General features: G+C 60.6%; 39 protein-coding genes (1 of these 39 only partly in view). 28 read left to right on the forward strand and 11 right to left on the reverse strand.

Annotated features, from left to right (window positions below; all coding sequences use genetic code 11):
- The 3 genes from dnaJ to exaC form a co-directional block, all read left to right on the forward strand.
- Nucleotides 1-414, forward strand: partial view of a molecular chaperone DnaJ gene (gene dnaJ, locus QP909_RS06895; RefSeq protein WP_284766667.1) — the 3' portion only. 792 nt of this gene lie to the left of the window's left edge; the window shows 414 of its 1,206 coding nt (coding positions 793-1,206); its start codon lies off the left edge, out of view; the stop codon is at nt 412-414.
- A gap of 20 nt (nt 415-434) precedes the next feature.
- On the forward strand, nt 435-884 hold the full coding sequence (locus tag QP909_RS06900) for a heat shock protein transcriptional repressor HspR (RefSeq protein WP_284766668.1): 450 nt from the start codon (nt 435-437) through the stop codon (nt 882-884).
- 244 nt (nt 885-1,128) lie between these two features.
- Entirely contained in the window at nt 1,129-2,649 is a 1,521-nt protein-coding gene (exaC, locus tag QP909_RS06905) for an acetaldehyde dehydrogenase ExaC (protein WP_284766669.1), read from the forward strand.
- Nucleotides 2,650-2,666: 17 nt separating this feature from the next.
- On the opposite strand, the gene QP909_RS06910 is transcribed toward exaC, so the two are convergent.
- Together QP909_RS06910 and QP909_RS06915 are read right to left on the reverse strand one after the other, a co-directional pair.
- The gene (locus QP909_RS06910; RefSeq protein ID WP_284766670.1) at nt 2,667-3,797 is read right to left on the reverse strand and encodes an alpha/beta hydrolase; all 1,131 of its coding nucleotides are present in this window, start codon (nt 3,795-3,797) and stop codon (nt 2,667-2,669) included.
- Between the two features lie 32 nt (nt 3,798-3,829).
- Nucleotides 3,830-4,093: a hypothetical protein gene (locus tag QP909_RS06915; RefSeq protein ID WP_284766671.1), complete on the reverse strand. Its 264-nt coding sequence runs from the start codon at nt 4,091-4,093 to the stop codon at nt 3,830-3,832.
- 91 nt (nt 4,094-4,184) lie between these two features.
- Here QP909_RS06915 and QP909_RS06920 point away from each other — a divergent pair, with 91 nt between their 5' ends.
- Complete coding sequence (locus QP909_RS06920; protein WP_284766672.1) at nt 4,185-5,000, forward strand: carbon-nitrogen hydrolase family protein; 816 nt, start codon at nt 4,185-4,187, stop codon at nt 4,998-5,000.
- Here QP909_RS06920 and QP909_RS06925 read toward each other — a convergent pair.
- The gene (locus tag QP909_RS06925) at nt 4,997-6,169 is read right to left on the reverse strand and encodes a 2-polyprenylphenol hydroxylase (RefSeq protein WP_284766673.1); all 1,173 of its coding nucleotides are present in this window, start codon (nt 6,167-6,169) and stop codon (nt 4,997-4,999) included. The two genes, QP909_RS06920 and QP909_RS06925, sit on opposite strands and share 4 nt — an antisense overlap.
- An 85-nt stretch (nt 6,170-6,254) precedes the next feature.
- Here QP909_RS06925 and QP909_RS06930 point away from each other — a divergent pair, with 85 nt between their 5' ends.
- Entirely contained in the window at nt 6,255-6,704 is a 450-nt protein-coding gene (locus QP909_RS06930) for an acetyltransferase (protein ID WP_284766674.1), read from the forward strand.
- On the opposite strand, the gene QP909_RS06935 is transcribed toward QP909_RS06930, so the two are convergent.
- Nucleotides 6,699-7,814, reverse strand: coding sequence for an NAD(P)-binding domain-containing protein (locus QP909_RS06935; RefSeq protein ID WP_502868620.1), 1,116 nt, complete (start codon nt 7,812-7,814; stop codon nt 6,699-6,701). The two genes, QP909_RS06930 and QP909_RS06935, sit on opposite strands and share 6 nt — an antisense overlap.
- 124 nt (nt 7,815-7,938) lie before the next feature.
- On the opposite strand from QP909_RS06935, the gene QP909_RS06940 reads away from it, so the two are divergent.
- The 9 genes from QP909_RS06940 to fbaA all read left to right on the forward strand — a co-directional run bounded on the left by QP909_RS06940 (nt 7,939) and on the right by fbaA (nt 19,911).
- Nucleotides 7,939-9,312, forward strand: coding sequence for a sodium/glutamate symporter (locus tag QP909_RS06940; protein WP_284766676.1), 1,374 nt, complete (start codon nt 7,939-7,941; stop codon nt 9,310-9,312).
- A gap of 285 nt (nt 9,313-9,597) precedes the next feature.
- Entirely contained in the window at nt 9,598-10,980 is a 1,383-nt protein-coding gene (locus QP909_RS06945; protein WP_284766677.1) for a TetR/AcrR family transcriptional regulator, read from the forward strand.
- A gap of 132 nt (nt 10,981-11,112) precedes the next feature.
- Nucleotides 11,113-13,668, forward strand: a complete 2,556-nt coding sequence (clpB, locus tag QP909_RS06950) for an ATP-dependent chaperone ClpB (protein ID WP_269953933.1) — start codon at nt 11,113-11,115, stop codon at nt 13,666-13,668.
- Between the two features lie 56 nt (nt 13,669-13,724).
- Nucleotides 13,725-14,582, forward strand: coding sequence for a sulfurtransferase (locus QP909_RS06955; protein WP_005329334.1), 858 nt, complete (start codon nt 13,725-13,727; stop codon nt 14,580-14,582).
- 93 nt (nt 14,583-14,675) lie between these two features.
- Nucleotides 14,676-16,169, forward strand: coding sequence for a TtfA family protein (locus QP909_RS06960; RefSeq protein ID WP_284766678.1), 1,494 nt, complete (start codon nt 14,676-14,678; stop codon nt 16,167-16,169).
- Between the two features lie 55 nt (nt 16,170-16,224).
- Complete coding sequence (pyrE, locus tag QP909_RS06965) at nt 16,225-16,815, forward strand: orotate phosphoribosyltransferase (RefSeq protein ID WP_005325539.1); 591 nt, start codon at nt 16,225-16,227, stop codon at nt 16,813-16,815.
- A complete protein-coding gene (locus tag QP909_RS06970) occupies nt 16,802-17,485 on the forward strand; it encodes a TrmH family RNA methyltransferase (protein WP_284766679.1) in 684 nt (227 codons plus the stop codon). Before pyrE ends, QP909_RS06970 begins: the two co-directional genes overlap by 14 nt.
- 54 nt (nt 17,486-17,539) lie before the next feature.
- Nucleotides 17,540-18,730, forward strand: coding sequence for a glycoside hydrolase family 76 protein (locus tag QP909_RS06975; RefSeq protein WP_284766680.1), 1,191 nt, complete (start codon nt 17,540-17,542; stop codon nt 18,728-18,730).
- A 146-nt stretch (nt 18,731-18,876) separates the two neighbouring features.
- Entirely contained in the window at nt 18,877-19,911 is a 1,035-nt protein-coding gene (fbaA, locus tag QP909_RS06980; RefSeq protein WP_284766681.1) for a class II fructose-bisphosphate aldolase, read from the forward strand.
- Between the two features lie 114 nt (nt 19,912-20,025).
- Here fbaA and QP909_RS06985 read toward each other — a convergent pair whose 3' ends face one another.
- Nucleotides 20,026-21,105 (reverse strand): HNH endonuclease signature motif containing protein, encoded by a 1,080-nt coding sequence (locus QP909_RS06985; RefSeq protein WP_284766682.1) that lies wholly within the window; start codon nt 21,103-21,105, stop codon nt 20,026-20,028.
- A gap of 164 nt (nt 21,106-21,269) precedes the next feature.
- Between QP909_RS06985 and QP909_RS06990 the strand changes: the two genes are divergently transcribed.
- Nucleotides 21,270-22,484 carry an FUSC family protein gene (locus QP909_RS06990; RefSeq protein ID WP_284766683.1) on the forward strand — a complete coding sequence of 405 codons (1,215 nt, stop codon included), beginning with the start codon at nt 21,270-21,272 and terminating at the stop codon, nt 22,482-22,484.
- 37 nt (nt 22,485-22,521) lie between these two features.
- Here QP909_RS06990 and QP909_RS06995 read toward each other — a convergent pair whose 3' ends face one another.
- Nucleotides 22,522-23,394 carry a hypothetical protein gene (locus QP909_RS06995; RefSeq protein WP_284766684.1) on the reverse strand — a complete coding sequence of 291 codons (873 nt, stop codon included), beginning with the start codon at nt 23,392-23,394 and terminating at the stop codon, nt 22,522-22,524.
- An 87-nt stretch (nt 23,395-23,481) separates the two neighbouring features.
- Here QP909_RS06995 and QP909_RS07000 point away from each other — a divergent pair, with 87 nt between their 5' ends.
- From QP909_RS07000 to purT, 5 genes are all read left to right on the forward strand, one after another.
- Entirely contained in the window at nt 23,482-24,774 is a 1,293-nt protein-coding gene (locus QP909_RS07000; RefSeq protein WP_005325555.1) for an adenylosuccinate synthase, read from the forward strand.
- 373 nt (nt 24,775-25,147) lie between these two features.
- Nucleotides 25,148-25,471 carry a hypothetical protein gene (locus tag QP909_RS07005; RefSeq protein ID WP_023019986.1) on the forward strand — a complete coding sequence of 108 codons (324 nt, stop codon included), beginning with the start codon at nt 25,148-25,150 and terminating at the stop codon, nt 25,469-25,471.
- Nucleotides 25,472-26,208: 737 nt separating this feature from the next.
- Nucleotides 26,209-31,521 carry a VaFE repeat-containing surface-anchored protein gene (locus tag QP909_RS07010; RefSeq protein WP_284766685.1) on the forward strand — a complete coding sequence of 1,771 codons (5,313 nt, stop codon included), beginning with the start codon at nt 26,209-26,211 and terminating at the stop codon, nt 31,519-31,521.
- A 155-nt stretch (nt 31,522-31,676) separates the two neighbouring features.
- Nucleotides 31,677-32,510, forward strand: a complete 834-nt coding sequence (locus tag QP909_RS07015; RefSeq protein ID WP_284766686.1) for a class F sortase — start codon at nt 31,677-31,679, stop codon at nt 32,508-32,510.
- A gap of 151 nt (nt 32,511-32,661) precedes the next feature.
- Nucleotides 32,662-34,014, forward strand: a complete 1,353-nt coding sequence (purT, locus tag QP909_RS07020) for a formate-dependent phosphoribosylglycinamide formyltransferase (RefSeq protein WP_284766687.1) — start codon at nt 32,662-32,664, stop codon at nt 34,012-34,014.
- On the opposite strand, the gene QP909_RS07025 is transcribed toward purT, so the two are convergent.
- Nucleotides 34,011-34,493 carry a GNAT family N-acetyltransferase gene (locus QP909_RS07025; protein ID WP_284766688.1) on the reverse strand — a complete coding sequence of 161 codons (483 nt, stop codon included), beginning with the start codon at nt 34,491-34,493 and terminating at the stop codon, nt 34,011-34,013. The genes purT and QP909_RS07025 overlap by 4 nt on opposite strands.
- A gap of 3 nt (nt 34,494-34,496) precedes the next feature.
- Nucleotides 34,497-35,858 carry an FAD-dependent oxidoreductase gene (locus QP909_RS07030; RefSeq protein WP_284766689.1) on the reverse strand — a complete coding sequence of 454 codons (1,362 nt, stop codon included), beginning with the start codon at nt 35,856-35,858 and terminating at the stop codon, nt 34,497-34,499.
- Nucleotides 35,859-36,086: 228 nt separating this feature from the next.
- On the opposite strand from QP909_RS07030, the gene pta reads away from it, so the two are divergent.
- On the forward strand, nt 36,087-37,448 hold the full coding sequence (pta, locus tag QP909_RS07035; RefSeq protein WP_284766690.1) for a phosphate acetyltransferase: 1,362 nt from the start codon (nt 36,087-36,089) through the stop codon (nt 37,446-37,448).
- The gene (locus QP909_RS07040; protein WP_005329836.1) at nt 37,449-38,672 is read left to right on the forward strand and encodes an acetate kinase; all 1,224 of its coding nucleotides are present in this window, start codon (nt 37,449-37,451) and stop codon (nt 38,670-38,672) included.
- 115 nt (nt 38,673-38,787) lie between these two features.
- Here QP909_RS07040 and QP909_RS07045 read toward each other — a convergent pair whose 3' ends face one another.
- Genes QP909_RS07045 through QP909_RS07055 form a run of 3 tightly spaced genes read right to left on the reverse strand, consistent with a single transcriptional unit; the run spans nt 38,788 to nt 43,798 of the window.
- Nucleotides 38,788-41,343, reverse strand: a complete 2,556-nt coding sequence (locus QP909_RS07045; protein ID WP_284766691.1) for a serine/threonine protein kinase — start codon at nt 41,341-41,343, stop codon at nt 38,788-38,790.
- Entirely contained in the window at nt 41,340-42,353 is a 1,014-nt protein-coding gene (locus tag QP909_RS07050; protein ID WP_284766692.1) for a glutamate ABC transporter substrate-binding protein, read from the reverse strand. Before QP909_RS07050 ends, QP909_RS07045 begins: the two co-directional genes overlap by 4 nt.
- Nucleotides 42,353-43,798, reverse strand: a complete 1,446-nt coding sequence (locus tag QP909_RS07055; RefSeq protein ID WP_284766693.1) for a GlnX family signal transduction membrane protein — start codon at nt 43,796-43,798, stop codon at nt 42,353-42,355. The genes QP909_RS07050 and QP909_RS07055 overlap by 1 nt, the downstream gene beginning before the upstream one ends.
- Before the next feature lie 70 nt (nt 43,799-43,868).
- Here QP909_RS07055 and QP909_RS07060 point away from each other — a divergent pair, with 70 nt between their 5' ends.
- From QP909_RS07060 to QP909_RS07085, 6 genes are all read left to right on the forward strand, one after another.
- On the forward strand, nt 43,869-44,363 hold the full coding sequence (locus QP909_RS07060; RefSeq protein ID WP_005329848.1) for an NUDIX domain-containing protein: 495 nt from the start codon (nt 43,869-43,871) through the stop codon (nt 44,361-44,363).
- Between the two features lie 29 nt (nt 44,364-44,392).
- Nucleotides 44,393-45,385 (forward strand): ABC transporter ATP-binding protein, encoded by a 993-nt coding sequence (locus tag QP909_RS07065; protein ID WP_284766694.1) that lies wholly within the window; start codon nt 44,393-44,395, stop codon nt 45,383-45,385.
- Nucleotides 45,386-45,391: 6 nt separating this feature from the next.
- Entirely contained in the window at nt 45,392-46,171 is a 780-nt protein-coding gene (locus tag QP909_RS07070) for an ABC-2 transporter permease family protein (RefSeq protein WP_284766695.1), read from the forward strand.
- 640 nt (nt 46,172-46,811) lie between these two features.
- Nucleotides 46,812-47,417 carry an LGFP repeat-containing protein gene (locus QP909_RS07075; RefSeq protein WP_284766696.1) on the forward strand — a complete coding sequence of 202 codons (606 nt, stop codon included), beginning with the start codon at nt 46,812-46,814 and terminating at the stop codon, nt 47,415-47,417.
- Complete coding sequence (locus tag QP909_RS07080; RefSeq protein WP_284766698.1) at nt 47,327-48,070, forward strand: LGFP repeat-containing protein; 744 nt, start codon at nt 47,327-47,329, stop codon at nt 48,068-48,070. Before QP909_RS07075 ends, QP909_RS07080 begins: the two co-directional genes overlap by 91 nt.
- 41 nt (nt 48,071-48,111) lie before the next feature.
- Nucleotides 48,112-48,799: hypothetical protein (locus QP909_RS07085; protein WP_284766697.1), on the forward strand; the 688-nt coding region annotated here is incomplete at its 3' end.

Genomic DNA, 48,799 nt, shown 5'->3' on the forward strand with positions numbered 1-48,799 from the left:
CTCGCTGGCCAAGGCGAAGCAGGTCCCAACGGCACTCCGGCCGGTGACCTCTTCGTGGCGGTGACTGTAAAGCCGGACAAGGTCTTTACTCGCGAGGGCGATGACCTCCATGTCGCCGTTCCGGTTTCCTTCACGGAGCTGGCCTTGGGCGATACCATCGCGGTTCCTACTTTGGATAACCCGGTGCGCGTGAAGATCCCCGCTGGTACGCCGGATGGACGCACGCTGCGGGTGCGCGGAAGGGGCATCGCCAAGCGCGGTGGCAACTCCGGTGATCTGCTGGTTACCGTGCAGGTTACCGTGCCCACCAAGCTCGATGCTGCAGCCTCTAGCGCTCTGCGCACCTATGCTCAAGCGGAAAAGGACTCCGGTTTCAACCCGCGTGCGGGTTGGGCCGGCGCCGAGAATGCTTAAGGCAGGAGGTGTGTTGAAAGATGAGCACTGGAAAGGCAGAAGATTCCGGCACCGCGGTCTACGTCATCTCGGTAGCTGCGGAACTATCCGGAATGCACGCCCAAACCCTGCGCACCTATGACCGCATGGGCTTAGTCTCCCCGGCTCGTACCCGTGGCGGCGGCCGCCGCTACTCCGACCGGGATATCGAGCTGCTGCGCAAGATTCAAGCACTATCCCAAGACGATGGTGTAAACCTTGCCGGCATCAAGTCCATTATCGAGTTGACCGAGGAACGCGATCGACTCGAGGCCGAGCGCGACGCTTTAGCTGAAGAGGTCCGGGCCCTGCGCGAGCAGGCCGCTGGACGCCGTCCGCAGCGCAGCGGTGAGCTTGTCCATGTCCCACGGTCCACTTCCGTGGTGATGTGGAGCCCGCGCACCGCGCGTGAGCGCAAGCGCTCCCGCAGCCGTGGATACGGCCAAGACTAACTCTCGCTCTGCAGACGAGTACACCCAACCCCGCAACCAGCTTCCCCGCTGGATGCGGGGTTTTCTTCTGCCTACGTACTCGCGGTGGCATGTGAATATTTGCAAAGGGGGTAACTGTAATCAGTGCGCATTGCAAAGTTTAGGGTTAGGATGACTAGCAGGCAGGTGATGTGCAACACAGAGATCGGTAATAGTGTTGTGCAACACCTTCACCTGTAATCTTCTCCAGGAAAGGACACGCACCATGACCCTGTATGCAGCCCCGGGAACCGAAGGTTCCATCGTTGACTACCGCGAAAGCTATGACAACTACATCGGCGGCCAGTGGGTGGCGCCCGTCGATGGTGAATACATGGACAACATCAGTCCAGTAAACGGCGAGGTATTTTGCCGGGTAGCTCGCGGCAAAGAAGCCGATATCAACCTGGCTATCGATGCCGCGGAAAAGGCTTTCGAAACCTTCGGTAAAACCACCCCGGCCGAGCGTGCATTGCTTCTGCATCGCATTGCGGACCGCATCGAGGAAAACCTGGAAAAGATTGCGGTCGCGGAAACTTGGGAGAATGGCAAGGCCGTACGCGAAACTCTGGCCGCTGATATTCCGCTGGCCGTGGATCACTTCCGCTACTTCGCTGGCGCCATCCGCGCCCAGGAGGGCCGGCTTTCCCAGCTCAACCAGGACACCGTGGCCTATCACTACCATGAGCCGCTCGGCGTCGTAGGCCAGATTATCCCGTGGAATTTCCCGTTGCTCATGGCCGCCTGGAAGATTGCGCCAGCGCTGGCTGCTGGAAACTGCATTGTCATGAAGCCGGCTGAGCAAACCCCAGCATCCATCCTGTTGCTCATCGATATCATCGGTGATCTTCTTCCTGCCGGCGTGCTCAATATCGTCAATGGCCTGGGAGATGAAGCCGGTGCGGCACTATCCGGTTCGGACCGCATTGCCAAAATCGCCTTCACCGGCTCTACCCCGGTAGGAAAGATCATCAACAAGGCTGCCGCTGACAAGGTCATCCCCGTCACCTTGGAGCTGGGTGGTAAATCCCCGTCCATCTTCTTCAAAGACATCATGGATGAAGACGATTCCTACCTGGAAAAGTGCGTGGAGGGCTTTGTGATGTTTGCCCTTAACCAAGGCGAGGTCTGCACGTGCCCGTCGCGCGCACTGGTGCACGAAGACATTGCGGATAAGTTCTTGGAACTGGCCGTTGAGCGAGTCAAGAAGATTAAGATTGGTCACCCGCTTGATACCGAAACCATGATGGGCGCGCAGGCCTCCCAGGAGCAGATGGACAAGATCAAGCAGTACCTGGAGATTGGTCCGCAAGAAGGTGCGGAGACTCTTGTGGGCGGCCACGTCAACAAGGTGGAAGGCTTGGAAAAGGGCTACTACATCGAGCCCACCGTGTTTAAGGGAAATAACGACATGCGCATCTTCCAGGAAGAGATCTTTGGCCCGGTGCTCTCCGTAGCTACGTTCAAGGATTATGACGAGGCGATCGCAATCGCAAACGCCACCAACTTCGGCCTTGGGGCGGGCGTATGGTCGCGCAGCCAAAACATCTGCTACCGCGCAGGCCGCGATATCCAGGCCGGCCGCGTGTGGGTCAATCACTACCACGACTACCCAGCACATAGCGCGTTTGGTGGTTACAAGGAATCTGGCCTTGGCCGTGAGAACCACTTGATGATGCTGGGCCACTATCAGGAGACTAAGAATATGTTGGTCTCCTATTCGGATCAGCCGGCCGGTCTGTTCTAAAGGCCGTACCCATCGGACTAGTTCGCGCGCGCCACTTGGCCTAGACCACGCAAGAACCGCGGGTCCTCCCAATAGGAGCCATGATCGCCAGGGAGGCCATCCGCACCGGGAAGGGGAGTGGCGCCAAAGGTATCAACGGTGGGATCGGGACCATGGATGCCGGCGTGAGGCCCCGTCGTAATAGCGATGGGGTCGTTGGCATTTGTGGCTGCCCAGATGCGGCCATGCAGTTCTGAGGCGTGGTCAGCGCCGGTGCCGGGACTGCCGACGAGCACTACGTCCTCAGCAATCCTTTCTTGCTTTGCGGCGTGCCCGGTGACGACGGAACCATAGGAATATCCCACTACGGTGCGCTTGGCCTGCGGATAGCGTGTACCGAGCGAGCGCTGAAACCGGGCGAGTTCTTGACTGGCAGTGCGCGCGGGAGTGGCGTGAACCGCACGGGGCAGGGAGGATGGCGCCTGGTAACCCAACCACACCACCGCCGGCCCGCCGCTGGCCTTGGCTAGATTGCGGCCGCGGTCCACCGCGCGCTGCCAGGTTTCTGGATCGGAGGAGTGAACTCCTTCCACGAAGGTGGTAAGTGATGCCGGCGTAGTCCGAAAACCGCCGGGGTCCACCATGGCTACGAGCCGTCCGTCGCTAGTTTCTAGCACCCGCATATCCGGGTTCTGCCTGGCTAGCTGAGATACGTGCTCGCTGGCTTGGGCGAGGTTGATTTCGTGGACTGTATCCAACGGAAGATCGGAATAGTCCGCTAACCGGGCGGGCGGTTCCACGCCAGCAGGTGTACACAGCGCATCGATCTCTTGGGCGCACAACCAATCGAGGGAATCACCGAGTGCGCGCACCTGATTTAACAACAGCCCAGCCGCGCTGGCGGCGACCCCGCTGCGCTCATCTACTTGTCCTAGAAATGCGATGATGCGGTCTTCGAGTTCTTCTCGGCGGGCTTGCAGGCTGGCGTGGCGCTCAAGGATGGTGGCAACCTGCTCCATCTGGTGCAGCGGCTGGGCCAGCCAGTCGGTGTAGCCCGCCAAACTGGTGCGGGCGGCGTCACCAGCGGGGCCGCCCAGTGATAGGCCACGCCAATCCTGGCGTGCATCTATAACACGAAATCGCAGTTCAGCGCGTTCGCTATGTAACATACTGGCGCCATGTCTTAAAGCCATAGATAGGGTCATCGCGCATCTCCCAATGCATTGCCCAGGCGGGAATCCACCCCAGCGGCAGTGCCGAGGAAGGCCGCAATGGAGCGCAATTGCTCGGCCGTGGCGTCCTCCGTTGCGGCCACGGCGCTGGACCAGGTGTCGCGGGCTCGTTCTAGTGCGGCCGCGGTGCGGCAGGCGGTATCGAGCGCGGCCGTCGGCGGTGGCAGCGGAGGGCGCGCCATGAGGGAGCGGACGTAATCGGGCAGGTGCGTGGGAATTTCTACATAACTCATGCCCCTAAGCCTGATGGACCACACAATGCCGCGCTAGGGGTAAAGGCGCAGCCTGTGGATAACTCCGCCCTGCTTCATTATTTTGGGAGGCATGAAGGTAGCAGCAGTGCAGTTAACATCCACCGGAAATATCACCGAAAACCAGGAACTGGCGCTTGCCAAGATCCGTGAGGCGGCCGGAAACGGGGCGCGGTTAATCGTGCTTCCGGAGGCCACGGCGCAGAATTTCCGCTCTGGGCGCCTTGATGAGCAGGCACAGACGCTCGAAGGCCCGTTCGCCACGGCTATCCAAGCGCTCGCAGAGGAGCTCGAGGTCACCGTCGTGGCCGGCATGTTCTGCCCAGCCGATACCGTGGAGCGCGAGGGCAAGACCATTAATCGCGTGACCAATACGGCGCTCATTGCAGGTCCTGGCGTACTGGGTGGCTACGACAAGATTCATACCTATGATGCCTTTGACTACCGCGAATCGGATACGGTCTTGGCCGGTGAATCGCTGGTGGCCTTCGACGTGGATGACCTTATTGTGGGCGTAGCCACCTGCTATGACATTCGTTTTCCGGAGCAGTTTAAGGAGCTGGCCAGCCAGGGCGCGCAGCTCATTGTTGTGCCCACGAGCTGGGCGGACGGCCCCGGAAAGCTGGAGCAATGGCGCCTGCTCACGGCCGCGCGTGCCTTGGACTCCACCAGCTATATCCTCGCGGCCGGGCAGTCGCGCCCAGGCGGTGACGCTGAGGCGGGCAATCCTTCCGGACCAACGGGCATTGGCCATTCCACCATCGTTGACCCGAATGGCGTGCGCATGGCCGAGGCCGGGTACGAGGATGACATCCTCTATGCCGACATCGATCCGAATGAGGTAGCGAAAACCCGCCGCGCTCTGCCGGTTGTGGCCACTGCGGACTAGGCCAGCGCCGCGTAGTCTTCCGGCTGCCAGCGCCCGTCGCGGCCCCAGCTAAGGACGTCGATCTGCTGCTTGCCGACGCCCCTTTGAACCAACCTTTCCGCACCTTCCACAACCTCTTCGGCCGGTCCGACGAGTAGGAAGCGCGGGGGAGTGCCTGTGGATAACTCCACCTCGTTGACTACTACATCGGTCGGTTCCCCGGAGACTACATAGTCGGCGTCGGGTGCCAATTCGCGGGCATTGAGCAGCCACGGGTCTTGTTCTTCCCGCACGATGCGGCGCACCGGTACGCCGAGCGCTGCCAGGTTCTGCTGGAAGTAGGTGTCATAGTGGGCGCCGGGGCTGCCCGCCACGGCAAAGAGGCGCGGTGCTCGGCCGCGGCCTTTATCGCCCAGCGCGGCGAGCGCCGCGCAGCGGGCCGTGGCCCAGCCGGTGCCGTAGGCGATGATGACCAGTTCTCCTGCGCCCGCGTTCTGGAGGCTAATGCCGCCGGCGGGCTGGCCCAAAGTCCACCAATCGCCGGGCTGCGCGTGCGCGAGGGACCGGGAAGCCTCGCCCGCGGTAGAGACGTGGAAGACTACTTGGCCGGTTCCGTCGCTAGGCTGCGCAGGAGTGAGCATCCGCCATTGCCCGGGCAAGTACTGTGTGGTCACCGGAAAGTGCTGCCCCGGTTGGTAGGGCACAGCCAGGCCAGCCTCCACGCGGATGATGGATGTCTCGCGGGTGGGGTGATCTACAGCTACCACTTGCGCCGAGTGCGCCGGTGCTTCGCCGGCGGCGTCGGATTCCCGGGCGGCGTCGGCCATCGTGGTGCATACCTGGTGGATGACGCCGCAGGCAAAGTTGTATTGATACTGCGTCAGCGCTAAAACCCGCAGGCCTGCTACGAGGGCATCGTCGAAGCGGGCATAGATTTCGGGCGGAAACCCATGCCGGCGGTGATCGCGGGCGAGCTGGGTGAGCTTTGCGGAGACGTCGGCAAGCAGGGGCTCCCCAGGCTCCGTATGTTCAATCACCCACGCCAGCGCAGGCACCATCGAGGTATGGGTATCGCGCATGGACAGGGCAAAAATCTGCCGGGATTCAGGCACCGCGTTAAAGAAATGCTCGTGGACCGCATCGCGGTACTCGTCTGCGTAATTTCGAAAATGCTCGCCCAATTCCCACATGCTTGACCATCCTAATGCGCGCCGTGGGCGGAATGGGGCAGCGCCAACGTTGCTAGGCTTATATGGGGTGAAAAGCAACGAACGGATGACACTACGGCCCATTTTTGGCGCGGCCGACTATCCAACCTTGGTGCAGATATGGCGCAGCGCGGTAGACGCCACCCACGATTTTCTTGCCGCGGAGGACCGCAAACGCATCGAAGAAAACCTCATTCCCCATTACTTTCCCGCGGTAGAACTTTTCGCTGCCGAACTGGACGGCGAGCTCGTGGGCTTTGCCGGGGTGGCCGAAGGCACGGTGGAAATGCTGTTTATCGCCAGCGATTACCACGGCCGGGGAATCGGTACCGCGCTCCTGGATGAGGCGGTGTCCCGCCATGGCGCGCGCACGGTAGACGTTAATGAACACAACCCCGGGGCCGTGGGCTTTTATCGCAGCTACGGGTTCGTTATCACCGGCCGGGACGAGACCGATGCCGATGGCAGGCCCTATCCCATCCTGCACATGCGGCTAGACCTGGAGCCCCAGTTATAGGTCAAGGGCGGCGATAACCTCTCTCGCGGCCAAGCGGCCGGCACGGGTAGCCCCCACGGTCGAGGCGGTTGACCCGTATCCGGCCAGGAAGACGCGGGGATTGGCAAGAGGGGCGACCTCGTTGCGCAGGGCGATGCCACCGTGGCGCGAGCGCAGCCGCAGCGGTGCCAAGTGATTGAGGACCGGCCGAAAGCCCGTATTCCAGAAGATGACATCGACAGTTATATGAGTTCCGGCCGGGAATGGCTGCCACGCTGCCGGCTGCGGATAATCCTCCGGCAGGTCCGGTGCCGCGCCAAAAGTCACGCCGGTGGAGTCGATGGCGTTAAACATGCCACGGGATACGAGGAGGCCGCGCTCCACCGCCTCCAGATACTCCTGCCATGGCGGGATCCCCGTGGTGGAGACCACAGATGCGGGGTGCTGGCCGCCAAAGACGCGGGAGCGAACCTTGTCCTCTACATCGCGGCCCCAGCGCTCATCAAAGTTGGTGCGCACAAAGTCTGGGGCGCGCCGGGTTGCCCAGGTGGTCTGCGCGATGCCCTCCAACTCCAATAGGAATTGCACGGCTGATAGCCCGCCGCCCACCACGAGGACGCGCTGGCCGGAAAAATCTTTGGCCGCGGAATAGTCCTTCGTGTGCAGCTGCCGGCCGCCAAATGAGGAAATTCCCGGGATAAAGGGGATATAGGGCCGATCCCACGTGCCGGTGGCATTGACGATGGTGCGCGCGACAAGTACCTCCCCGGAATCTAGAGTGACGTGGAAGTCACCGTCCTGGGTCACGCGGCGCACGCGCGCCGGGCGGTAGGGGCGCAGGTGAAACTGGTCCTCGTAGGCTCCGTAATACTCTGCAATCACCTGCGAGGCGGGGGTGGAATCATCGCCTTTGGGAGCCTTCATCCCCGGCAGGTTGGCAATGCCGTGTGCCTTGCCCAGCGTGAGCGAATCCCACCGGTGACGCCAGGCGCCGCCGGGGCCTGGGGTGGCGTCAATAAGCAGAAAGTCCTCGCCGGGCACAAGACCGCGGTGGGCGAGTTGCTGGGCCGTTGCCAACCCCGCCTGTCCCGCGCCGATTACGATGCAGAGGTAAGAAGCCACGCCTCCCATAGTAAGCGGGGGTGAAAATGGGATCCTATGTTGTGGCTCACTTGTCGGCAGGTATTGTATTCCCTATCCGTCTGCCCTCTAACGGGGGCAAGTCGCCATAATTGCACAGCTAGAAAGGGTCCCCATGGAAGATTTTTCCGCATATACGCTCATGCTAGATGTGGGCTGGATTTCTTTGCTCATGGTCATCGGCAACGTCCTGCGTCACCAGGTGAAGTTCATCTTCCAGGACCTGCTGCTACCTGCCCCGATTACCGCCGGCCTCATTGGCTTGGTGGTTGGCCCAAACGTTCTGGGCTGGATCAATTTCTCCGATAACTTGGGTGATTACACCTCCATCCTCATTGCGGTGGTCTTTGCGTCTATGGCCTACTCCATGGAAGTGGGCGGCAACATGGGCAAGGGTGCGCGCAATATGTGGGGCTTTTCCACCATGATGTTCACGGGCCAGTGGGGCCTGTTCATCGTGCTGGGCCTTTTCCTCTTTGCGCCGCTTTTTGATACCCCGAATTGGTTCGGCATGATGCTGCCCGTCGGTTTTACCGGCGGCTTCGGTACTGCTGCGGCCGTGGGCGGCGCGCTGGAGGGCGTGGGCGCTGATGCCGCGTCTTCGCTCGGCTTTACCTCCGCGACCGTCGGCACGCTGGCCGCAATCATCGGCGGCGTAATCGCCGGCAACTGGGGCATCCGCAAGGGCAAGGTTTCCCACGTGCCGAAGGAGTTGCCGGAAGAGCTGCGTCGCGGCTACATCAAAAACATCGATGAGCGCCCGTCGCTCGGCCGCGCTACCACCAACCCTTCCTCCATCGAGCCGCTCGCATTGCACTTCGGCTTCATTATCCTGACCGTGATGACCGCCTACGGCATTAACCAGGGCCTGAGCAGCATCTGGGAAAACGTCTCCGTGCCGCTCTTTGCTATGTCCATGGTGGTGGGCCTTCTCTTCCGTGCGGTCATGAATTTCGTCGGCGCCGAGGATTATCTGGATAAGGACTCCATTTCCTCCATTTCCGGCGCGGCCACGGACTACCTCATCGCTTTCGGCGTGGCTGCCATCGTCCCAGCCGCTATTGCCTCTTATTGGCAGGCACTTCTCCTACTCTTCGTCCTGGGCACCATCTTCTGCCTGTTCTTCTTGCTGTGGTTCCCGGCCGAGTTCTTTGGTGAGCGCTGGATCGAGCGCGGCATCTTTGGCTGGGGCTGGGCCACCGCCACCGTGGCGACCGGCATCGCCATCCTCAAGATTGTGGATCCTAAGCTCAAGTCCGGCACGCTGTCCGAATACGGCATGGCCTATATCGGTTTCGGTCCCTTCGAAATCTCGTGGACCATCATCGCGCCCATGGCCGTCATGTACGGATTTACCGGCGCCTTCGGTGCCATTTCCTTGGCGATTTCCATCGGCGTCTACATTGCCTTCAAGGCCATGCGCCTTATGCCGCCGCGCGGCACTATCTTCCAGGAGGGCATCGGCCATGTAGGACAGAAGCAAGCATAGCCGCGCTTGCCGACGACCCCCTCCGTCAACCTTAAAAAACTATGAGATTGGCCGCGCTAAAGTTAAGAAAATAATTCGCCGGTGTGGGTGAGCCGAGGTGCTTACCGTCGTAATCATGGCTCATCAGCCGCGCTACCACCGTTAACATCGGTGAGTGTCGGATTCCTTGAAAAGGATAATCGATTGAGACTATCCCTGTACCTTAAATTTTGTTAGAATTAGCGGGTATTAATCTTTGTCTTGATGGGGAACTAGATGTACCAGTTAGATGGGGCTTCCAGGCGGGTGATCATCCTGGAAGCCGCTGTTTATGTGGCGGGCTGCGAAGGCGAGCAGGCCGTTACCGTGGAATCTGTGGCGGACCAGGCCGGTCTCTCGCCGCAGGCGGTAGCTGAGGAATTTGCCAGCGGCGCCGACATGCTCGCGGAAATCCCCGCCTTCTTGGATCGTCGTATGTCTGAATACATGGTGGAAGCAGCATGCCACCTGCCGGAGGGTAATTCTGGCGGCGATGTCCTCATGCAGCTGGCAGAGGCCTACTTTGCCTACGCACAGGACGAGCCTGGTATCTACCACTACCTCTTCGAGCGGTACGATGCCATGGATGAGGAGCACGTCTGCCAATTTGCCAAGGGAGAAAAGTCGGGGACTCCGGGGGCGGACATGGCGCTGGACGTCGTCAAGCGCTTTGCCGAAGAACAGGGTGCCGTCGTAGCGGCAGATGGAGATATCTCGCCCTTGGAAATCGGCCGCATCACTTTGGCGCTCTGGTCGGTCATTCATGGCATGGGGCACTTGAGTGTGGTGGGTATCTTGCGCCTGCAGCACGCCGTTATTCGCGCCGCCAACCTTAAGCAGGTCGATCGCCTCGTAGTCGATGCCCTGCAATATTGGTTTAAGAATAAGCAGATCCCGCAACGTCGCCCCATTATGAACGATGCCCGCGGCATTGTGGAAAAGGTCATGGGCAGCGAGCGTGAAAAACCCTTCGTGGTCCCGGATAACATTGAGCAGATGGATCCTGAGGAAGCCAAGGAGGTCATCATCGAGGCCGCGCTGCGCGTGGCTGGTCGCCGCGGTGTCGACCGCCGCTTCTTTGACCACGTGGCCGAAAAGCTTGGTACCTCCAAAGGCTTCCTGACCACCATCGTGGACAACGATTTCGCGCTGCGCGAGGCCGCAGAGGATCTCACCACGACGGAAATGGCCAAGGTCTTCGAGGATTGCCTTGCTGCGCTTCCGGAGGACACCCCCACTGTAGACCAACTGCAGATTGTTGCTGCCGCCTATTTTAATTACGCGATGATGTACCCAGAGCGCTTCAGCTCCATTATCGCGCTGGCCTCCGGTTCCATCGTTCCACACAATGGTGATGGCAGCTCGCACCAGGGCATGACCAAGAACTTTGCCATCATGATGGACCTACTCCGCAAGTTTGTCATCGAGATGGGCATTACCCCCACCGACCAGCTGGTTTATATCAGCGCCTTGGCTGTATGGGCCGGCGCCAATGGCATTGCCCATCTGTGCAGTATCGGCGATTTCAAGACCTTTAATGAAGATCTCAAGTGGGCGCTTTTTGTTCAGGTAGTGACCGTATCCTTCTTTGCCATCGCGCATAGCTTGCAGATTCTGGGCCATGAAAACGAGGAGTACAAGCAGGTTTAAAAGTCCTGCGCAAAGTTGAGCGCCCCACGCTCAAAAATATTTAGGTTGAGTGGAATAGGCTCAACTCTGGGTGCGTTGTGCTAAGTGAAGCCCTACAGTGGGTGAATAAAACTTAGAAGGAGCAACGCACACATGAACTCATTTAACCCCACCACTAAAACGCAAGAGGCCTTGCAGGACGCCCTGCAAACCGCCTCCTCTAACGGCAACCCGGATATCCGCCCGGCCCATCTGCTGGCCGCTATCTTGAGCCAGGACGGCGGCATTGCCGCCCCAGTTCTTAAGGCCACCGGCGTAGACCCAGATACCGTGCTCAAGGAAGCCCGCGAGCTCGTTGATTCTTATCCCAAAGCCGAGGGCGCCAATATGGCCAACCCGCAATTTAACCGCGATGGCCTCAACGTCCTGACTAAATCGCAGGAGTTGGCCGGGGAGCTGGGCGATGAATTCGTCTCCACCGAGGTCCTGCTCGCCGCCATCGCCGGCTCTAAGACCGACGCCGCCGAGCTACTTACCGGCCGTGGTGCTACTTATGACGCCATCAAGGGTGCCTTCCCCTCCGTCCGCGGCGCTGCCAAGGTAACTTCCGAGAACCCGGAGGACCAGTTCCAGGCCCTAGAAAAGTACGCCACGGACCTCACCGCGCGCGCCCGCGAGGGAAAGATCGACCCGGTCATCGGCCGCGATCAGGAAATCCGCCGCGTGGTCCAGGTGCTTAGCCGTCGCACGAAGAATAACCCAGTACTTATTGGCGAACCCGGAGTGGGCAAAACCGCCATCGTGGAGGGCTTGGCCCGCCGCATCGTGGCTGGCGACGTCCCCGAGTCTCTCAAGGGCAAGACCCTCATCAGCCTGGATCTAGGCTCCATGGTCGCCGGCGCGAAGTACCGCGGCGAATTCGAGGAGCGCCTCAAGGCCGTGCTCGATGAGATTAAATCCTCCGAGGGCGAGATCATCACCTTCATCGATGAGCTGCACACCATCGTCGGCGCCGGCGCTACTGGCGACGGCTCCATGGACGCCGGCAACATGATTAAGCCCATGTTGGCCCGCGGCGAGCTGCGCTTGGTTGGCGCCACCACCTTGGACGAGTACCGCAAGTACATTGAAAAGGACGCCGCCCTCGAGCGCCGCTTCCAGCAGGTCTACGCCGCCGAGCCTTCCGTGGAAGACACCATCGGCATCCTGCGTGGCTTGAAGGAGCGCTACGAGGTGCATCACGGCGTGCGCATCATGGACTCTGCGCTGGTATCGGCCGCCGAGCTATCCAATCGCTACATCACCAACCGCTTCCTACCGGATAAGGCCATCGACCTCGTCGATGAGGCAGGCTCCCGCCTGCGCATGGAGATCGACTCCTCCCCGCAGGAAATCGACGAGCTTGAGCGCATCGTTCGCCGCATGGAGATCGAAGAGCTGGCGCTGAAGAAGGAATCTGACGCCGCCTCCCAGGATCGCCTGGCTACCCTGCAGGGTGAGCTCGCGGACCAGCGTGAGAAGCTCGGGGAGCTCAAGGCCCGCTGGGCCAACGAGAAGAAGGCCATCGATGATGTCCAAAACATCAAGGAAGAACTCGATGACCTGCGCCGCCAAGCCGAAATTGCCGAGCGCGACGGCGACCTCGCACTGGCCTCTGAGATCAACTACGGCAAGATTCCACCGCTGGAAAAGGATCTCGCGGCTGCGGAGGTCAAGGCCGCCGAGCAGCGCAACACGATGCTCGATGAGGAGGTAAGCCCGGACACCATCGCGGAGGTCGTTTCCGCCTGGACCGGCATCCCGGCCGGCAAGATGTTGCAGGGCGAGACCGAGAAGCTGCTCAACATGGAATCCGTGCTGGGCAACCGTGTGGTCGGCCAGAAGGAAGCCGTCACCGCGGTTTCGGACGCCGTGCGCCGCTCCCGTGCGGGCGTGGCCGACCCCAACCGACCGACCGGTTCCTTCCTCTTCCTCGGCCCCACCGGTGTGGGCAAGACCGAGCTCGCGAAGGCATTGGCGGACTTCCTCTTTGACGATGAATCCGCCATGGTGCGCATCGATATGTCCGAGTACGGCGAGAAGCACTCCGTTTCCCGCCTCGTCGGTGCCCCTCCGGGATACGTCGGCCACGAGGCTGGCGGCCAGCTCACCGAGGCCGTGCGCCGTCGCCCCTACACGCTCGTGCTTTTCGACGAGGTAGAGAAGGCCCACCCCGACGTCTTCGACGTCCTCCTGCAGGTCCTGGATGAAGGTCGGCTTACCGACGGCCAAGGACGCACCGTCGACTTCCGCAATACCGTTATTATCCTGACCTCCAACCTGGGCGCCGGCGGCACCCGCGAGGAGACCATGGACGCGGTGAAGAAGGCCTTCAAGCCCGAATTCATCAACCGCCTCGATGATGTGGTTATGTTCGAGCCCCTTTCTGAGGAGCTACTGCGCGGCATCGTCGACATCCAACTGCGCGGCCTGTCCGAGCGCCTCGACGCCCGCCGCCTGACCCTGCAGGTCTCGGATTCCGCCAAGTCCTGGCTCGCCGAGCGCGGCTACGACCCGGCCTATGGCGCCCGCCCGTTGCGCCGCACCATCCAGCAGGCCATTGGTGACAAGCTCGCCAAGAAGCTCCTGGCCGGCGACATCGTTGATGGCGACACCGTCCACGTGGACGTCGCCGATGGCGGCGCCGAGCTAGACATCGCCGCCCGCTAGTCGGCCGCGCAGCGCCCGCCGCGCCAAATCCTGCTCATGCCCCTAGACTCGGGGGCATGAGCATTTTGGTCTCCCCGCAAGAACTCCGCGAATCCATTTATCACGGCGAGCGTTTCACCCTCTTGGCCACCCACTGGCAGCCGCAGCTGCGCCAGAGCTATAACGAATTTACCTCCCTGCACATCCCGACGGCACTATTTAGCGATACCGCCAATTCCTTCGCCGGCCTGCCCGGCTCCCAGGTAGGCCGCAACCCGCTGCCGGATCCGGATAAGCTGCAGGAGCACTTCCGCCAGTGGGGAATCCGCGAGGACCGTCCCGTCGTGGTCTATGACGAAGGCCGTGGCCTTTTCGCCGGCCGCGCCTGGTGGACCTTGCGCTGGGCCGGCCTGGACAACGTCCGCATCCTCGACGGCGGCCTAGCCAATTGGCGCCACCTGGGCTATACCACGCTTACCGGCCCTGGCAACTTCGCCGTTGGTGCCACCGCCGAGGTCAACCCGGGCCAGATGCCCGTGGCCACCATCGATGACGTGCGCAATCACGATGGCCTGCTCATCGATACCCGCACCCGCAACCGCTTCGCCGGCCGTCGCGAGAACCTTGACCTCAAGGCCGGCCACATCCCCGGCGCCGTCAATGTGCCGGAGCGCCTGTTCCACAACGATGGCCTGCGCACCTGGAAGTCCGCGGGCGAAATCCGCGAAGTGCTTTTCGACGCCGGCCTCACCCCCGACAATGTCCAAGGCGCCATCATCTACTCCGGTTCCGGTAACCACTCCGCCCTCGCCTTGGCCGCCATGGAAGACGCTGGCTTCACCGGCCTGCGCCACTATGTCGGTGGCTGGTCCCAGTGGTCTGCCAACCCCCACAACCCCGTCGAGCGCGGCGACCGCCTCACCGTCAACGGCTAATCGCCCCAGCCCGCCCCTCGCTTCGCCCTCAGCCTCCCGCGTCCGCGCGCCGAGCGCTGAGCGCTTGCTCGTTCCTACTACTATCGTGGGGTGATGGCTTTTCTAATCCTTGCTTTTGCGGTCCTTCTCGGCATTGCCGGCGGTGCCCTGCTGCTTTACGACGGCAAACAGCGCACCTCCACCCCTACCCCCTCCGCCGACACAGACCCCAGCTCCGCGGACCCCACTCCCGCTGATGCCGCTCTCGCAGATCCCACTCCAACTGACTCCGCATCCACCGACGCCGCACCCGAAAACACTGCCCCGGTCGAGCCTGCCGATTCGGCCTCGAGCGTGGCCCCCGAGCGTGCCCCTGCCGCTGACCCGGCTACCCCGGCCACCGAAGCAGCTGCGTCAGCTCCCGCACCGGAGCCCACTCCCGAGCCCGCGACCGAGACCCCGTCCCAGCAAGAACCTGAGCCAATTGACGAACCCGAGCCGGCCCCCGAGCGTGAACCGGCCCCCGAACCGGAGCGCCAGCCGAGCCACGAGACCGCGAGCGAGCACCCCGCACCTTCCAAGCCCCACGCACGTCACCGGCCGATCCTGCCGGGAACCATGCGCCGCGAGCGCCGCAATTGGGCGGAAGCCAAGGGATTTGAATTCATGAAGGCCGACCCTTACCTCGTAGACGAATGGACCAGGGGAGTGGCCTCCACGGGCGCGGCTCCCAAAGACATTGTCGCCGGTAACGTGTACGGCCACGAGATGCTGTTGATGGATATCGATGGCGTCAACGTCATGGCTATGCGCACCGGCGCAGCCTCCGACATGGTGGTGGACTTCCGTCGTTTCGATCGCGACGACGCGAAGGCTTCCGAGGACCTGCTGTTGGCCATGACCATCGAGGGATTCGATGTGTATTCCTCGGATAGCGCCGTGACCGAGCGCATGGTGGACGAGCGCGTCCACGTCGCCCTACAGCAAATGCCCGAGGCTGTTACCGCACTGTGGATGGAAACAGAGTGGGCCCTGGCGCAGACCACGAAGCAGGCGCGATCCGCGGAATGGGACGCGATGCTGCCGCCTCTCGCCCTGCTTGCCGACGCCGCCCGCGTCCTGCCCCCGCGTACCTCGGCCACCCACGTCGTGCGCCTTGAGGAATTGGATCCAGCCCGCGAGATTCCCGCCCAGCCCATCGTCGAGGCCGTCGGCGGCGCGCCGACCGCAGGCGCACCCGAATTCGAGCGACCGGTCATTCAGCGCCCAGAGGAGCCTTTGCAGATGCCGTCTCGGGCCTATTCTGAAACCCGCGGGCCAGTCGAGCACAGTGCCCTCGGCGGCGACGAAGTAGACGCCATTGCCGACGGCCGTGAGCGCCCCACCCCCGATTCCCACACCGCCCGCCTGCCGCGCCAGCAGTTCCGTGCCGCCTCCATCTTCGACAGCCCCTCCGCCGACTCCACCACCGATGGCCTCCGTGCGGCCGACCCCAACCCAGTCGGCACCACCCCGGCAAGCGAGTCCGCGGCCGATCGCACCCAGGCCGACCCCAACCCGGCGAGCGAGTCCGCGGCCGAGGAATCGGACCCGCGCCGGGGAGAGTAGCCTAGAGTCCGATACCGGCGGCCGGCCGCCGCCCCCGAACCACAACAAGGAGCAGATGACTGTGGATTCTCACACCACCAACGCCCAGAACGCGCACGCCCAGAACCTGGACGCCGAGAAGAAGGCCCGCCTCGCCGAACTGGTCAAGGAACTGGCCGTCGTCCACGGCAAGGTGACCCTGTCCTCGGGCAAGGAAGCTGACTACTACGTGGATCTCCGCCGCGCTACCTTGCATCACGAAGCCTCCCGCCTCATCGGTGCCCTGCTGCGCGAGCTGACCGCAGATTGGGATTTCGCGGCCGTCGGTGGCCTGACTCTCGGTGCCGACCCGGTTGCTACCTCCATCATGCATGCCGAGGGCCGCGATATCGACGCCTTCGTCGTGCGCAAAGAAGCCAAGAAGCACGGCATGCAGCGCCGCATCGAGGGCGCGGACGTAGAAGGCAAGAAGGTTCTTGTCGTAGAAGACACCACCACTACCGGTAACTCCCCGCTGACCGCCGTGGCCGCGCTGCGCGAGGCCGGCGCCGAGGTCGTGGGCGTGGCGACCGTTGTGGACCGCGAGACCGGGGCCGGCGACGTCATCGCCGCAGAAGGCCTCGAGTACCGCTCCCTGCTGGGCCTGGGCGACCTTGACCTCGCCTAACGCAGATGGCGCGGCCGACCAAGCCAAGGGCCCGACCGAGTGGAACGAGGGCCGCCATGGCGTAGGCCCCTGGGAAGGTCCGCTGCCGCAAGGGCCGGAGGCCGCGAAATACGATCCAGAGCTGCTTGCCGAAGGCGACCGTCGCAACGTCGTCGACGCCTACCGCTACTGGAGCAGGGAAGCGATCAAGGAGGACATCGATAAGCGCCGGCATAGCCTGCACATCGCCATCGAGAACTTCGAAAACGACGCCAATATCGGCACCGTCGTGCGCACCGCCAACGCCTTCGCCGTCGATACCGTGCACATCGTCGGCCGGCGGCGGTGGAATCGCCGCGGGGCAATGGTCACGGATAGGTACCAGCACTTGATGCACCACGAGAGCGTCGAGAAGCTTATTGCGTGGGCGGCCGAGGAGGGCCTTACCGTCGTTGCCATCGACAACACCCCCGGTTGCGTGCCCCTGGAAACGGCCGAGCTGCCGGAGCGCAGCCTGCTGCTCTTCGGCCAGGAAGGCCCCGGCGTAACACAAGCAGCCCAAGATGCCGCGGTGATGACCTGCTCCATCGCCCAATTTGGCTCCACCCGCTCCATCAACGCGGGTGTCGCGGCCGGCATCGCCATGCACGCCTGGATCCGCCAGCACGCCGATCTGGAAAATTCTTGGTAGGAAGATCGCTACACTAGCTGTATCTACCCGTGCGACTGGAGTGATTGAGGAACCGTGGAAGAAAAATGGGCTCACCGCGCCGAACTCGCAGAGGCCGCCATCAATGAGCGCCACGCGCACTCTGTGTGGGGCCTGCCTCGCACCAATCTAGCGGTGGTTAGCTGGCCGCCCACCACGAAGGAAAAACTCTTTGTCCACTGGCACTACTGGTGGCAGGCCCACTACCTGGACTGCCTCGTCGATGCGGCGCTGCGCAATAACACCAAGGTGCGCCGCCACCGCATCTATGACACCTTGCGCGGCATTCGCATCCGCAACCTCGCTCAGCTGACAAAGAATAAGTACTACGACGACAAGGCCTGGCTCGCGCTGGCCTTCGGCCGTGTGGAGAGCCTGAAGAAGGCAAAAACACCCAAGCGACTAGCGGCCCTGCAGCGCAATATCCACGAAGGCCTCGATGAAACCCTTGGCGTGCTGCCGTGGCGCCTAGGCGAGAATTTCATGAACGTGCCCTCCAACGGCCCAGGCGCCATCATGCTCGCGCGGATGGGGCGCATTGAGGAAGCACGCCACATTGTTGACTGGATCTATGACCACCTGCTTGACGACGACGGCTACATCATGGACGGCGTCCGCATGCGCATGGACGGCCCTGAGGTGGTAAAAAACATCCACCCCTACTGCCAGGGCGTAGTGCTCGGTGCGTGCCTGGAAATCGTGCTGGCGCTGCGGGAAAAGGCCGGCGTGGGCGATCTGGAGCACATCGACAGCGTGCACGAGGCCGAGATGGCTTCCGAGATGATGGATTACATCATCCGCATCCGGGGCTTGGTGCAGACCGTGGCTTCGGGAATGGCTACGCCTTCGGGCGTGGTGGACTGGGAGACCGGCGATGGCGACGGTGGCCTGTTTAAGGGAATTTTGATGCGCTATCTTGCCGACGTCGCTGTGCGCCTGCCCGGCGATTCCCCCGCCAACCGCGCGACGAAAAAGCTGGCCGCGCGCATGGTGGTGGCCTCGGCCGAGTCGGTGTGGGAGCATCGCCTCGAGGTCGACGGCCTGCCGATTTTCGGATCCGACTGGTTGTCCGATGCGCGCCTGCCGCATAACTACGGCTTCGGCCGGCGCACCATGAGTGAGAAGGTCGGCATCATCCGCGTGGACGAGCGTGATCTGTCCGTGCAACTATCCGGGTGGATGCTGATGGAGGCCTGCGCCCGCGTGACGCGGGACATGTCTAAATAATCCACGCTTTTCAGAGGGGGATTGGCTCCGGAAATGAGCGGGTCGAAAATGTCACACGGTTTTTGCGGCAGAATTTCCGTGAAACGGGCATACTTGGGTGCTGGAACGTGTTTGACCACAAACCCACTTTTTAAGGATGGAAACTCATGCCAATTGCAACCCCTGAGGTCTATAACGAGATGCTGGATACCGCGAAGAAGAATGGCTTCGCGTTCCCAGCTATCAACTGCACCTCATCTGAGACCATTAACGCAGCTCTGAAGGGCTTTGCTGAGGCCGAGTCCGACGGCATCATCCAGTTCTCCACCGGCGGTGCCGCCTTCGGCTCCGGTCTGGCTGTGAAGGACAAGGTCAAGGGTGCTCAGGCACTGGCCGCATTCGCTCATGAGGCCGCCAAGCACTACGGCGTGAATATCGCGCTGCACACCGACCACTGCCAGAAGGAGGTACTCGATGAGTACGTCCGCCCACTGCTGGCAATCTCCCAGGAGCGCGTCGACCGCGGCGAGAACCCACTGTTCCAGTCCCACATGTGGGACGGCTCCGCTATTCCAATCGACGAGAACCTGGTCATCGCACAGGAGCTGCTGGAGAAGGCTAAGAACGCTCACGTCATCCTCGAGGCCGAAATCGGCGTCGTCGGCGGCGAAGAGGACGGCGTCCAGGCCAAGGCGGGCGCTAACCTCTACACCTCCCCAGAGGACTTTGAGAAGACCATCGATGCTCTAGGCACCGGTGAGAAGGGCCGCTACATGCTGGCTGCTACTTTCGGCAACGTTCACGGCGTCTACAAGCCAGGCAACGTGAAGCTTCGCCCAGAGGTCCTGCTCGAGGGCCAGAAGGTCGCACAGAAGAAGCTCGGCCTGGGTGAGGACGAGTACGCATTCGACTTCGTCTTCCACGGTGGCTCCGGCTCCGAGAAGGAAAAGATCGAAGAGGCTCTGCGCTACGGTGTCATCAAGATGAACGTAGATACCGATACCCAGTACGCATTTACCAACCCGATCGCTCGCCACATGATGGAGAACTACGACGGCGTATTCAAGATCGACGGCGAGGTTGGCAACAAGAAGGTCTACGACCCACGTTCCTACCTGAAGAAGGCAGAGCAGGGCATGTCCGAGCGCGTCATCGAGTCCTGCCAGGACCTGCACTCTGTGGGCAAGTCCATTTCCAAGTAATTGCCCTTAGCTGCTCCACACTGCTTTAAGTTGAGGCAGCCTCGCACATAGGCATGCCGAATGAGCCGCTTCCCCGCGTGGGAGGCGGCTTTTTCGTGCTCTCGGCCGGCGCAGTTAGGGGTTGTGTGTGGGGGTGGGATTGTGGTTGGGGTTTGGCGGCCTAGCGGGGCTGGGGACGAAGCGCGGGGTATTGCTCCACGGCGGTACCCAGGCGACGCGGCCGTCGATGCGTACCATGCGGCCGCGTTCCGTTGGCCGGGAGGGGTCATCTTGGTTGACGGCGTTGTGGTGCGCGCACAAGGTGACCAGATTTTCTTGGTTGGTAGACCCACCGGCGGACCAGGCGGTGAGGTGGTGGACTTGGGCGTCGTCGGCAGGCGTATTGCAGCCCGGCCACGCGCACACGGGGTGCTCGGCTGCGGCGAGCATGCGCTGCTTCCACGTGGCCATGCGCTCGGTGCGGTACAGGTTCACCGGGCCGTGCTCGGGGTGAACGAGGCTGACATAGCCGCGCTGGGCTAAGGCACGAGCGACGAGTTGCGCGCCGGTCATGCGGGCGCCGTTGGTGAGCTGGAGGGTGATATCGGAGGCGTCGGGAGGCGCGGCGACGATGCGGTCGAGCTGGTCCAGGGTGAGGATGACGTTGGTGTGCACGGCCGGCAGTGCGCCGGGGTTGCCCTCGAGAAGGACCTTCTTGGCAGCCGCGAGGGGATCATCTTTGTTGACCGAGGAGAGCACGCCCTTGATATCGGCGATATCGGTGGGATCGGCCGTAATGGAGATGGTGTGGGGTCCGTCGGGGCGGCGGGTATAGCGCACGCCGGGCTCGGGGCGGCGCGGCGGATTGAGCTGTTTGAGGAGCTTCTTGGCCACAGAAGGGATGAGGCGCGCCTCGGTGCGACACAGTTCTAGGCGCAGGTCCCAGGCGCGGCTGGTGTCGCGCACGCGGCGGGTATAGGACTCGATGCTATCGAGCGTGGTGAGGTCATGGGCACGGGTGCGGGCGGCATCGCGCGCGAGGCGCTGCTTGCGGGTATTGGACGTGCGGCCGAAGTAGACGTGCTGCAGGCGGGCGAGCTGGGAAGCCAGAAGGGGGCTGGCCCCGGCCTCGAGAAGTGAGTCTTCGGAGCAGCCCTGGAATTCGGCGACGAGATCGACGCCGCGGCGGCATAGCAAGAGAAATTCGGTGTTCACACGGCCGAAGCTAAAGGGCACGCGAGGGCCGAACAAGCGGTGCGCGGCCGGGAAGGGCGAAATTGTGGATAGGTGGGGAAAAGGGGGCGTCGGCAAGAGCTATCCACAAGCCGGCCGGCGGCCGAGATGCGCGGGGACGGCGGCGATGGTAAGGGCGGTCTTCTATGCTGGAAGGCATGTCGGAAGCGAAGGAAAGAGTCTCAACGCGGCAAAAGCTGCGGGTGATTGACCGCTCGGTGCTCTCGCGGGTGAACCGCATCCGCTCGCGGTTTGTCTACATCGTCCAGGCGACTATCGGCGCGGCGCTCGCGTACTGGGTAGCCGGCGATGTGGTGGGGCACCCGCAGCCGTTCTTCGCACCGATTTCCGCGGTCATCATTCTGGGGCTTTCGGGCGGGGACAGGATGAAAAAGGCGCTGGAGATGTCGATTGGCGGCATCATTGGCGTGGCCGTGGGCGACCTGCTCTTCCAAATTGTGGGGCAGGGGCCGTTTCAGATTTTCTTCATTGTGGGCGCGGGCCTGGTGGTGGGCTCGTTTTTGACCAAGTCGCCGCTGGTGACCAACCAAATTGTCTTTGGCGCGATTTTGATCGCCACGATTTTCCCACCCACAGAGGGCCCAGGCGGCCTGCACCGCGCGATTGACGCGATGATCGGCTCTGGCATTGGCCTTATCACCATTGCGCTGATTCCCAATTCTCCGTTGGTGGAAGCGCGGCGCGAGGTCTCGAAGGTGTTAAAAATTGCCTCGAGCATTCTTGCCGACGTCACGTATGGCATCCGCCACCAAGACCCCGCCGTCATCCGCGACGCGCGCGAGGCGGTACGCGGTACGCAAAATAGCATCAATACTCTGCTGAGCGCGGCGCAATCGGGTAGGGAGGCCTCGGAGGTCTCGCCGCTGTTGTGGGCCTCGCGGCGCAGCATTCGCTCGCTGGAGCGCATCCTGTTGCCGGTGGATAACGCGGTCCGCGGCGTGCGCGTGCTCTCCCGCCAGGCGTTGGGCCTAACGGAGGACCGCGACAAGGTTTCGGACGAGCAGGTGGAGTTGCTCGATGAGCTTTCTGAAATCATGCTCGCGATTAGTGAGCTCTACGGCCAGGGCAAGAAGCATGGGCACGATGAGGCGATTGAAATTCCGGACCTGGTGCAGCGCCTGCGCATCGTAGGCGGGCGCGCCGGGCTGGACATCATTGACAGGGAAGGCACGCTATCGGCCTATATGATTCTGGGCCAAACGCGCTCCATCGTGGTGGACATGCTGATGGTGTGCGGTCTCTCGCGCGAGTCGGCCGTGGCGCACCTCGTGCCGACCTCGCAGCACCCGGCCTACCCGCCGGAGGTGTGGGGGCGCGAGGACAAGCGTCCTCGCGCGTAGATAAAGACGTCGCGCGCAGACAAGGACGCCGCGTGAGCTAAGGGCGGACGATTTGGAGATCGCGCAGGTGGCGGTAGAACGTCACGCGGGTCACCGGGCGCTTGTGGGGGACGGAATCGACGATGACGCGCAGCTGCGGGCCGCCGGCCTGGACGGCGCGGCCGGTGCTGACGGATTCGGGGTCGAGCTGACCGGGCTTGCGCAGGAGCGAGCGCAGGCGGCCCTGCGACTCGACGGGGGAGGTGGCGCGGGCGGCGAGGATGCCGGGGGCGTCGGTCATCGGGACGAGGCGCGCGCCAAAGGTTTTGGGGGAAGTGGCGGCTAGGGTGTGGTCGTCGATGATGATTTCGCCGGTGAAAGAGCCATTTGCGGCGTCCGAAATAGTGGCGGAGCCAGCGACGGCGAGGCCGGAATCGTTGCGGATGAGCGGCGCAGGGCGGACCGGGGCCGTGCGGGCGAAGTCGAGGGCCTCGGCCGGGGAGGTGGGAATTCCCCAGTTCTGCGCGGCCGCGGATGTGGCGGATGCGGGGGAGGCGGTCGGCGCGGTGGTTGAGGGGGCAGAGGCTGCGGCCGAGGGGACGGGGATGAAAGCGACCTCGGCCCAGAGGCGGTCGGAGCGCATGAGGCGGGTCAGCACGGCCGAGAGGGCGGCGTCGGAGCCGGCGACGACGATGCGGGCGGGCTCAGCTAAGTGTGGGGCTTGTGGGGCAGGTTCGGGGGCGCCGAGGTGGCGGACGTCGGGTTGCGCGGCGATGTCATCGAGCGAGGGAGTGGGGTCTGTGGGGAGGAGGGGGCTGAGGAAGGCGTCGATAAGCGCGAGCTCTTTGCGGGTAGGGATGGGGGAGAGGTCGTGGGCGTCGGCAGGCATGGCCACGCCCGGGGCGCCGCAACGGAGGAACAAAAAACGCATGCGGACAATGCTACGCGGGCTTTTTGCGCCGGGAAAGTGTAAAGTTGGAGAGTATTTTGGCTTCAATAATGAGGAAGTGACTAAACAATGGCAGCGATCGTCATTGTCGGCGCCCAGTGGGGCGACGAAGGCAAGGGCAAAGCGACCGACATCCTCGGCGGCAAGGTTGACTACGTGGTCAAGCCGAACGGCGGTAATAACGCCGGCCATACCGTCGTGGTAGGCGGCGAAAAATACGAGCTGAAGCTCCTGCCGGCCGGCATTTTGTCCGAGAACGCCACCCCAGTGCTGGGCAATGGCGTAGTGATCAACCTTGAGGCGCTCTTTGATGAGATTGATGGCCTTGAGGCCCGCGGCGCGAACGCCTCGCGCCTGAAGATTTCCGCCAATGCGCACCTGGTGGCGCCGTACCATCAGACCCTGGACCGCGTGCAGGAACGCTTCCTGGGCAAGCGCGCTATCGGCACCACCGGCCGCGGCATTGGCCCGACCTACGCCGATAAGGTCGCGCGCATTGGCATCCGCGTGCAGGACATTTTTGATGAGTCCATCCTGCGCCAGAAGGTAGAATCCGCCCTGGATATTAAGAACCAGATGCTGGTGAAGATGTATAACCGCAAGGCCATCGAGGCGGACCAGATTGTGGAGTACTTCCTGAGCTACCGCGACCGCCTGCGCCCGATGGTTATCGACGCCGAGCTGGAGCTCAACCAGGCCCTCGAGGCCGGCAAGCACGTGCTCATGGAGGGCGGCCAGGCCACCATGCTCGACGTGGACCACGGCACCTACCCGTTTGTGACCTCGTCTAACCCGACCGCCGGTGGTGCTTCCGTAGGCTCCGGCATTGGCCCTACCCGCATCAAGACCTCGCTGGGCATCATCAAGGCTTACACCACCCGCGTGGGTGCCGGCCCGTTCCCCACCGAGCTCTTTGATAAGTGGGGTGAGTACCTGCAGACCACAGGCGGCGAGATTGGTGTGAACACCGGCCGCAAGCGCCGTTGTGGTTGGTATGACTCCGTTGTGGCGCGCTATGCCACCCGCGTTAACGGCTTTACCGATTACTTCCTGACCAAGCTGGACGTTCTTACCGGCATTGGCGAGATCCCGATCTGCGTGGCTTATGACGTCGATGGCAAGCGCTATGACGAACTGCCGCTTACCCAGTCCGAGTTCCACCACGCCGAGCCCATCTTCGAGACCATGCCGGCCTGGGATGAGGACATCACGGAGTGCTCCACCTTTGAGGAGCTGCCGCAGAAGGCGCAGGATTACGTCCTGCGCTTGGAAGAGCTGTCTGGCTGCCGTATCTCCTATATCGGCGTTGGTCCGGGCCGCGACCAGACCATCATTCGTCATGATGTGATGGAAGACCAGTAAGGCCGTAGTCCTCACTGAGGTGGTGTGAGAGCCCCACTGTCTAGCACAGCTGAACTGGCTCTCTGCACGATGCTTCTTCTAGCCCTCCAAGCAGACAACAAAGGTTGCTATCCCTGCCCAGCTCTTGGTCCCTCTAAGGGATTGAGACCTAATTGAGTGAAAGCGCCCGTGTCCCGTCATTGAGACGGAGCACGGGCGCTGTGGCGTTTTCATCGACCCTTAACCGCACACAGGGCCATGGCGTGGTGAATTAAGGCTTTCCCTGTTGAATGTAACTAGACACTAAGCTAAAGTTAAGATTACTTTAAGTACTGAGAGTTTTCAGCTTTCGCGGGCCCTATTCCCGCGTATTACTACACAGGGAGTTACTTCAATGATTATCAAGCTTGTGAGCGGCCTGCTAGCCACGATTATGGGCTTCTTCGGCCTGGGCGCCCCGGCGCAGGAGGCTGCGCCGGCTCCTGAGCAGGAGCAGGTTGCCGTTGCTGGGCAGGGCAACAACGACGACGTGCAGGCGCTTATCGACGCCGCCCATGCCGAAGCCGGCTACGACTTCATCAGCGTCCGTTACGAAGGCGACACCGCCCATATTGCCCTGAACCCGGAGACCTACAACCCGGACAAGGATGGCGATACTTTTGAGGCGGTTTCCCAGCTCCTGCAGGAAAAGGGCTACCGGGTTACTGCCGTTCTTTAAGGCCTAGTTCATTCCAGGATCCGCACTGCGGCCTCGGTAAAGCATCCGCTTGTCGACGCCCGTGCGGATTTTTCTTTGCCCAATTCTCCCTCACTCCCTATTTGGGGGTCCTAAGTGTGATTGTGACGACCTTAGGCAGAGTTTTCGCTCACACAGCCCTTCTTGGAGATGAGAGGCAAAAGGGTTAAGGATTACTACATTTCTAAAATGTCGAACGTGCGTACACTCTTATCGAATGCCATGCAGTTACACCTGTAACACCAACTTTCTGGGGATGGTAGCGGGGTGACGCGAAGAAATTGCGTGCAATCCCCCCTCTCTAAAATTTGCAAGAAATTAGATAAAGCGCAGCGTAAAGAAATATCTACGTAGGTCTTGTTAAAGCTAATCTTAGTATTGATTAAGCCATTGGTGTGCTGTCCCGACCTTAAGAAAAGCCTAGGATACATTGAACATACGTATTTAAACCTAGGTTAACCGTGGAAATAAGTGCATCTACCTGTGGGTATGAAATTAGAAATCCTGCATAACCTGCAGTTTTCTAAAGCTTTCTGGCTGGCGCCTTAAATTTTCCCGTGATATCATGCTGAGAGCACAATAAGAGTTAATCCAGATTCGGGTTCAAAACCCTGATTAACCGCAGTGTGTTCAAGTCTCAATTTCAGGTTCTGTTCAGCGAAGACACTCGCTGTACAGGAAAACGAATGTAAGTATTTGTACCGCTCGAAGAGGAAAGAATGAGTAAGTTAAGAAATATATCCCGAGAGGGGTGGATGGTCTTTACCGCAGTGCTTGCTGCAATTGCGGTAATCGCGGCCATGGTCACCGTTCCGGGGGTCAAGGCGGAGGCTGCTGAGCCTGCCGATTTTGTACCCAACACGACACTGGGTGACGAAAACTTCAAGGAGGAAAAGAACCCACAGCATTTCGCTGCGGACTATGATTGGGGTCTGCTTGTTTGGGCGGGAAAGCCGGCAGGAAAAGGCTTCGGCAATGGCGGAAGTGACAAGAACGATGTGGGCTGGGCGTGGTGTATTGAGCCACATGCTCCTACTCCTCTAAACACGAAAGAGTCGTACGAAAAAAAGAACGCTACGAAACTTGAGTATAAAAAGGAATATCACGACGCCGTGATTAATCTCGGCCGGAAGATGGAAGCCGCAGCTGCACGGGGGGATAGCAAGTCAGCTGCTAACTATTACGTCTACCTGTTGATGTTCTACAATTCGCCGGGACAAAATCCAAAGAACCAACCCTATGAGACCATCATAGAGAACAGCAAAAAATATTTCCCGGCGTTTACTGGGTCCCACGAAGAGTTTACGGAGCTTACGGGGTATAAGATTGAAGGAACCTCAGCTATCCCAAAGCTTGTAAAAGACTCGGAGACGGAGATCGCAAAGCAACCTGCAGATGCGTATATTACTGTTGTACATCCGAACAACAATCGCGGCTCACGTGCTCAAAGCGTTATTCCGGTAGACCAGCCTGGTCTGCCTGATGAGCCTGATAATGGTGGTGACACCGAAGAGCCAACAACTTCTCCGGAGGCTCCGAACACGGAGGAAAATCCGTCCGATGAGACCACTCCTGAAAATCCGGGTGAGGAGACTACTCCTAACAGCGAGACGACTACTGATTCTGAGCCGTCTAACACTGAGGAGACCACTCCGAAGGATTCCACTACTGAACCGACCTCTCCTGACGAGACCACCAAGGTGACCGAGCCGACCGCTCCGGTTCCAGGTACTGAAGAGCAGGAGAAGGATCTTAATCCGGAGATTAAGACGGAGGCCAAGATCAAGGATGGCAACCGTGTGGAAAAGGGCGCCACGGTTATTGACACTGTGACGTATAAGGATCTAGTTCCGGGTAAGAAGTACACCCTGAAGGCAAAGCTGATCTCCAAGGCCGATGGCAAGACCGTACTGGGTGAAGGCTCTGCGGAACTCGTTCCGGAAGAGTCCGCCGGTGAGAAGGAAGTTGAGATCACCGTCAACGACAAGGCAGATCCTGCTGTTGACGCTGCGGTTGCCTTCGAGAAGCTTGTATCTACCGAGGTAGACAAGGATGGCAACGAGACCTCTGGCTCCACCGATGAGAACGAGATTGCTACTCACGAAAACATCAACGATGAGAAGCAGACCGTTAACACCAAGTGGACCCCGTCTATCCACACCAACGCTGACTTTGACAACGCTAAGCAGGTTAAGGCTGGCGTTACCGTCAAGGACACCGTTACCTACACCGACTTGGTTCCGGGTAAGGAATACACCCTGAAGGCTGAGCTGCATAACAAGGCTGCCGATGAGAACGGTGACTACCCGGTCGTCGGCAAGGGCGATGTAACCTTCACCCCGAAGAAATCTGCTGGTGAGCAGGTCGTTGACATCAAGGTCAACGACGATGTTAAGGGCGTCATCAAGGCAGCCGTCGCATTCGAGGACCTCTACTCCAAGCAGGTCGATGAGAACGGTAAGGAAACTCCGAACTCTGACGAAGAGAAGAAGATTACCGATCACCGCGACATCGATGATGAGGCGCAGACCGTAACTTCTAAGATGGAGCCATCCATCGGCACCAAGGCTGAGAAGGCTGAGGGTGATGAGATCAAGGCTGGCACCGTCATTACCGATAAGGTTAAGTACAACGACCTGGTTGCTGGCAAGGAATACACTCTGAATGCAGAGCTGCGTTCCAAGGTCAAGGACGAGACCACTGGTGACTACCCGGTAATCGGCCACGGTGAAAAGACCTTCGTACCTTCTGCTTCTAAGGGCGAGGTAGAGGTTGAGATCACCGTTGATGAGGGTGTTACCGAGGCCGTTGACGAGGCAGTTGCTTTCGAGTACCTGACCTCCACTGCTGTTAACAAGGACGGCGAGGATTCCACCACTGGTGAGAAGAATGACATCGCCGAGCACACCAATATCGATGACGATGACCAGACCGTAACCTCCGAGGATGAGCCGGAGACCTCTACTCCGGAGACCACCACCCCGAAGGACGACGTCCCAGAGACGCCTGATGACGGCGACAAGACCAGCGAGTCTGAGGAGCCGGGTGACTCTGAGAGTGAGAAGCCTTCCGAGTCTGAGGAACCGTCTGAGTCCAGTGAGCCTTCTGAGTCCGAGTCTGTAGAGACCACGGCTTCTGAAGCTTCCGAGACCTCTGAGTCTGACAAGCCTTCGGACGGCGAGTCGACGACCCCGGATAAGCCGACCGAGCCTTCTGAGTCGACCGAGCCTAACGAACCGGGTACCCCTGGTGACGACGAGGAGAAGGACACCCCGAAGATCTCCACCAATGCTGACTTCGAGGGCGGCCTGCGTGAGGTTGTTGCTGGTGCCAAGGTCGTGGACCAGGTTTCTTACGAGGGTCTGGTTCCGGGTAAGCAGTACACTCTGGATGCGCAGCTGATTTCTAAGGAAGACGGCAAGACCGTTCTTGGCGAGACCAAGGGTCACAAGTTCACCCCGGATGAGGCTAACGGTACTGAGGCTGTCACTATTGTTGTCAACGATGATGTGACCGAGCCGGTCCAGGCAGCTGTTGCGTTCGAGTACTTGACCTCCACCGAGGTCAACGAGAATGGCGACGATGAGCCGACCGACGAGGGCACCCCGAATGACATCGCTAAGCACGATGACATCAACGACAAGGACCAGACTGTAACCTCCAAGCCGCGCATTTCCACCAATGCGGACTTTGCAGACGGCTCCAAGGAAGTTGTTGCTGGTGCTACGGTCATCGACACCGTCGATTACTTCAACCTGATTCCGGGTAAGGAATACAAGCTCAATGCTGAGCTGATTTCCAAGAAGGACGGCAAGACCGTTCTGGGCAAGGGCGAGGCTACTGTTAAGCCTGAGTCCGCTAATGGTCAGGCCAAGGTTGAGATCACTGTTTCTGACGACGTGAAGGAGCCGGTTGAGGCTGCGGTTGCCTTCGAGGAACTGACCTCCACCGACGTCAACGACAAGGGTGAGGACACTCCGGATACCACTCCGGAGAACCCGAATGACATCGCTGAGCACAAGGACATCAACGACGAGAACCAGACCGTAACCTCCCACAAGAACGCGATTGTTTCTACCAACGCGGACTTCGAGGGCGACCTGCGCGAGGTTGTTGCTGGTGCCGAGATTGTGGACCAGGTTTCCTACGAGGGTCTGGTTCCGGGTAAGGAATACTCCCTGGATGCCCAGCTGATTTCCAAGGAAGACGGCAAGACTGTTCTGGGTGAGACTAAGGGTCATACCTTCAAGCCGGAAGCGGCTGACGGTGTCGAGGCTGTCACCATCACCGTCAATGATGATGTGACCGAGCCGGTTGAGGCTGCAGTTGCCTTCGAGACTCTGACTTCCAAGGTTGTCAATGACAAGGGTGAGGACACCCCGGACAATGACAAGCCGAATGAAATCGGTGAGCACAAGGACATCAACGACGAGGATCAGACCGTAACCTCCGAGGATGAGCCGGAGACCTCTGCTCCGGAGACCACCACCCCGAAGGACGACGTCCCAGGTACGCCTGATGACGGCGACAAGACTTGTGAGTCTGAAGAGCCAGGTGACTCTGAGAGCGAGCAGCCTTCCGAGTCTGAGGAACCGTCTGAGTCTGAGTCCAGCGAGCCTTCTGAGTCCGAGTCTGTAGAGACCACGTCTTCTGAAGCTTCCGAGACCTCTGAGTCTGATAAGCCTTCGGACTGCGGTTCTACCACTCCGGAGAAGCCGAGCGAGCCTTCTGAGTCGACCGAGCCTAACGAGCCGGGTACCCCTGGTGACAACGACGAGAAGGACACCCCGAAGGTTTCCACCAACGCGGACTTCGAGGGCGACCTGCGTGAGGTTGTTGCTGGTGCCAAGGTTGTGGACCAGGTTTCTTACGAGGGTCTGGTTCCGGGTAAGCAGTACACTCTGGATGCGCAGCTGATTTCTAAGGAAGACGGCAAGACCGTTCTTGGCGAGACCAAGGGTCACAAGTTCACCCCGGATGAGGCTAACGGTACTGAGGCTGTCACTATTGTTGTCAACGATGATGTGACCGAGCCGGTTGAGGCTGCGGTTGCTTTCGAGACGCTGACTTCCACCCAGGTGGATAAGCACGGTGAAAACAACCCGACCGATGAGGACAACCCGAATCCGGTTGGTGAGCACAAGGACATCAATGACGAAGATCAGACTGTGACCTCTGAGGATTCTGAGAAGACTCCGAAGATCACCACCAACGCTGACTTCGAGAAGGGTTCCCACGCTGTTGTTGCTGGTGCCAAGATTGTTGATGAGGTCACCTACGAGGGTCTGGTTCCGGGTAAGGAATACACCCTGAAGGCTGAGCTCATTAACAAGAAGGACGGCAAGTCTGTTCTGGGTACCGGTGAAGCTACCTTCACCCCGAAGAAGTCCAAGGGTATGGAGCCTGTCACCATCACCGTTAACGATGATGTGAAGGAGCCTGTCCAGGCTGCGGTTGCCTTCGAGGAGCTCACCTCCACTGAGGTCAACGACAAGGGTGAGGACACCCCGGATGTAACTCCGGAGAAGCCGAACCACATTGCTGAGCACAAGGACATCAACGATGAGGATCAGACCGTAACCTCGCACGAGGTTCACGATCAGGACACCCCAGGCGGTTCTTCGGATGGTTCCTCTAACGGTTCTTCCCATGGTTCTTCCAAGGGCAAGACTCCGTGGTGGCTCATCCTGATTCCGGGTATCGGCCTGGGCAAGATCATCAAGGATCACCACGACCATAATGACCACGGCAACCACAACGGTGGCCACGGTGACAACACCGGTAACCACGATGGTGGCAACGGCAAGCACACCGACGGCCACAATGGCGGCAATGGTCACGAGGACAAGGGTCAGGATGCTCCTCAGGGCGGCAACTCTGACAATGGCCACGGCCGCAGCGTCGAGGTTCAGGGTCAGCAACCTGAAGAGACTGGCAACGCACTGCCATCCAACGCCGAGCGCGTTGAGATTAAGTCCGTACCGTCCGGCGCAACCGAGCTTGAGCCGGGTATGCAGGATTACATCAAGTAGTCCATAAGCATCGGTGAGGCGGCCCGCGGGTCGCCCCACCGGGGTTGAGACTTTAACACCAAAAATCCCCTCCAGGGTGTGACTGCACACGCTGGAGGGGATTTGCATATAACCTGCACAAGGTAGACAAATCGAGGAAGTAGAGGAAGCTAGCTATGGGAAAGCACGCTGAACCACGGCAGCCGGAGGACAATGGAATGTCGCAGTATTCGGCGAGTGGGGAAGAAGGGGGCGTCGGCAAGCAGGGCATGGGCCGTGGCAAGCTGATCGCTATTATCGCGGCCATCATTGCGGTGGCGTTGGTCTTGCTGCAGGTAGTGCTGTACCTGGCGCGCGATGATGAGGATGAGGCGGGTTCGGCGCCGGAGACGGTGGCCAGCGAGAGCGCGCCGGAGGAATCCGGTCCGAAGTCCGATGCCTTTGTGGATGATTCGGGCCAGCAGGAGCACGAGTATGAGGCCGCGCCTGGTGAGTTCAAGGGCTTTGAGGGCATGTCCGTGGGCATCGATGGCGAGTACGCGGCCGTGGACCCCGTACAGGTCACGGACCAGGGCGTGCTTTTGCCGCCACACGACGTCACCCGCGTGGGCTGGTACTCCGCCTCCGCAGTGCCGGGTGAGCCGGGCAATGTGGGATCGAGTGTGATTACCGGCCACATTAACTACCAGGGCCAGGGCACCGGTTATGCAGAGAAGTTCACGAAGCTGAAGAAGGACCAGGAATTTACCGTGGTCATCGACGGTCAGGAACGCACCTTCCGCGTAACTGAGGCGCCCTACCGCCTGCCTAAGGGCTCCGGATTTCCGGACGTGGTTAATGATAAGGAAGGCGAGAACCGCCTGGTTCTCATTACCTGCGGTGGCCAGTTCGTTGGTGGCGCGCTGGGTTATGAGGACAACATCATTACCGTGGCGGAACCGGTAGGCGAGCCAGATCAGCCCGCCGAGCAGCCGGCAGAGGAGGCACCGGCTGAGGCACCTGCAGCCTAGGCTGAAACTCCTACGGCGCCCTGTGGAATTGCCCACAGGGCGCCTTTGCTTATCCGGCTCACCTGGCATGTAGGTGGTGGGGTTGGGGCCTAAATATGAAATAATTTAAGGCAGTAAACGTCGCTGCCTGCGGCTTAGAAGGAGCATTTTCATGGATAATCCAGGCGAGATCGCCGGTCATATTGGCACGCCGCTGACCAGCAATGCCACCAAGGTATTGCTGCTGGGCTCGGGCGAGCTGGGCAAGCAGCTGGCCATGTCCTTCCAAAACTTGGGCTTGGAGGTCCACGCCGTGGACTCGTATGCGGGCGCGCCGGCGCACCAGGTGGCGCAGTATAGCTACGTCGCCGATATCAAGGACGCCGGGCGCATCCTGCAGCTGGCCCAAGAGATTCAGCCGCATTTTGTGGTTCCGGAGGTAGAAACCGTTGCGGTAGAAGCGCTGGAGGAGATGGAGGCGCATAGCGACGCCATCGTGGTCCCCTCCGCCCGCGCCTGCGCCATGACGCAGGACCGCCAGTGCGTGCGCGAGGTGGCGGAGAATATTGGGCTGCCGGTTTCCGCGTATCGCTTTGCTAGCTCCGTGGAGGAGCTGGAAGAAGCGGTGGGGGAGCTGGGCTTTCCGTGCATTATTAAGCCGGATGTGTCCACCTCCGGCAAGGGCCACATGATTGCTCGCGACGAGGAGGATGTGCGCACCGCGTGGGAGACCGTGCGGCGCGTGTCCTCGGATTCGCAGCGCGTGGTAGCGGAGCGCTTCGTGGACTTTGACCTCGAGGTCACCCTGCTGGCCATCCGTTCCATCGATCCGGCCACGGGCAAGTTGGCCACGTGGTTTAGCGAGCCTATCGGCCACCGCCATGAGCGCGGCGACCTCGTGGAGGAGTGGCAGCCTACCGGCATGAGCGAGATCGCGCTGGAAAACGCGCGTTCGGTGGCCGCGCGCATCTCTAATGAGTTGGGCGGGCGCGGCGTGTACTGCGTGGAGCTCTTTGTCGCGGGCGATGACGTGTACTTTTCCTCCGTGTCCCCGCGGCCCTCGGATACGGCGATGCTGACCTGCTATACGCAGCGTTTTTCCGCCTTTGACCTGCATGCGCGCGCGATTTTGGGTTACCCTATCGACGCCACCCTGGTCACCCCGGGCGCCAGCGCGGTCATTCATGCGGATGAGGAGCTGAATGAGGTTGCCTATACCGGCATCGCCGCGGCCCTCAACTACGCCGAGACGGACGTGAAGCTCTTTGGCAAGCCCGGGGCCTACAAGGGCCGTCGCATGGGCTTGGTGTCTGCCACCGCGGAAAGCGCGGAGGAGGCACGCGACCGCGCAGCACTAGCGGCGCACAAGATCGAGGTGACCTCCACGCCGGGCCTGTTGGCCCAGGGCGGTGCGCGCGGCATCGAGCCGGAGGCGGATAACGTCCCCGATATCGAGGTCGTGGAGTACGAGGGCGGCGTGGAGCTCGACCCAAAGCTCGCCTCCGGTGTGGACGACGCCGACTAGGGAGCGGGGCGCAGCATCGGCTGGTGGGGGACTCCCTCGTCGTCGAAAAGCTCGCCTACCGGAGTAAATCCAAAGCCGGCGTAGTAGTCCACAAGGCCTGCCTGCGCCTCCAGGTAGAGCGGCTGGCCTGGGTGCATGCGCTCGCCTAGGTCGACGGCTGCCTGGAAGAGTTCCCGGCCGAGGCCCGTGCCGCGCGCGGCGGGCGCGAGCGCGAAGCGGCCGATTTGGGCGCCGGCGGCGTCGGCAAGCGCGGCGTCAGTGGGCGCGGCCGGAAGGACGCGGGCCGTGCCAAGCAGGTCATGGGAATCCGCATCCCAGGCCAGCAGGTGCACGGTCTGGGGGTCGGCGTCGGTGGCGTCAATCTCGGCGTACGGGCAGCGCTGCTCGTGCACAAAGACGTCCACCCGCAGTTTGTAGAGCTGGTGGACGTCCAAGGCCGCCAGCTGCCCCAGGGGCGCGGCGGTAATGATGTGCGGCACGGGCTAGGCCTGCGGGCCGGCGTGCTTGACCATCTCGTCCCACTCAACGATCTTGATGCGCTCGCGGCCGTGGGCCTCGCCGGCGGCACGCTCAGCGGCATCCAGGCGATGCCAGCCTTCCCAGGTGGTCACGGCGATATCGCGGGAGGCCAGGAAGTCCAGGATATCCTGCGGATCGCGCTTGGTGGCCGGCTCCAAGTCGCCGGCCTTGTAATCGGCGATGAGCATGGTGGTGGTGTCCTTGGCATCGGACTTGGTATTGCCAATGAGGCCTACCGGGCCGCGCTTAATCCAGCCGGTGGTGTAGAGGCCAGGGAGCTTTTCGCCGTCGACATTGGCCAGCACGTGGCCGCCGTCGTTAGGCATGGTGGCCTGGGTTTCGTCGAAAGGTACGCCGTCGACGGACTGCGGGTGGTAGCCCACTGCGCGGTAGACGGCCTGCACCGGCCACTCGGTGAACTTGCCGGTACCGGTTACAGTGCCATCGCCGTTGAGCTCGGTGCGCTCGGTCTTAATGGCGGTGACGTGGCCGTCCTCGCCCAAGACCTCTACCGGGGACTCGAAGAAGTGGATGTAGAGCTTGTGCGGGGCATCGCCCGGCTCGCGCATGGCGTAAGACTCGAGGGTCTGGCACACCAGGTCGGTGGACTTGGCCGCGCGACGGGCCTCTTCGGAGGCGGCGTCATACTCGATGTCCTCAGGGTTGACGATGACCTCGATGGTCGGGGACTCGTCCAGCTCCTTGAGCTCCTTCGGCGTGTACTTAGCCTGCGCCGGGCCGCGGCGGCCGAAGACGTGGACCTCCTTGGCGCGGTTCTTCTTCAGCGCCTCATAAACGTTATCGGGGATCTCCGTCACCAGCAGCTCGTCCGCGGTCTTAGCCAGGATGCGGGAGACATCGAGGGAGACATTGCCCACACCAACGACGGCGACGGACTCTGCGGAGAGATCCCAATCGCGTTCGAAGTTGGGGTTGCCGTCATAAAAGCCCACGAATTCGCCGGCGCCATGGTTGCCCTTGAGATCCTCGCCCGGGATGCCCATGCGCTTATCGGCGGTGGCGCCGGTGGCGAAGATGATGGCGTCATAATACTCGCGCATCTCCTCGACGGTGATGTCCTTGCCCACCTCGATATTGCCCAGGAAGCGGATCTCTTCCTTTTCCATAACGTTGTGCAGGGACTGCACGATGCCCTTAATACGCGGGTGATCCGGCGCCACGCCGTAGCGGATCAAACCGAACGGCGTCGGCATCTTTTCAAAAAGATCGATCTGCACATCGAGGTCGGATTTCACTAGAAGGTCAGAGGCGTAAATGCCTGCCGGGCCGGAGCCGACCACGGCAACGCGCACTGGGGTAGTCATGTGCTTAGGGTGTCCTTTCTTTCGTTGTGCTGCATATTCTACGCGGTCACTATGCGATAAAAACCACAGCATTACTAACCCCAGTCTAGGGAGGTCACGATAGGGCATAGGAGGGGGTAAATCGCGTACAGTGGAATAGTCACCGCGTGTTAATAACTGTGACGTATGACATGAAGTTATGACGCGCGTTAATTGTGTTCAAGTGACCGTGAATGAAAGGTAAATTGCATGTCTGCATCCCATTCCGCAGTTATTAGCGCTATTGGTCGGGGCTTCGATGGCCTCGACGTGCCGGCCCTGGCACAAGAACTGGGCGCGGAGTTCATCCGCCTCGAAGACTTCGATGCTACCGTCAGCGCCGTCCTCGCTAACGCGCCTGCCGCCGAGAACATCGTGGCGCAGGGTACCGGCGATATCGCCTTCGATGCTGAGGTAGCTGCTGCCCTCGGCCTGCCGCTGGCCATCATTTCCGGTGCACCGCAGCGCACCGGCGAGCTTGCGCAACACAATGCGGAATCTCTGGGTGCCACCGTAGCCGGCATCTTCACCGACCTGGAAGCGGTCCCGGGCGCACTTGCCGCGCTTGGCGACGTCTCCCCGGTCATGTCCGCAGACCTCTTCCAGAAGCAGCTCATCGACCAGGCCCGCGCCGCCGGTTCCCACATCGTCCTGCCAGAGGGCGACGATGACCGCATCCTCGAGGCTGCCCACGTGGTGCTGCGCGATAAGGTTGCCAAGCTGACCATCCTGGGCAACGAGGCCGATATCAAGGCCCGCGCCGCAGAGCTCAAGCTCGACCTGGCTGGTGCCGAGATCATCAACCACCTCGAGTCCCCGCTGGCAGAGGAATTCGCCGCTGATTTTGCTGAGCTGCGCAAGAAGAAGGGCGTTACCCTCGAGCAGGCTCGCGAGACGATGCAGGACATCTCCTACTTCGCCACCATGATGGTGCACAAGGGCTTGGCCGATGGCATGGTCTCCGGCGCTGCTCACACCACCGCGCACACCATTAAGCCTTCCTTCCAGATCATCAAGACCAAGCCGAACGCTTCCGTGGTCTCCTCCATCTTCCTGATGGTCATGCGCGGCCGCCTGTGGGCCTTCGGTGACTGCGCCGTCAACCCGAACCCTACTGCCGAGCAGCTAGGCGAGATCGCTATCGTTTCCGCACAGACCGCCTCCCAGTTCGGCATCGACCCGCGTGTGGCCATGCTGTCCTACTCCTCCGGCACCTCCGGCTCCGGCCCGGACGTTGACCGTGCAGTGGCCGCCGTGGAGGCCGCCAAGAAGCTGGATTCCTCCGTCAAGGTGGATGGTCCGCTGCAGTTCGACGCCGCCTGCGATCCAGGCGTTGCGGCTAAGAAGATGCCGAATTCTGAGGTTGCCGGTCAGGCAAACGTCTTTGTCTTCCCGGATCTTGAGGCCGGCAATATTGGCTACAAGACCGCACAGCGCACCGGCGGCGCGCTCGCTGTAGGCCCTATCTTGCAGGGCCTGAACAAGCCGGTTAACGATCTGTCGCGTGGCGCGACCGTTCCGGACATCATCAACACCGTTGCAATCACCGCTATTCAGGCTGGAGAGAAATAAATGTCATACGTTCTGGTCCTTAACTCAGGTTCTTCCTCCGTTAAATTCCAGCTGGTCGATCCCGAGTCCAGCGCCACGGATACCCCGCTGGTCTCTGGCCTGGTCGAGCAGGTTGGCGAGCCCCTCGGCGCCGTCACCGTCAAGACCGGTGGCGAGAAGTACAAGGAAGAGCTGGAAATCCCTACTCACTCTTTCGGCCTTGAGCGCGCTTTTGCCATCATGAGCGAGCACAACGTTGGCCCGACCGACGTGGATGTTATCGCCGTTGGTCACCGTGTTGTTCACGGCGGCCGCCTCTTTTCCGAGCCACAGCTCATCGTGGACCAGATTGAGTCCATGATTGAAGACCTCATCCCGCTGGCTCCGCTGCACAACCCGGCCAACCTGGACGGCATCCGCGTGGCCCGCAAGATGCTGCCGGATATTCCGCACGTTGCCGTCTTCGATACCGCCTTCTTCAATACCCTGCCGCCGGCTGCCGCACTCTACGCCATCAATAATGAGGTGGCATCCAAGTACGATATCCGCCGCTACGGCTTCCACGGCACCTCTCACGAGTTCGTTTCCCAGCAGGTACCGGCCCTTTTGGGCCGCGACCCGATGCACACCCACCAGATCACTCTTCACCTGGGCAACGGTGCTTCTGCTGCAGCCATCCGTAATGGCCGCGCCATCGATACCTCGATGGGCCTGACCCCGTTGGCCGGTCTGGCTATGGGTACCCGTTCCGGTGACATTGACCCGGGCATCATCTTCCACCTCGTCCGCCAGGCGGGCATGAGCGTGGATGAGATTGACAACCTGCTCAACAAGCAGTCCGGTGTCAAGGGCATCTCTGGCGTTAACGACTTCCGTACGCTGCGCGAGCGCATCGACAACGAGGACCAGGATGCTTGGCTGGCTTATAACATCTACATCCACCAGCTGCGCCGCTTCATCGGTTCCTACATGATTGCCCTAGGCCGCGTGGACGCCATCACCTTTACCGCCGGTGTGGGCGAGAACGATACCGAGGTTCGCCAGGATTCCCTGTACAACCTGGATATGTACGGCATCCACTTTGATAAGGAGCGCAACCTGGTCCGTTCCGACCAGCCACGAATGATCTCCACCGAGGATTCCCCGGTCAAGGTCTTTGTCGTTCCGACCAACGAGGAGCTGGCTATCGCTCAGAAGTCCGCCGAAATCGCCGCAATGGCACGTGAGGCTGGCCTCTACAAGTAAAGATTCTCACGTCTAGCTAACGGCTGGACTTTGAACAACGGGGCGTGTGGTTTAAAAGACTGCGCGCCCCTTTTCTAGTTTTCCGTGCCCTGTTGGCTGGTAGCAGGAAGGCAGACTAAAAAGTGGTGACGGGGCGGACCTGGTTGGCTAGGTCAACGAGCGCGTAGCGGTGGCGGCTAAACGGTGCTTGGCGCGCGAGGGCGCGGAGTGTCTCGGAGAGACCTGTGCGCAGGCCGCGCTGGGTAAAGGCGTATTCGAAGAGATCGTTCGGTGAAGCGGCGCGGGAAAGATCGGCGTTGCGCAGGAAGTTCAGGCCAGCGGAAATGACGGCGATCTTGATCTGCAGGAAGCGCGGCTCGTTGGTGGGCACCTCTTCGAGGCGTCGGGCAGCGCGGCGAATGCGGGATTCGGAAAGGTCCTGGACGATGAGCTGGAGGATCGTCGTCAAGCGGGCCATGCGGTAGTGGCGCGACGCATTGGGAACCTTGTCGAGGACCACGACGGCTACCTCCACCTGGCCCTCGGAGCGCAGCTGGCGGGCGAGGCCAAAGGCGGAGGAGACGGTGGTGGGGTTGGTAGACCACACGATCCCGTAGAGGCGCATGGAGTTAAAACGCAGCGCGGCCGGATCCTGGGTGACGTGGTTCCAAATTTCGGGTTGGCCCTCAAAGGCGGAGTTGGGGAGATCAGCCAGGGTGGAGTGCATATTGGAGCATGCACGGGCCACGGTGGGGTCAATGAGAGAGGTATCGCTGTAATCGAGCTGTTGCAGAATGAGCTCGTTGATGGCGGCGATGGCGAGCTTGGGGGCCGCCTCGCCCGGCAGGAGGTCGAGGACGGTAGAGAAGTATCTTTGGGCGTCGCGGTAGTCATCGTGAAGCAACTCAGTAATGCCGGCGTACCACTGGAAGCGCCAGTCTTGGCCAAGGCGGTCTTCGATGGAGCTTAGCCACTGGCGGGCCTGGCCGGTATAGCCCAGGTCAATCATGGAGCGGACCACGCCTAGCGGGATTTCGGCGGAGTGTTCATACTCAGGGGTCTGCATGGCCTGGCGGAGGGTCTCCAGGGCTTCCTGTGGCTCGGCATAGGAAGCACCCTGGAGGAGGCCGGCGCCCACATCGTCGCGGTCCAGCAGCGGGGTGGGCAACGCAGAGACGACCTCGGGGGCGGTGATTTGGACGGTGCGATCGATGCCGTCGATAAGCTGGTCGGTGCGAAAGACCAGGTGTTTGGTGCCAAAAGTGGTACGTTGCGGCGAAAAAAGCGAGTGCTGGGACGGATATTGGAGGCCGTCGCGGATGGCAATGACCTCGCGCAGAACCCCGTAGAGCTGGGTGCGCAGCTCTTTGATGGAGGTAAAACGGCGCTTTGGGTCCGGGTCGGTGGCGCGCTGCAACAGGCGGTACAGCGAGAGGAAGCGGCGCAGCTCCGGCTCCTCGGTGGGGGTAGGAATGCCCGGCAGATAGACGCCGTCCTCAGTAGGCAGCTTGAGGCAGAGCGCAGCCAGTGTACGGCCGATGGTGTAGATATCGCTGGCGATGGAGGGCCCTTCGGTGGCTACCTCTGGGGCCTGGTAACCCTTGGTGCCGTAAATATAGCCAAAGGCGCCGATTCCGGAAACCGCTCCCAAATCAATGAGCTTGACCTGGTCCTCGGTGACGATGATGTTATCGGGCTTAAGGTCGTTGTAGACCACCCCGCGCGAATGCAGGTATTCCAGCGCAGGCAGGATTTCTAAGATATAGGCGATGGCGATATCAACCGGCAGGAGCTTATCGGGTTGCTTTTTGCGCCTGCTTCTTAGCGACGGCCCGCCAACGTACTCCATGACAATAAAGCCACCGGGTACTCGCTCGTCATCGATAAAGTTGAAAATCTTGACGATACCGGGGTGGGTAATATCCGCGAGAAACTCGCGTTCGGCCACCGCAGCGGCGGTTTCATCGGCCGACTTTTGGGCCTGCATACCTTTGAGAACCACCACTCTTCCCGAGACAAAGTGGTCATTGGCCAGGTAAATCCATCCCATGCCGCCGTGGGCGATAACGCCCAGGATTTCGTACTGGCCGGCCACCACGTCGCCGGGCTGCAGCTGCGGCGGCGGGATCTTTTTGCCGGAGGTTTTCTCGGCCGGATCGATCAGGGCATCGGTAGGTTCGGACGGGGTGATAAAGGGCAGCCGCACCATGCCATCGGCCACGCGGCGCTCGGTGCGGTGGGTGCCGCGGCGCTCACGGAAGGTATCGAGCGCGCGGCGGCGCGAGCGTTGCGAGGAATCCTCTTGGGCCTTCTGGGCGCGCTGCTGTTCGCGTTGGGCGCGGATATTATCCAGATCCGCCAGAAGGCTGGAGATGTGGTCTGGGTCGATGGAACCATCGCCATCTTCATCGTCGTCCGCGAACGGATCGAAAGCCACAGCAGCGGTGCCGGTTTCCTCCCCGGACTTCTCATCGGCGAAGGGGTCAAAGGCCACGGCCGCAGTGCCCTCTTCCTCTTCGTCCGCAAAGGGGTTGAAAGGAACGGCGGCGGTGGCGGGGCCATCGTCCAGCGCATCCGGCTCCTGCGCGGAATTGGCGGCATTGGTGGGCTGACGGAAGGCGCGTTGGGTATCGAGGTTCTCCGGTTCGATGTACTCGAGCTCGTCGTCGCTAAAATTCGGGTTATGGCTCATGGCTTAGCGTCCTCCTCGATGTACTTGCCGGCCGGCAGGGTGGGCTCTTCCAAGTAGGCGCCGAGCCACTCCTCAAAGATTGTGGACCACGTGCCGTCGCGGCGGATGCGCTCGAGCGTGGAATTTACTTGGCGCAGCAGCGGGCGGGTGTCATGTTGCTTGCTGGGGCGGCGCACGGCCACGCCGTAGTTTTCGGTCTCTAGCGGCTCGCCCACGATGGACGTATAGGAGTCTTGGGCGGCCATGCCGGAGAGCAGGGCATCATCGACGACGATGCCGTCGGCCTGGTTAAGCTGCAGGGCCATCAGGCAATCGCCCCAGGAACGGGTAACCAAGATATCGGATTTGGGGGCGTGCTCGCGGATGGTATCCAGTGCGGTGGACGCGCCTACGCCGCATAGGGTCTTACCGGCGGCGTCTTTCACGGACCTAATGCCGGAATTGGTGAGCACCAGCATGCGGGTTTGGGTTCTCATATAGGGAATGGAAAAGGCCACGTCGCGCTCGCGTTCAGGGCTAATGGTCATGGTGCGCACAATCATGTCCACCGCGCCGGTATTGAGGGCATCGACGCGGTCGGAGGATTCCACGAAGCGGAAGTCCACCTTATTGGGATCACCAAAGATATCGCGGGCAATCTCGCGGGCGATATCCACCTCGAAGCCGCGCACGTCGCCGGAGGCGGCATCGCGGTAGCTCATCAAGTTATTGGAACGATCCACGCCCACGATGAGGCGTCCGCGCTTGACGACGTCCGGCACCCGCTCCTTTGCTTTCTTATCATCCGGGCGGTAGCTGCCCTTGATTTCCTCATCAGAGGCGCGGTGAGCTGCGGTAGATCCGGCCTTTTCAATTTCCGCTCCTTCCGGCAGCGGCGGGCCTGGCCGGGAATCGAGGGCGTGCTCGGCGGGCGCCTCCAGCGGCGGGGTGGAGCGAACATCGCAAGAGGTTAGCGGCAGCGCGGCGCAGATGCAGGCGAGCGCGGCGAGGGCAAGGCGTGTGCGGCGCATTAGAGGTACTCCTGCAGTCGGGGACGGATGCCCAGCCACACGGCAATAATGGCGCACAAGGTCAGCAGGAACACGGCCGAGGACACCGCAGTCATGGCGGTCAGACCGCGCTCCAAGTAGCTGCGCATGGCGATGCGCGCCTGGCCGATGAGATCCGAAAGCTCCGCGTCGAGCTCGTCATAGGAACGCGCCGCGGTCATCTCTCCGTTCTTGGGCTCGGTGGCCGTGGCCTGGTAAATGGCCTCGTCATAGTCGCCGTCCTTGAGTGCACCCATGAGCTTGTCATGGGTGCCGCGCCACTGCTCGGCGGCAGCCCGGGCGCTGTGGATGAGTTCTGGGTCCGTGACCTCCACGTCTTCATCATTGAGCGCTTCTTCATAATCCTCCAGGGCTCCTTCGATGGAGTTGATGGAGCTGGAAAAGCGCACCATCGAATCCTCCTCGGAGGAGCGCAGCACCAGCGCCAGGGTCTCAGAGGTGCGCGCCTGCTGCGCTTCAATCCGCGAGGCCGTGAGTGAATCCCACGGGCGCGAGGCCGTCTCAAAGCCCTGGTGGCCGGTGGACCATGTAGCCAGGTTGGATAGCGCCACCCAGGAGATGGCCAAGAAAAGCAGCACGCTGGCCGTTAAGAAGCCGCGGTTAAAACGCCGGCGGGTCTGGCGCCACAGCCACCATTGGGCCACGGCTAGGAAAAAGAGCGCCGCCAAGAGGCCAGAGAGCGGCACCCACTGCGGCGAGGTGAGCTTTTGTTGTTGCTGATTCACCTTGGCGGTGGTCAGCTGGAATAGCTCGGAGGCAGCCGGCAGAATACGCTCGCGCATGAGCGCCGAGGCATTGGACATATAGGAATTGGCCACCGCATTGCCCGCCCGGTGATTGGCGCGGGCCTTTTCCACCATTGCGGTATAGACGGGCAGCTCGCGTTGGATAAAGGTCACCAGCTCGCGCACGCGACCATCTTCTTGGGTGGTGCCCAGCACGGATTCGGTAGCCGCCACTGAGGCGGCATCGATGGCCTCGTTATAGCTATCGCGGTTGCGCTCCGATTCCACGCCGGCCTGTACGAAGCCGGTGGTGGCCACGGTATCGGCCACTGAGAGCGAACTATAAAGGTGGTGTGCCGCGTTTGACATCGGCTCGGTGGTGGTCAGCAGCTCGTCTAGGTCGGAGTGGCGGGCGGCGGAAGATTGGGACATCGATAAGCCGGCGGCGCCTAGGGCTACGGTGAGAATGAGCGTGACCGTAAAAAGCTTGCCTGGGGTGGTGGAGGCGAAGTAGTAGAAGCGGCGCAGCAGGCGTGCCGGGCCCGCGAACCATTCCATGGCGCGGCTGCTGAGCCCGCTGAAGGCTGGGCCGGTGGGCGCGGTGACCTCATCGAGCCAGTGATCGCTCGGGTGAGCGTGCTCGTCATGCACGCTTTCTGCCCGGACTGCCTGCTCGGTCATTCACTCAGAATAGCGCCCGCAGTGTGCTGGGCGCCACCATATACCCGCGTGTGTGGCTAGGATAGGCAGCATGCATAACCCTCACAGTGGAGACGGCTGGGCGGCAGGCCCCGGCGGCATTCGCGTCTGGGGAAAATTTGGTGCCGCCGGCCTCTTCCTCGTCGCCGGGCGTAAGGTGCTCCTCCAGCACCGCGCCGCGTGGACCAATCACGGCGATACCTGGGGGATTCCGGGTGGCGCCCGCGATTTTACGGAGACGCCTACCCAGGCCGCGCTGCGTGAAACCCATGAAGAATGCGCGATTGCACCCCAGGACGTGGAGGTGCTCGATGCGCGAGTAACGGCCGGGCCCTATCCCGCGGCGGGGGATCTGCCGGGGGAGTGGACCTACACCACCGTTCTAGCGCGCACGCGCACCGGCGCACCGCTTCCTACTACAGCTAATGAAGAGTCCTATGAGCTGCGCTGGGTACCTTTTGAAGAGGTAGAAAGTCTCCCATTATTGGCCGCCTTCCGCCACGCCTTTCCCACCCTGCGGGAGAGCGTGGAGGCATTAAACAGGTAAAGTTGCCGGATTTATGGCACGCTAGTGCCATGATCGAAGTAGAAGGACTGACTAAACAATATAAGTCTGTCCGCGCCGTTGACGATCTCACCTTTCAGGTAAAACCCGGCATGGTCACCGGGTTCCTGGGCCCCAATGGCGCGGGCAAATCCACCACCATGCGCATGATCCTGGGCTTGGACACGCCCACGGCCGGCAGGGCGCGCATCAACGGCAAGCACTACCACGAGCTGAAGTATCCCCTGCGTGAGGTAGGCGCCTTGCTCGATGCCAAAGCGGTGCACCGCAACCGCAGCGCCGCCAACCACCTGAAATGGATTGCACAGTCCAACGGCATTTCTACTTCCCGCGTTGATGAGGTCTTGGGGCTGGTAGGGCTTTCCGACGTCGCCGGTAAGAAGGTCGGCGGCTTCTCCCTCGGCATGGGCCAGCGCCTGGGCCTCGCCGGTGCGCTGCTCGGAGACCCGGGCATCCTCATCCTGGACGAGCCGGTCAACGGCCTCGACCCAGAGGGCATCCGCTGGGTCCGCCAGCTCGTGCGCGCCCTAGCCGATGAAGGCCGCACCATTTTGATTTCCTCGCACCTGCTTTCGGAGATGTCTCAGACCGCCGATCACCTCGTGGTCATTGGTAAGGGCCGCCTGGTGGCGGACCAGCCCACCTATGACTTTGTGAAGGACCACTCGCAGTCCTCCGTGCTGGTGCGTTCCGACCATCTCGATGCCTTTAGCTCCGCGCTGCGTGCCGAGGGCATCGCCTTTACCGAGTCCACCGACGAGGAAGGCCGCCCCCGCCTGGTGATTTCCAACCAGACCACCGACTTCGTGGGCCAGCTGGCCTACTCCACCGGGGTGCCGCTTAATGAGCTCAGCCTCAAGCGCGCCTCCTTGGAGGATGCCTTCATGGAGCTTACTGGCGACGCCGTCCAGTACCACGGCTCCAGCGGCGCCCCCAACCCGGGCATCGCTGGCACCGCTGGCGCCGCCACTCCGTTCGCTCGACCCACCCAGCAGGAGGTTTAATTCGCCATGCTGAATACCTTGAAGTCCGAATGGACCAAGCTGCACACCACCCGCTCCTTCTGGTGGACCACCTTCATCTTCCTTTTCTTTGCCTGGGGTTGGGCCATCCTCAATGCTCGTTTGACTAAGCCGGCAGAAAATCCTGAAGAGGCAGCGATGGGCATGGGGGTTATCACCTCGGATGGCGCGGTGTCTTTCCTATTGTTCCTCGGCCTGCCCGTGCTCATGATCCAGGCCATCATGATCGTGACCACCGAGTACCGCTTTGGTACGCAGACCATTACGTTTATGGCTACCCCGCGCCGCTGGTCGGTGGCCTTGGTTAAGCTGCTCATGTACGCGGTTATCGCGGCCGCGCTGACCTTTATCGCCGTGGCAGGTGCTTACCTGCTTACCGAGCTTTTTGCCCACGATGAGGTAGCCGCGCAATTCCACCCTTGGGACGATGAGATGGGCCAAAAGCAGCTGTGGAAGTACCCCCTAGCCGCCGCGCTCCTTGTCCTCTTCGCACAAGGCCTAGGACTGCTGCTGCGCTCTACGGCCGGTGCCGTGGCTATCGGCCTCATCCTCTTCCTTGGCGTGGACAATCTCGTAGCCACCATCCCCAAGGTCGGCAGCAAGCTGGCGAACTTCATGCCGTTCAAGTCTTTCCAGTCGTGGCTGCTGGAAATGGAACCGGTTGATGCTCCGTGGAAGGAAAACTGGGGATTCTGCCTGGTATTTATTGCCTGGGCCGTTATCCTGTGGGGCCTCGGTGTCCTCTTGCTACAAAAGCGCGACGCCTAAGCGGCTCTAACGCACAGCACCGCCCCGGATGGCAGCTCATGGGCTGCCTGCCGGGGCGGTTACTTGTCTCCGCAACAGCTTTCCTTTGAGGCTGGTGGCTAAGCCTAGAAGTTTGTCTGGATTATCTGCGGGACGTTGTTAAGAAAGTGCCCTCTGTGCTGCGCGCACGAGTCGGGCGAGCGTGGCGGCGTCTAGCGCGTACTCGTAGTCTCCACCGCCCCCGTGGGCTTCGATGAACAAGGCGCACAGGTGCGTGTCCTGGGCTTCATGAACAATGTCCGTCACCGCTTCACCCACCAAAGCGCATCGTTGACATGCAATGTGTACACTGCCCAGCCTGAATGTGCAGTGTAAATGTTTAGATTAGAGTTATATGTACCCCTCATATAGGTTATTTTGAATACCTTTCGCGAGACGCGAAAATCGAGTCTGCGCATGTGCTCATCTGGCGTTTTAACGAATTATTTAGTTTTTAGATAAGGTTTCAAAACACACATCTATGGACTGTGTGCAACCGTAGCGATACCCTAACTCAGGCTGTCAATTATCTGGTGTTCAGCTGTTTTTAAATGCGGTGGTGTGAAAGGGCTACGGATGAAATTCGCTAAGAAGCTGACTGCAACTATTGCGGTATGTGCAAGTGTTACTTTTGCTGGTGCTGGTGTTTCAAGTGCCAAGGTTTTTTCACGGTCATTGGATTGGTGGTCGTATTGAAGAGGCGTATCACCGGCTTGGTGGGTGGAAGACTTTTGGTGACGCTACAACTGATGAGCGTGTAGCTAAAAATAATGGTCGGTTCCAGGTGTTTGCTAAGGATGCCTCCATTTACTGGCATGCCGGTGTTGATAATGGAATTGCTCACCAGGTGGGTGGGCGTATTCGCAATAAGTGGGGAGATCTTGGCTGGGAAGGCGCGGCCTTGGGATATCCCATTACTGATGAGTTGAAGACCCCTGATGGTAAGGGGCGGTTTAACCATTTCCAGGGCGGGTCTATCTACTGGTCGCCAGAGACTGATGCTCATCAAGTGTGGGGAGGAATTCGCGATAAATGGGCTCAGCAAGGCTGGGAGACCGGTGAGCTAGGATACCCAACCACTGATGAGTTGCTTACCCCAGAAAGACTGGGCGCTACAACCATTTTCAAGGCGGATCTATCTACTGGTCACAAGCTGGCGGGGTCCATAGTATTTCTGGCCCCATTCGGGATTTTTGGGGAAGTCAGGGATGGGAGCGTAGCTCTTTGAAGTTTCCCACATCGGAAAAATACGCTGCAGGCGGAGGCATAAAGCAGGATTTCCAGGGCGGATCTATTCAGTATTTTGAACCTACTGGCAAGGCCCTGGAGGCTTATGACAATCAGAATATTTCGAGTTACCGTCAGATTTATCCACTGTTTAACACCACCGACTTCAAGCGGTGGCATGCAGCCGGGGTTTATCGTGAAGTTATCCAAAACATGGATAAGTACTTTCCTCTCTCAGGGTGCCCTGACGAAATTACCGAGGGCTCCGTATGCACTTTTACAGGTGTGGGCGGAGCTAAAAGCAAAGTAACCGTAGAGCGTATCTCTGATGAAGGGTTTTCACTGGTTACTGCTAGTGATCATCCTGAAGGCGGCGGCAGAACACTAAACATCCGATTCGATGAAGTAGCTTCCCCCAATGCAGATGATGACGATGTTGTCTTCGACAACGACAGCGTAGAAAATTCCTACACCGGCTCTGACAAAACATGGGTTCGCCTCGTAGTCGAATCCTTTGGCCCGACACAGACCTCAAAGGTTCAAGGTCCTTTTAGCTCCGATCACATTGGTTCACAGGTATGGAGCAAGTTTGCCGGAACTGTGCGTTCAACCATTAATTCCTCTTCGACGACGTATATCCCGTTGTCGAAGTAACCACGGTGTTCAACTGCGTACCTAGATTCAAGGAGCCTATTGTGAATTCTTTTGTCCAACGCTTATCTATCGGAGTACTTACCTGCATAGTTTCTGCTGGTCTTGCTACCTCTCCCGCACTAGCGGAAACGCCTGTGAACACCACAGCAGGCGACGGTGGTCTCGTTCAAAAAGACTGTGCTACTGGGGCGGAGTACGTGCGTATTGATTCTTCAGAGCTGGAAAATTCTAAAGCGTGCTTTTTCCTTACAAAGCCCACAGGCTGGGTGGCCGTGAACATTACGGGATCGTATGGAGTTGTCAATCGCTTAAAAGTACCGGTTTCAGTGGCCTTTAAGTTGCCTGATGGTGATGTGTACTGGCAGCGAGTAGTGGAACCAGGAAAAATCCAAAGCATCGACGTTGGCAATAATCGTTCTACCGTTGTTGAAATGCAGGTCACCCCGGTAGCGACCTCAACCGGTGCTGGCACTGGCGACCTTAGCGTGGATACAGCCAACCCACACGTGATCAGTATGCGTTCTGCTGGCCGATATGCCGGCGGAAAAATACTGCGATTGTCTTGGGCCGGAGTAGAACTATCAAGCATAGATAGAAACTCAGGCTTTAATGATCGCCTCGACGCGTCTTTTAAAGTAGTCCCAGCCCGCGAGAGAGTGTCCGTTTCTTTGTGTGCGGGGGCTTGGTTTACAAGTAATCCGCGAATCGGTTGGGGTAAGCCACGGCTAG

The sequence above is a fragment of the Corynebacterium sp. MSK195 genome (assembly GCF_030228885.1).
Taxonomy (GTDB): Bacteria; Actinomycetota; Actinomycetes; order Mycobacteriales; family Mycobacteriaceae; genus Corynebacterium.

Excerpts from the sequence above, each read along its gene's own strand:
- QP909_RS07040 (WP_005329836.1), top strand. The coding sequence starts at position 37,449 with ATGTCATACGTTCTGGTCCTTAACTCAGGTTCTTCCTCCGTTAAATTC.
- pta (WP_284766690.1), top strand. The coding sequence starts at position 36,087 with ATGTCTGCATCCCATTCCGCAGTTATTAGCGCTATTGGTCGGGGCTTC.
- exaC (WP_284766669.1), top strand. The coding sequence starts at position 1,129 with ATGACCCTGTATGCAGCCCCGGGAACCGAAGGTTCCATCGTTGACTAC.
- QP909_RS06930 (WP_284766674.1), top strand. The coding sequence starts at position 6,255 with ATGACACTACGGCCCATTTTTGGCGCGGCCGACTATCCAACCTTGGTG.
- QP909_RS07050 (WP_284766692.1), bottom strand. The coding sequence starts at position 42,353 with ATGCGCCGCACACGCCTTGCCCTCGCCGCGCTCGCCTGCATCTGCGCC.
- QP909_RS07060 (WP_005329848.1), top strand. The coding sequence starts at position 43,869 with ATGCATAACCCTCACAGTGGAGACGGCTGGGCGGCAGGCCCCGGCGGC.
- pyrE (WP_005325539.1), top strand. The coding sequence starts at position 16,225 with ATGACTGTGGATTCTCACACCACCAACGCCCAGAACGCGCACGCCCAG.
- QP909_RS06910 (WP_284766670.1), bottom strand. The coding sequence starts at position 3,797 with ATGTTACATAGCGAACGCGCTGAACTGCGATTTCGTGTTATAGATGCA.
- QP909_RS06955 (WP_005329334.1), top strand. The coding sequence starts at position 13,725 with ATGAGCATTTTGGTCTCCCCGCAAGAACTCCGCGAATCCATTTATCAC.
- QP909_RS07005 (WP_023019986.1), top strand. The coding sequence starts at position 25,148 with ATGATTATCAAGCTTGTGAGCGGCCTGCTAGCCACGATTATGGGCTTC.
- QP909_RS06960 (WP_284766678.1), top strand. The coding sequence starts at position 14,676 with ATGGCTTTTCTAATCCTTGCTTTTGCGGTCCTTCTCGGCATTGCCGGC.
- fbaA (WP_284766681.1), top strand. The coding sequence starts at position 18,877 with ATGCCAATTGCAACCCCTGAGGTCTATAACGAGATGCTGGATACCGCG.
- QP909_RS07000 (WP_005325555.1), top strand. The coding sequence starts at position 23,482 with ATGGCAGCGATCGTCATTGTCGGCGCCCAGTGGGGCGACGAAGGCAAG.
- clpB (WP_269953933.1), top strand. The coding sequence starts at position 11,113 with ATGAACTCATTTAACCCCACCACTAAAACGCAAGAGGCCTTGCAGGAC.
- QP909_RS07030 (WP_284766689.1), bottom strand. The coding sequence starts at position 35,858 with ATGACTACCCCAGTGCGCGTTGCCGTGGTCGGCTCCGGCCCGGCAGGC.
- QP909_RS06940 (WP_284766676.1), top strand. The coding sequence starts at position 7,939 with ATGGAAGATTTTTCCGCATATACGCTCATGCTAGATGTGGGCTGGATT.
- QP909_RS06990 (WP_284766683.1), top strand. The coding sequence starts at position 21,270 with ATGCTGGAAGGCATGTCGGAAGCGAAGGAAAGAGTCTCAACGCGGCAA.
- QP909_RS06925 (WP_284766673.1), bottom strand. The coding sequence starts at position 6,169 with ATGTGGGAATTGGGCGAGCATTTTCGAAATTACGCAGACGAGTACCGC.
- QP909_RS07010 (WP_284766685.1), top strand. The coding sequence starts at position 26,209 with ATGAGTAAGTTAAGAAATATATCCCGAGAGGGGTGGATGGTCTTTACC.
- purT (WP_284766687.1), top strand. The coding sequence starts at position 32,662 with ATGGATAATCCAGGCGAGATCGCCGGTCATATTGGCACGCCGCTGACC.
- QP909_RS06900 (WP_284766668.1), top strand. The coding sequence starts at position 435 with ATGAGCACTGGAAAGGCAGAAGATTCCGGCACCGCGGTCTACGTCATC.
- QP909_RS07065 (WP_284766694.1), top strand. The coding sequence starts at position 44,393 with ATGATCGAAGTAGAAGGACTGACTAAACAATATAAGTCTGTCCGCGCC.
- QP909_RS06935 (WP_502868620.1), bottom strand. The coding sequence starts at position 7,814 with ATGGGAGGCGTGGCTTCTTACCTCTGCATCGTAATCGGCGCGGGACAG.
- QP909_RS07055 (WP_284766693.1), bottom strand. The coding sequence starts at position 43,798 with ATGACCGAGCAGGCAGTCCGGGCAGAAAGCGTGCATGACGAGCACGCT.
- QP909_RS07070 (WP_284766695.1), top strand. The coding sequence starts at position 45,392 with ATGCTGAATACCTTGAAGTCCGAATGGACCAAGCTGCACACCACCCGC.
- QP909_RS06920 (WP_284766672.1), top strand. The coding sequence starts at position 4,185 with ATGAAGGTAGCAGCAGTGCAGTTAACATCCACCGGAAATATCACCGAA.
- QP909_RS06915 (WP_284766671.1), bottom strand. The coding sequence starts at position 4,093 with ATGAGTTATGTAGAAATTCCCACGCACCTGCCCGATTACGTCCGCTCC.
- QP909_RS07045 (WP_284766691.1), bottom strand. The coding sequence starts at position 41,343 with ATGAGCCATAACCCGAATTTTAGCGACGACGAGCTCGAGTACATCGAA.
- QP909_RS07015 (WP_284766686.1), top strand. The coding sequence starts at position 31,677 with ATGGGAAAGCACGCTGAACCACGGCAGCCGGAGGACAATGGAATGTCG.
- QP909_RS06995 (WP_284766684.1), bottom strand. The coding sequence starts at position 23,394 with ATGCGTTTTTTGTTCCTCCGTTGCGGCGCCCCGGGCGTGGCCATGCCT.